Origin of the sequence: Klebsiella sp. 2680 (assembly GCF_900198535.1) — a bacterium.
In the GTDB taxonomy this organism is placed as follows: Bacteria; Pseudomonadota; Gammaproteobacteria; order Enterobacterales; family Enterobacteriaceae; genus Klebsiella; species Klebsiella indica.
The window spans coordinates 1-57256 of record NZ_FZNJ01000008.1 but is presented as its reverse complement, the minus strand read 5'-3'; the positions used below and the strand labels follow the sequence as shown (position 1 = coordinate 57256).

Below are 57256 nucleotides of genomic sequence, written 5' to 3'. Positions count from 1 at the left end.
GAGCCCGGATGGACTGGCGCAGGCCTTTATCATCGGCGAGGCGTTCCTTAACGGCGAGCCTTCGTGCCTGGTGCTGGGCGATAATATCTTTTTCGGCCAGGGCTTCAGTCCGAAACTGCGTAGCGTGGCGGCCCGGACTTCCGGGGCGACGGTATTTGGTTATCAGGTGATGGATCCTGAACGCTTTGGCGTGGTGGCGTTTGATGATGCGTTCCGTGCGATTTCGCTGGAAGAGAAGCCAAAAAAACCTGAATCCAACTGGGCGGTCACCGGCCTCTATTTTTACGACGGTAAAGTGGCGGAATACGCCAAACGGGTCAGACCCTCGGCGCGCGGCGAACTGGAGATCACCTCTATCAATCAAATGTATCTCGACGATGGCGCATTGACGGTTGAGCTGCTGGGCCGCGGTTTTGCCTGGCTGGATACCGGCACTCACGATAGCCTGATTGAGGCCAGCATGTTTGTGCAGACGGTTGAAAAGCGTCAGGGCTTCAAAATTGCCTGCCTGGAGGAGATCGCCTGGCGCAACGGCTGGCTGGATGACGACGGCGTGAAGCGCGCGGCGAAACGGCTGGAAAAAACCGGCTACGGCCAATACTTACTGGATCTTCTCCGTGCCCGTCCGCGCCAGTATTGAGCCCCTGGAGTGGGAAAACCGCTTCTTCGGCGTTAACAGCGCTATCCTGCGCTTTGCCGATGACGCGCCGCTGCTGACGACGGAAGCGCTGGCTGGCTGGTCGCGAGTGCAGGCCAAAGTCGCGGCGGATGATGTCGCACGGCTGGATGCGCTACAGGCGTCAGGCTTCCGGCTGGTAGAGGGCGAAGTCGATCTCGCGCTTACGCTTACGGCTTATGATGACGTTGGCGCTGAGAGGGCAACAGAAGCGGATATTCCCCGACTGCGCGAGCTGGCAGCTCAGGCTTTTGCTCAGAGTCGTTTTCGTGCGCCCTGGTACGCCCCTGACGCCAGCGAACGTTTCTATGCCCAGTGGATTGAAAACGCGGTACTGGGGATTTTCGATCACCAGTGCCTGATTTGTCGCGCACCTGATGGTGAGATCCGCGGGTTTGTCTCTCTGCGCCAGCTCAATGAGCAAGAGGCAAGAATAGGTCTGCTGGCCGGGCGCGGACAGGGCGCAACATTAATGCAGGCGGCGCAACGCTGGGCCGCGCTGCGCGGGCTGACGACGCTGCGGGTGGCGACCCAGATGGGCAACGTTGCCGCGCTTAAACGTTACATTCTCAGCGGTGCCAGTGTGGAAAGCACCGCGTACTGGTTATACAGGTGACATGATGATTCCATTTAACGCGCCGCCGGTGGTGGGAACCGAGCTTGATTATATGCAGTCAGCGATGGGAAGCGGCAAGCTATGCGGCGATGGCGGTTTTACCCGCCGCTGCCAGCAGTGGATGGAGCAGCGTTTTGCAACGGCAAAAGCGCTGCTGACGCCGTCCTGTACCGCGTCGCTGGAAATGGCGGCGCTGCTGCTGGATATCCAGCCGGGCGACGAAGTGATTATGCCGAGCTACACCTTTGTCTCCACCGCCAACGCCTTTGTACTGCGCGGGGCGAAGATCGTCTTTGTTGATATTCGTCGCGATACCATGAATATCGATGAAACGCTGATTGAGGCGGCAATCAGCGAAAAAACCCGCGCGATTGTGCCGGTCCACTATGCGGGCGTGGCCTGCGAGATGGACACCATCATGGCTATCGCCAGCAAACATAATCTGTTGGTGGTGGAGGATGCCGCTCAGGGGGTGATGTCCACTTATAAAGGCCGCGCGCTCGGCACCATCGGCCATATTGGCTGTTTCAGCTTCCATGAAACCAAAAACTACACCGCCGGCGGCGAGGGCGGGGCAACGCTGATTAACGATCGCAAGCTGGTGGAACGCGCGGAGATCATTCGCGAAAAAGGCACCAACCGTAGCCAGTTTTTTCGCGGTCTGGTGGATAAATACACCTGGCGCGATATTGGTTCCAGCTATCTGATGTCCGATTTACAGGCGGCCTATCTGTGGGCGCAGATGGAAGCGGCGGAGCGGATTAACCAGCAGCGCCTGGCGCTGTGGCAGAACTATTATGATGCCCTGTTGCCGCTGGCGCGCGCCGGGCGGATCGATCTGCCGGTCATTCCCGCCGATTGCGGACACAACGCGCATATGTTCTATATCAAACTGCGCGATATTGACGATCGCAGCAAGCTGATTGCCTGGCTGAAAGAGGCGGAGATTCTGGCGGTGTTCCACTATATCCCGCTGCATAGCTGCCCGGCAGGGGAGAACTTTGGCCGATTCCACGGTGAGGATCGCTACACCACCCGGGAGAGCGAACGCCTGTTGCGCCTGCCGTTATTCTATAATCTGTCGGGCGTAAACCAGCGCACGGTGATTAACTCGTTGCTGAGCTATTTCTCCTGATATGTCGCTGGCTAAAGCGTCTCTGTGGACCGCCGCGTCCACGATGGTCAAAATCGGCGCGGGTCTGCTGGTGGTTAAACTGCTGGCGGTCTCTTTCGGTCCGGCCGGAGTAGGTCAGGCGGGTAACTTCCGCCAGCTGGTGACCGTGCTTGGCGTGCTGGCGGGAGCCGGGATTTTTAACGGCGTGACTAAGCTGGTCGCCCAGCATCATGACGATCGCCAGCAGTTGAATCGCGTCGTCGGTACTTCATCAACGATGGTGCTGGGGTTCTCCACTCTGCTGGCGCTGATATTCCTGCTGGCGGCGGCGCCGATAAGTCAGGGGTTGTTCGGTCATCAGCATTATCAGAATCTGGTACGGCTGGTGGCGCTGGTGCAGATGGGCATTGCCTGGGCGAACTTCCTGCTGGCGTTGATGAAAGGGTTTCGTGATGCGGCGGCAAATGCGCTGTCGCTTATTGCCGGCAGCCTGATTGGCGTCGTGGCCTACTATATCTGCTACCGTTTCGGCGGCTATCAGGGGGCGCTGCTCGGCCTGGCGCTGGTGCCCGCGCTGGTGGTGGTTCCGGCGGCCATTGTGCTATGGCGGCGCGGCAATATTCCGCTGCGCGCGCTGCGCCCGCGTTGGGATAACGGCCTGGCGGGACAACTGTCGAAATTTACCCTGATGGCGCTGATGACTTCGGTGACGTTGCCTGTCGCCTATGTGATGATGCGTAATCTGCTGGCGGCTCATTATGGCTGGGACGCGGTGGGGATCTGGCAGGGCGTGAGCAGCATCTCCGACGCCTGGTTGCAGTTTATTACCGCTTCGTTTAGCGTGTACCTGCTGCCGACGCTCTCTCGTCTGAACGCGAAAGCGGATATCACTCGCGAGATTGGCAAATCGTTAAAATTTGTCCTTCCGGCGGTGGCGGCAGGCGGCTTAACCGTGTGGCTGCTGCGCGACTTCGCCATCTGGCTACTTTTTTCCGACCGTTTTACGGCGATGCGCGATCTGTTTGCCTGGCAACTGGTGGGCGATGTGCTGAAAGTCGGGGCCTATGTTTATGGTTATCTGGTGATCGCCAAAGCCTCGCTGCGTTTTTATATTCTGACGGAAATCAGCCAGTTCACGCTGTTGACCGCATTTTCGCACTGGCTTATCCCGGCGCACGGCGCCATCGGCGCGGCGCAGGCGTATATGGCCACTTATGTTGTTTATTTCGCCCTCTGTAGCGGCGTGTTTTTACTTTGGCGTAGACGGGCATGACTGCACTGATACATGTACTGGGATCGGATATTCCGCACCACAACCAGACCGTTCTGCGGTTTTTTAATGATGAACTGGCGGTCAACGACCAGCAGGCGCGCCTGTTTATGATCGTTGGTGATGGGAAAGCGGTTCGCGAAGCGTATCCCGCACTATCCATTACTGGTTATCCGGGGAAAAAATCGCTGGCGCAGGCGGTTATCGCTCTGGCGAAGGCGAACCGGCAGCAGCGCTTTTTCTTTCATGGCCAGTTCAATACTGGTCTGTGGCTGGCGCTGCTAAGCGGCGGGATCCGTCCGGCGCAGTTTAACTGGCATATCTGGGGCGCGGACCTGTATGAGAACGCCGCCAGCCTGAAATTCCGCCTGTTCTATCCGCTGCGGCGTATGGCGCAAAGGCGAGTCGGCCGCGTATTTGCGACTCGCGGCGATCTGAGCTGGTTCACCGCCAGACATCCGGGCGTGCCCGGCGAGTTGCTCTACTTCCCGACCCGTATGGATCCGACGCTTAATGCGTTCGCCGATAGTTCCCCGCGCGGCGATACGTTGTCTATTCTGGTGGGCAATTCCGGCGATCGCAGCAACGAGCATATCGCCGCGCTGCGCGCGATCCACCAGCAGTTTGGCGATACGGTGAACGTGGTTGTGCCAATGGGATATCCGGCCAATAATCGTGACTACATCAACGAAGTTCGCGAGGCCGGAGCGGCGCTGTTTAGCCCGCAGCATCTCCAGGTGCTGAGCGATAAGCTGGGGTTCGATGATTACCTCGCCCTGCTGCGTCGTTGCGATCTTGGCTACTTTCTGTTTGCCCGCCAGCAGGGTATCGGTACGCTGTGCCTGCTGATTCAGGCCGGGATCCCCTGCGTTCTCAACCGGGAGAATCCCTTCTGGCAGGATATGTCGGAACAGCATATTCCGGTACTCTTTACCGGCGACCCGCTGGATACGGCTGTCGTGCGCGAAGCGCAGCGCCAGTTAGCCGCTGTGGATAAAAATCAGATCGCCTTCTTCCGTCCGAATTATCTGGCGGGATGGCGACGGGCATTGCGGATTGCCGCGGGGGTGGGCGAATGACATTAATGCAATTTTGCGGGCTGTTGATCGTCTGGCTGCTCTCGACGCTGTTTATCACCACCGTCACTTACTTTGAATTCCGCCGCGTGCGCTTTAACTTTAACGTCTTTTTTTCGTTGCTGTTCCTGCTGACCTTCTTCTTCGGCTTCCCGCTGACCAGCATTCTGGTGTTCCGCTTCGGGGTGGCGGTGGCTCCGCCGGAAATTCTGCTGCAGACCCTGCTGGTCTCGGTCTGCTTTTACGCGGTGTACTACGTCACCTATAAAACGTGCCTGCGCCCGGCGGCCAGGGAACGTCAGCATCGCCCGCTGTACACCATGAACCGCGTGGAGACGCACCTGACCTGGGGCATTTTACTGGGGATTGCGTTGCTCTGCCTGGGGATTTTCTTTGCGCACAACGGTTTCCTGCTATTCAGACTCAACGCCTATAGCCAGATCTTCTCCAGCGAAGTCTCCGGGGTGGCGCTAAAGCGCTTTTTCTACTTTTTCATCCCGGCGATGCTGGTGGTTTATTTTCTGCGTCAGAGTTATAAGGCGTGGCTATTCTTTCTCATCAGCACCGTCGCGTTTGGCTTGCTGACCTACGTTATCGTCGGCGGCACCCGGGCGAACATTATCATCGCCTTCGCCATTTTTCTGTTTATCGGCATTATTCGCGGCTGGATCAGCCTGTGGATGCTGGCGGTGGCGGGCGTGCTGGGCATTGTCGGTATGTTCTGGCTGGCGCTTAAGCGTTATGGCATGAACGTCAGCGGCGATGAGGCGTTTTATACGTTCCTCTATCTGACCCGCGATACCTTCTCGCCGTGGGAAAACCTGGCTTTATTGCTGCAAAACTACGACAAGATTGCGTTCCAGGGGCTGGCGCCAATGGTGCGGGATTTTTACGTTTTTATCCCCAGCTGGCTATGGCACGGTCGTCCGGGCATGGTGCTCAATACTGCCAACTATTTCACCTGGGAAGTGCTGAATAACCATTCCGGTCTGGCGATTTCGCCGACCCTGATTGGGTCGCTGGTGGTGATGGGCGGCATCTGGTTTGTGCCGTTGGGGGCGGTGGTGGTCGGGCTGATCATTAAATGGTTTGACTGGCTGTATGAGCTTGGCAACCGGGAGAGTAACCGTTATAAAGCGGCGATACTGCACAGTTTCTGTTTTGGCGCGATCTTCAACATGATCGTGCTGGCGCGCGAAGGGCTGGATGCGTTCGGTTCCCGCGTGGTTTTTTTCCTCGTTATCTTTGGCATCTGCTTACTGGCGGCAAAACTGCTGTACTGGTTCCTGGATAGCGTAGGGCTGATTCATAAGCGGATTAAGCCGCTGACGCAACCTCAAGTCTGATAAAGGGTGTACATGACTGAGACGACATCCGCGCCGTTGTACCTGCTGAGAGGGTTGCAACTCATTGGTTGGCGCGATATTCAACACGCTCTGGATTATCTGTACGCTGACGGCGAGATCCGCAAAGGTACGCTGGTGGCGATTAATGCAGAGAAGATGCTGGCGGTAGAAGACAATCCCGACGTTCGGGCGCTCATTGCAGATGCGGAGTTTAAATACGCGGATGGCATCAGCGTGGTGCGTTCAATACGAAAAAAATATCCTCAGGCGCGGGTATCGCGCGTCGCCGGGGCCGATTTATGGGAAGCGCTGATGGCGCGCGCGGGCGCGCAGGGTACGCCAGTGTTTCTGATTGGCGGCAAGTCAGAGGTGCTGGCGCAGACTGAGCAACAGCTTCGCCAGCGCTGGAAGGTGAATATTGTCGGTAGTCAGGATGGTTATTTCCCCGCCGATCAGCGTCAGGCGCTGTTTGAGCGCATTCGCGAGAGCGGGGCAAAAATCGTCACCGTGGCGATGGGCTCGCCGCGTCAGGAGATCCTGATGCGCGATTGCCGGAACGTTTATCCGCAGGCGCTGTATATGGGGGTCGGTGGGACCTACGATGTCTTTACCGGCCATGTTCAGCGGGCGCCTAAATTCTGGCAGGACCTGGGGCTGGAGTGGTTTTACCGCCTGATTTCGCAGCCGAGCCGGATAAAAAGGCAGGCTCGCCTTCTGCGCTATTTATGCTGGTATTATACCAATAAGCTTTGATATTCCACTGCACTTTCGCGGATTTTGCTGGGTATTCTGTGTAATGTATTCACTCACCTGATACTTTATTTGCCATTTCGCTAAAATTCATTAACCATTCGCAAGCTTAATACGCGACGGGTAAGTATTACCGTCGTGTTGGCAGGGTATGACTTCATAAAAATAACCGGCATATACACACCACAGCTTGCGGTGCGCTAAAACCGGAGCAGGGCAAATACAAGAGGCTATATGACTGAGAAAAAAGCGGAACTTCAGCGAGGACTGGAGGCGCGACATATTGAGCTAATCGCACTTGGCGGCACGATTGGCGTGGGATTATTTATGGGAGCAGGAAGTACGCTGAAGTGGGCCGGGCCTTCGGTTCTGCTGGCGTATATTATCGCCGGCCTGTTTGTCTTTTTTATCATGCGTTCGATGGGCGAAATGCTGTTTCTTGAGCCGGTAACCGGTTCATTCGCCGTTTACGCTCATCGCTATATGAGCCCGTTTTTCGGCTATCTCACCGCCTGGTCCTACTGGTTTATGTGGATGGCGGTTGGGATATCAGAGATTACGGCGATCGGGGTCTATGTCCAGTTCTGGTTCCCGGAAATGGCTCAGTGGATACCGGCGCTGATTGCAGTTGGCCTGGTCGCGTTGGCGAATCTGGCGGCGGTACGACTGTATGGCGAAATTGAATTCTGGTTCGCGATGATTAAAGTCACTACTATTATCGTGATGATCGTGGTTGGGCTGGGCGTTATTTTCTTTGGCTTTGGCAACGGTGGACACTCCCTTGGCTTTGGCAATCTGACCGCGCATGGCGGTTTCTTCGCTGGCGGCTGGAAGGGCTTCCTGACGGCGCTGTGTATTGTTGTCGCGTCCTATCAGGGCGTTGAGCTTATCGGTATCACCGCCGGTGAAGCGAAGAATCCGCAGGTCACTCTGCGCAGCGCGGTAGGCAAGGTGCTGTGGCGAATCCTGATTTTCTATGTCGGCGCGATTTTTGTTATCGTCACGATTTTCCCCTGGGATCAGATTGGCTCGAACGGCAGTCCGTTTGTGCTGACTTTTGCCAAAATTGGTATCACGGCGGCGGCGGGCATTATCAATTTTGTGGTGCTGACGGCAGCGCTTTCCGGCTGTAACAGCGGAATGTATAGCTGCGGACGTATGCTTTACGCGCTGGCCAGAAACCGCCAGTTGCCTGCGGCGATCGCTAAAGTCTCGCGTAACGGTGTGCCGTCGGTGGGCGTGGCGTTGTCAATAGTGATTCTGTTGGGCGGTTCGTGCCTGAACTACATTATTCCCAACCCGCAGCGGGTTTTCGTCTACGTTTACAGCGCCAGCGTATTGCCGGGTATGGTACCGTGGTTTGTGATCCTGATTAGCCAGTTGCGTTTTCGTCTGGTGCACAAAGAAGCGATGGCCAGTCATCCGTTTCGCTCGCTGTTTTTCCCGTGGGTGAACTATTTAACCATGGCATTCCTGGTTTGCGTGCTGGCAGGTATGGGATTTAACGACGATACGCGTATGTCGCTCTTTGTCGGGATGATTTTTCTGGCTGCCGTGACGTTTATTTATAAGGCGTTTGGCCTTGGGCGGCGCGGAAATGTTGATGATGTGACGGAATAAGCGACAAAACGCACAAAGCATAACCAAACGATCATTTTCTTTTAAAAGGCACTAGACAGCGGGGGAGGAAGTCCGTATTATCCGACCCCGCAACGGCGCTAAGCGCCCGTAGCTCAGCTGGATAGAGCGCTGCCCTCCGGAGGCAGAGGTCTCAGGTTCGAATCCTGTCGGGCGCACCATTCACCCGGTGCTGGAGCTGCGGTGGTTTCAATACCGCGTAAAAGATTTACAGTGGTGGCTATAGCTCAGTTGGTAGAGCCCTGGATTGTGATTCCAGTTGTCGTGGGTTCGAATCCCATTAGCCACCCCATTATTTAGAAAGTTGTGATATTGCGAAGGTGGCGGAATTGGTAGACGCGCTAGCTTCAGGTGTTAGTGTTCTTACGGACGTGGGGGTTCAAGTCCCCCCCCTCGCACCACGACTTTATAAAGAGTTGAACTAAAAATTCAAAAAGCAGTACATCGGCGAGTAGCGCAGCTTGGTAGCGCAACTGGTTTGGGACCAGTGGGTCGGAGGTTCGAATCCTCTCTCGCCGACCAATTTTGAACCCCGCTCCGGCGGGGTTTTTTGTTTTCTGATTTTGCAGAAAATGTTTCTCTTTCTGATTCCGCTAGAAAATATCCTGCCGATCGCGATGCGACTTATTGTCCAGAATACTCCCAATTCCTTATGCGGATAGATGCATTTTCTACAGGTCTTGTGCGATAATCGCCGGGTAGATGCTCATTCCACCTCTTATGTTCGCCTCAGGGCCTCATAAACTCAGGAATGATGCAGAGCCGTTTACGGTGCTTATCGTCCACTGACAGATGTCGCGTTTTTCGCCTCATCAAACACCATGGACACGACGTTGAGTGAAGCACCCAATTGTTGTCAAATAGATCTGTTTTAACGCCTGCTCTGGTTTCAGGGCAGGCGTTTTTTTATGGGGACGCGGAAGAGAACTGCCGGATGGCGGTTTCGCCTTATCCGGCTTACGGTGACCTGGTAGGCCCGGTAAGCGTAGCGCCACCGGGCAATGGGAAATTACTGCGGAGGATTGTTTTGCAGCGTCAGCAACAGGCCATCGCGGCGCATCGACGCGGCTTCTTCTGGCTGATGCAACCGGTCGAGGGTATCGGCAAGCCATGCGTAATCAAACGCATCCGGGCGCTGCTTGAGCGCGGCGCGGAACGCTACGCTGGCTTCCTGCCACTCGCCGTGACGCATGAGCGATTGCCCCAGCGTGCTCCACAGCAGCGGACGATCGCCGACCGTTTTAAGCTGCTGACGCAGTACTTTCTCTAATTGCTCCGGGTTATTGGTTTTCAGCCGCGGAACAGGCATCACCAGACGGTCGTCATAGTGCTTTTTCAGGCCATTAATAATAATTTGCTGAGCAGTGTCATGGTCGTCGCTTTCGATAAGCCGCTCGGCCATTGCCACCTGTAGCGTCACCTGGTTGCGGGTTTTACGGCTCTGATTTTTCCACCAGTCGCGCAAGCCTTCGCTGCCGCCGTCGGCCAGGGCTTTATCCATCAAACCAATCCACGCCATCTGTTCCAGTTCAGCACGATGCTCTTCATCGCTGACGTTAGCTTTTGCCATCGACGGGATGATATCCAGCAGCGAATTCCAGGCTCCGGTGCGGATGTAGGCCTGCTCAGCCAGCCGCAGTACTTCCGGATGACGCGGCGTGATCTCCAGCAGCTTGTCGATGCCGTGACGGGCGGCGTGGTTTTCATTACGCGCCAGCTGCAGGCGGACACGGGTAATTTCGACCGGGATCAGATCGTCGCCAGTCAGTTCGGTTGCGCGATCCAGATGCTGGTTCGCGCGGGCTTCATCTCCACGCTGCTGGGCCGCTTCCGCCGCCAGCAGGTAATTCACCACAGGCTGTTCCGCGTGATCGGCATTTTTCGCCATCAGTTTTTCAACCTGTTGATAATCGCCTTCCGCCAGTTTTAGCAACGCCTGCTCGGTTTGTTTGCGCGCACGGCGGCGCTTGCGGCCCACGAACCAGCCGCGGGTATGCGCACCGGTACGGAAAATACGCCGCAGCAACCATTCAATGGCAAACAACACCACCATGGTGAGGATCATGATAATCGCTAACCCGGTAACGCTGGTTTCAATGTTGTAATTATCCGTCTGGATCAGGACGTAACCCTGATGGCCGGCGATCATCGGGCCGACAACGATCCCGGCAATCAACAGCGCGAAGAGTAAGAGGATTTTCAGCATGCGTTACTCTCCTTGTGGCGCAGGTGCTGGCGCGGGGGCTGGCGTCGGGACGCTGGTCGGTGCTTCGGCCGGTTGCGCCATCAGGTTACGTACCCGCGTTTGCATAAGTTTCTCAAGCAGCGCCTGGCTCTGCAGGCTTTCCGGTACGTTCATGGTGATGCTTTGCTGGCTGAGCTTATCGATATCCTCAAGGAAAGCTTTAGTGGTCGCGTCGTCAGTATCGTAGTAGGCACGAACCCAGGTTGAGACGTTATCCAGCGCCTGCTTGTAGGTTTCTTCCTGATGGCGCGGTACCGCCTGCGCCGCAACGAGCAGCCGGGAGCGAATATTTTCGCGCAGGTAGACGTCCTGATTAGGGGCCAGCAGCGGTACGGCGGTTTCGTCACGGCGGCGGACGGTAATAAAGCTGTCCATAAAGTTCTGCCAGCTTTTTTGCAGATTGACTCGCCACTCGCTAATGGAGCTGGATAGTTCATCACTATCGGAATCCATTGGGGAGTCATCGTCGTTATTGTCCGCCAGACGTAAATTATCGACCTGGTTAGCGAGCTGGTTTACTTTCAGGATGATGCCGTCATAGTCCACCTGGTTAACGGCGGCAAGGGAGGCGATATCGTTAGTGATGGCGCGGCGAGCGCTAATCAGGCTCGGATCGTTCATATCCGCGAGGCTGGCGTCGGCGCTCTTCAGTAGCGCGGCGGCGGTTGTCACGTCCTGATCGCTCCACAGCTTACGCCCGGCCAGTTTCACCAGGAAATCGGCCTGGGCCAGCAGCCAGGTTTTGGTATCGCTACCGGAAATCACGGCGACTTTTTGCTGCACTTCATCCAGCTTCTTTGCCAGCGAATCTTGCTGCTGCCGCGCTTCCGTCAGCTGGTCGGCCTGCTGCTTAATAATGCTTTCAAGTTCGCTTTTTTGGCTTTCCTGCGCTTTTTGCAGCGCGGCGATCTGGCTGGATAGCCCGGCGCTGGTTTCGCTCTGGCGGGTCGCCTGGGTTTTCGTCAGGCCGTAAAGGCCGACGCCAGCAGCGAGGGCGATAGCGACGGCTATCGCACTCAGGGCGAGACTGACTTTACTGCCGCCACTTTTCTTTTCTACGCTATTTTCTGGCTGTGGTCTCTTTTCCACGGCCTCCCTGGTCTCTTCAACCACGGCGGATTGATTCTGTTGTTCCGTCATTATGGCTTCCAATGTTGAGAGTTATTGTAATGCGCGTAGCAGCGCATCGTTGTCGGCGCTATCGGCAACCTGGATATCCTGCCAGCCCAGTTCCCTGGCCTGTTCGGCCAGGCGTTCACTGACAACTAAAATGCGACAGCTAAGGAGCCAATGTTCACGATACCACTGCGGTATGAGCGTCCAGAGCTGCTGCAGCATCTCGCCGCTGGTAACCACCAGCGTCGACACCCCGCGAGACTGCCAGCGCATTGCTTCTTCTGCGCCATCATAGTGCCTTGCACTACGTTGATAACATTCACAAAAAGTGACATGCGCTCCGCGTTCACGGAGAGTGTCACCGAGTAGTTCCCGTCCGCCGTTTCCACGAAGGATGACGGCTTTTTTACCCGCAATATTTTGTAATTCAGGTAATTGTAGCAAGACTTCGCTGATTTCCCGATCTAACGGATAGCGAATATCATGACTGCTGACTTTGTGCAGGGCCAGCGCGGTAGTGCGACCAATTGCAAAATAATCGGGTGCAGAGGGCCAGAGCCCCCCCTGTTGCTGGAGGTGAGAATGAGCAAACTCAACGGCGTGCTGTGAGAGCGCGAAGAGTAAGTCACCCGCCTCAAGACTTGCCAGCTTGCCGCCCAGTTCCCGGAGCTGGCGACCCGGCGTAAACTCAATGAGTGGAAAGCTCCACGCCACGCGTCCCAGCGCGCGCAGGCGGCTAACTAACTCTTCGCCTTGCGGTAGCGGACGGGTGACCAGGATACTCATTGCGGTGCTTCTCCTGCGTAAACGACGGCGAGAATGTCACGAGCGCCATTTTCCAGAAGCTCTTCGGCAAGGGAGACGCCGAGGGTTTCGGCATCTTGCGGTCGACCGCGCCGCTCGCCGCGTACTACCTGCGAGCCATCCGGCATGCCGACTAGCGCGCGTAGCCACAGCTCGCCGTCGATAAGCTCGGCGTAGCTGCCGATAGGCACCTGGCAACCACCTTCAAGACGGGTATTCATTGCTCGTTCTGCCCGCACGCGTATTGCCGTTTCCGTATGGTTGAGCGGCGCCAGCAACGCTTTTGTCCATTCGTCATCAAGGCGACATTCGATACCGACTGCGCCCTGACCGACAGCCGGTAGCGACTGTTCCGGCGTCAACGGTTGACGAATACGCTCCTCCAGCTTCAGGCGTTTAAGCCCGGCAGCAGCAAGAATAATGGCGTCATACTCACCGCTATCGAGTTTCCCCAGACGCGTGCCCACATTGCCGCGCAGGGAACGGATCGTCAGATCCGGCCGCTCCGCAGCCAACTGGCACTGACGGCGCAAACTTGAGGTGCCCACGATGCTGCCATGCGGCAGCTCATCAAGGGAAGCATAGTGATTCGAGACAAATGCATCGCGCGGATCTTCCCGTTCGCAGATAGTAACCAGCCCCAGTCCTGCGGGAAATTCTACCGGCACATCCTTCATGGAATGGACGGCAATATCGGCGCGTCCTTCCAGCATAGCCAGTTCCAGCTCTTTCACAAACAGACCCTTGCCACCTACTTTTGCAAGAGGGGTATCAAGGATCACGTCACCGCGGGTGACCATTGGCACCAGTTCAACGGAAAGCCCCGGATGGCAGGACTCCAGACGTTCTTTCACATAATGTGCTTGCCATAGCGCAAGCGGGCTTTGCCGTGTGGCAATTCTCAAAACTTTGTCTAACATGCTTGTTACCGTCATCGTCGACCACTGACCATCCTAACATTGTTGTCTTAGGGATGTTAGTTTTGTGGCGTAAGGGGCGCGGCCATCTTTTTTTAGTCTTTCATGCGTTTGCTGGTTGCCACATACGTAGCGAAGAATTTACATGTAGTAAAGGGTGCTACACTGGTATGTAGCGCATCTTTCTTTACGGTCAATCCGCAAGGTGTTAGATTGATCACGTTTTAAACCATTTGTCAGTCCGCAGTTCATCACAACCCCACCGACGACGAATGGTGACGGTTTTTGTTGAAATACTGAAACTCTCCGTACTATTGTACGTCGGGTTTTTGAACATCAGGCGATATGTCTTGTACCTCTATATTGAGACACTGAAACAGAGACTGGATGCCATCAACCAATTGCGCGTGGATCGCGCCCTTGCTGCTATGGGACCTGCTTTCCAGCAGGTTTACAGTCTACTGCCGACACTATTACATTATCATCATCCGCTGATGCCGGGTTACCTTGACGGTAACGTTCCCCGCGGCATTTGCCTCTACACGCCTGATGAAACCCAACGCCACTACCTTGACGAACTTGAACTCCATCGTGGCATGCTGGCCCAGGAACCGCCGAAAGGCGAACTGCCGATTACCGGCCTCTACTCCATGGGCAGTACTTCTTCCGTCGGTCAAAGCTGTTCTTCCGACCTTGATATCTGGGTTTGCCACCAGTCCTGGCTGGATAACGAAGAGCGCCAGTTGCTACAGCGTAAATGCAGCCTGCTGGAAAGTTGGGCGGCGTCGCTGGGGGTTGAGGTGAGTTTCTTCCTGATCGACGAAAACCGCTTCCGCCATAATGAAAGCGGTAGTCTGGGAGGGGAAGACTGCGGTTCCACCCAGCATATTCTGCTGCTGGATGAGTTTTATCGCACCGCAGTGCGCCTTGCCGGGAAGCGTATATTGTGGAATATGGTGCCATGCGAGGAAGAAGAGCATTACGACGATTACGTCATGAGCCTCTATGCGCAGGGGGTGCTGACGCCAAATGAATGGCTGGATCTCGGTGGCCTGAGTTCGCTGTCGGCGGAAGAGTACTTCGGCGCCAGCCTCTGGCAGTTGTATAAAAGCATCGACTCGCCCTATAAGGCGGTGCTGAAGACGCTGCTGCTGGAAGCGTACTCCTGGGAATATCCCAATAACCGCTTGTTGGCGAAAGATATCAAGCAACGTCTGCATGATGGTGAGATCGTGTCATTTGGCCTCGATCCTTACTGCATGATGCTGGAGCGTGTGACGCTCTATCTGCAGGCCATTGAAGACGAAACGCGCCTCGATCTGGTGCGTCGATGTTTCTACCTGAAAGTTTGCGAGAAGCTGAGCCGGGAGCGCGCCTGCGTCGGCTGGCGTCGCGAAGTGCTGAGTCAGCTGGTGAACGAATGGGGCTGGGATGACAAGCGTTTAATGATGCTCGACAATCGGGCTAACTGGAAAATTGACGAAGTACGCAAAGCGCATAACGAGTTGCTTGATGCGATGATGCAGAGCTATCGTAATCTGATTCGTTTTGCGCGGCGCAATAACCTGAGCGTTTCCGCCAGCCCGCAGGATATCGGCGTACTGACGCGCAAACTGTATGCTGCATTTGAAGCGTTGCCGGGCAAAGTAACGCTGGTGAACCCGCAAATTTCGCCGGATTTATCTGAGCCTAATCTGACCTTTATCCACGTGCCGCCGGGCCGGGCCAACCGCACCGGTTGGTATATCTATAACCGCGCGCCGGATATGGATTCAATCATCAGTCATCAGCCGCTGGAATATAACCGTTATCTTAATAAACTGGTGGCCTGGGCCTGGTTTAACGGCCTCCTGACGTCGCGAACTCGCCTGTTTATTAAGGGCAACAGTATTGTCGATCTGGCGAAATTGCAGGAGATGGTGGCCGATGTGTCGCACCATTTCCCGCTGCGCCTGCCTTCTCCGACGCCGAAAGCGTTGTACAGCCCATGCGAAATTCGTCATCTGGCGATTATCGTCAACCTGGAATATGACCCGACGGTCGCGTTTCGCAACCAGGTGGTGCATTTCGACTTCCGCAAGCTGGATGTTTTCAGCTTCGGCGAAGAGCAAAAATGCCTGATTGGCAGTGTTGATCTGCTCTATCGTAATTCGTGGAATGAAGTCCGAACCCTGCACTTCAACGGCGAGCAGGCGATGATTGAAGCGCTGAAAACCATTCTTGGTAAAATGCATCAGGACGCCGCGCCGCCGGATAGCGTCGAAGTGTTCTGCTATAGCCAACATCTGCGTGGATTAATTCGTACCCGCGTGCAGCAGATGGTTTCCGAGTGTATCGAGCTGCGTCTTTCCAGCACCCGCCAGGATACCGGTCGCTTTAAAGCGCTGCGTGTTTCCGGGCAGACCTGGGGATTGTTCTTCGAGCGTCTTAATGTCTCGGTACAGAAGCTGGAGAACGCTATTGAGTTTTATGGCGCTATTTCGCATAACAAACTGCATGGGCTGTCGGTACAGGTGGAGACCAACCACGTCAGGCTACCGCAGGTGGTGGATGGTTTTGCCAGCGAAGGGATTATTCAGTTTTTCTTTGAAGATGCGGATAACGACAGCGGGTTTAACATCTATATTCTTGATGAGAGCAACCGCGCAGAGGTCTACCACCATTGTGAAGGCAGTAAAGAAGATCTGGTGCGCGATGTTAGCCGCTTCTACTCGTCATCGCACGATCGCTTTACCTATGGTTCCAGCTTTATTAACTTTAACCTGCCGCAGTTCTACCAGATTGTCGACATCGATGGCCGGGAGCAGGTGATTCCGTTCCGCAGCCAGGTGATTGCCGCCGCGACCATTCCTGCAAGTCAGGATCCTGCAACGCCGCAGATGTTGCAGCACTACTCCTGAATCCGTCTGGTCGCACAAGCCCGGATAAGACATTAGCCGCAATCCGGGAAAATTACATCGCGCGCGCCGTTAGCGAAAATTCACCGTTTCGCCAGCCTGATTTGTCGCCGCTTGCTCCAGCAGATCCCAGAAGGTTTCGCCGCTGCGGTCGCAGATCCACTCATCATCTTTTAAGTCGAAATGGTAGCCGCCTTGTTTGGTCGCCAGCCACACCTGATGCAACGGCTCCTGACGGTTGATAATGATTTTGCTGCCGTTTTCAAAACTGATAGTCAGCACGCCGCCGTTGATTTCACAGTCGATATCGCTGTCGCCATCCCAGTCGTCCAGACGTTCTTCGATGGTCATCCACAGGGTATCGGCCAGGCGATGGAATTCACTGTCGTTCATGGTTCTGTCCCGCTTTTTTGATCGTGGCGGCAGTATACCGCGAAACAAAAGCGCGCGCAGTGGGATGCTAAACGCTTGCTTTTACGTCTTCTCCTGCGATGATAGAAAGCAGAAAGAATGAATGACGGGCAACTATCCATGAAAAACGTTTTCCCTGTGCTTGCCGTTTTAGTTGCGGCCTGCAGCCTCGCTGGCTGTGGCCTGAAAGGGCCGCTGTATTTCCCACCAGCGGAAAAAACGGCATCTCCGCCAACCAAACCGGTTGATAGCGGTATTCAGAGCTCTACGCCGGATCGAAACGATCGCGGCGATAGCGATGGCCCGACTCAAGTGAATTACTGACAGTTCCGCGTAGCTGGAGTAGATGATGCAGTTCTCTAAAATGCATGGCCTTGGCAACGACTTTATGGTTGTTGACGCGGTAACACAAAATGTTTTCTTCTCACCGGAACTGATTCGCCGCCTGGCGGATCGGCATCTTGGCGTGGGGTTTGATCAACTGCTGATTGTTGAGCCGCCTTACGATCCTGAGCTTGATTTTCATTATCGTATCTTCAACGCCGACGGTAGCGAAGTGGCCCAGTGTGGTAACGGTGCGCGCTGTTTTGCCCGTTTTGTGCGTCTGAAAGGCCTGACCAATAAACGTGACATCCGCGTCAGCACGTCGAATGGCCGTATGCTATTAAGCGTAACGGAAGATGATCTGGTGCGCGTCAATATGGGCGAACCGAACTTCGAGCCGTCGCAGGTGCCATTCCGCGCAAACAAAGCGGAAAAGACCTATATTATGCGTGCCGCGGAACAGACAGTATTGTGCGGCGTGGTGTCAATGGGTAACCCACACTGCGTTATTGAGGTCGATGATGTGGAAACCGCGATGGTGGAAACGCTTGGCCCGGTGATGGAAAACCACGAACGTTTTCCGGAACGGGCGAACATCGGCTTTATGCAGGTGGTCAGCCGTTCCCATATCCGTCTGCGCGTGTACGAGCGCGGCGCGGGTGAAACGCAGGCCTGCGGAAGCGGCGCCTGTGCGGCAGTGGCGATAGGGATCCAGCAGGGATTACTGGGCGAAGAGGTACGGGTGGAGTTACCCGGCGGGCGTCTTGATATCGCCTGGAAAGGCCCGGGTCAACCGTTATTTATGACTGGCCCGGCGGCACATGTCTATGACGGATTTATTCATTTATGAAACAAATCGGGGAAGAACAGCAGGAAATCACCAGTGAGCTCAACGATCGCGCAGTGGTGGATTATCTGTTGCAACATCCTGAATTCTTTATTCGTAATGCGGCGCTGGTGGAGCACATGTCTGTTCCACATCCGGTGCGTGGTTCGGTCTCGCTGGTGGAATGGCATATGGCGCGGGCGCGGAATCATATCAATGTGCTGGAAGAGAACATGACGCTGTTAATGGAGCAGGCAACGGCTAACGAAAGCCTGTTTCAGCGCCTGTTTCATCTGCAAACGCGTCTGGCGGCGGCTGACAGCCTTGATGAAATGCTCAACCGGTTGCATCGCTGGGCGCGCGAACTGGGGCTGGCGGGGGCGACGGTGCGCCTGTTTCCCGATAGCTGGCGCCTTGGCGCACCATCCAAATTTACCCATCTGGCGATAAACCGTCAGGCGTTTGAATCCATACGCATCCAGCGTCTTGGGCAGCAACGGCATTATCTTGGCCCTTTAAATGGTCCGGAACTGCTGGTGGTGTTGCCGGAAGCGAAAGCCGTTGGCTCGGTGGCGATGTCGCTGCTGGGTGGCGATGAAGCGCCAGGCGTGATGTTGTTCAGCAGTCGCGATCCTCAGCACTATCAGCAAGGGCAGGGTACACAGCTGCTGCAGGAAATTGCGGCCATGCTCCCGGGCTTACTGGAGCGCTGGATTGAACGCGCATGACCGACTCACCTCTGTACGAATCCGTCGCGCGTTTTTTACGCTATCTCGGCGTAGAGCGCCAGCTTAGCCCGATAACGCTGCTGAACTACCGGCGTCAACTGGATGTGCTTATCGCGCTGGCGGAAAGCGCCGGGCTTAAAAGCTGGCGGCAGTGCGATGCCGCTCAGGTTCGCAGCCTGGCGACACGTAGTCGTCGTCAGGGACTGGGGCCAGCCAGTCTGGCGTTACGTCTCTCCGCTTTACGCAGCTTCTTTGACTGGCTGGTGAGCCAGGGCGAACTGGCGGCTAACCCGGCGAAGGGCATTTCCGCGCCGAAAACGCCACGCCATTTACCGAAAAATATCGACGTAGACGATGTTAACCGGCTGCTGGATATCGATCTTAACGATCCGCTGGCGGTGCGCGACCGGGCGATGCTGGAAGTGATGTACGGCGCGGGGCTGCGTCTTTCGGAACTGATCAATCTCGATATCAGGCATCTTGACCTGGAATCTGGCGAAGTGTGGGTAACGGGGAAAGGCAGTAAAGAGCGCCGCCTGCCGATTGGCCGCAATGCGGTGCTATGGATTGAGCACTGGCTCGATCTGCGCGGCCTGTTCGGTACGGATGATGACGCCCTGTTCCTCTCTAAACTGGGCAAGCGTATTTCAGCACGTAACGTGCAGAAACGCTTTGCCGAATGGGGCATTAAACAAGGTCTGAATAGCCACGTACATCCGCATAAACTGCGCCACTCATTCGCCACCCATATGCTGGAATCGAGTGGCGATCTGCGCGGGGTGCAAGAGCTGTTGGGCCATGCCAACCTCTCCACCACCCAAATCTATACCCATCTTGATTTTCAACACCTTGCCGCAGTGTACGATGCGGCGCATCCGCGTGCCAAACGGGGGAAATAATGCGTTTTTACCGGCCTCTGGGCCAGATTTCAGCACTGACGTTTGACCTGGACGATACCCTTTATGACAACCGCCCGGTGATTGACCGGACCCTGCATGAGTCGCTGAGCTTTGTGCGCAGCTATCACCCCCTGCTGAGCAAATTTGACGCCAGCCAGTTGAACCAACTGCGCCAGACGCTGCTGGCATCAGAGCCGGATATTTACCATGATGTCACCGAGTGGCGGCGGCGCGCACTGGAGCTGGGGATGCGCAATGTTGGGCTTTCTGCGGCGCAGGCGAAAGCGGGAGCGGATCAAGCGATGGCTAACTTTGCCCACTGGCGCAGCATGATTGATGTTCCGCAAGAGACGCATGATACGCTGGCGAAGCTGGCTGAAAAGTGGCCGCTGGTGGCGATTACCAACGGTAATGCTCAGCCGGAGCTCTTTGGGCTGAGCGACTACTTCCGCTTTGTGCTGCGCGCGGGCCCGGATGGGCGTTCTAAACCGTTTGCCGATATGTATCACCTGGCGGCGCAGCGGCTGGAACTGCCGCTGGAGCAGATTTTGCACGTTGGCGATGATTTGACTACCGATGTGGCCGGGTCGGTTCGCTGCGGAATGCAGGCATGCTGGATCAGGCCGCTGGACGCAGATCTGATGCATACCCCCGACAGCCGCCTGCTGCCGCACATCGAAATTTCACGGTTGGCATCTCTGACCTCGCTGATATAATCACCAGTAACTCTGTATATATTAACAGGGGTTCGTGGAACCCCTTTATTTCCGGCGGTGCCAATGGACGTTTCTTACCTGCTCGACAGCCTCAATGACAAACAGCGTGAAGCCGTTGCGGCATCACGCACTAACATGCTGGTTCTGGCCGGGGCGGGCAGCGGTAAGACGCGGGTGCTGGTACACCGTATTGCCTGGTTGTTGAGCGTCGAGAACTGTTCCCCTTATTCCATTATGGCAGTGACTTTTACCAACAAAGCAGCGGCGGAAATGCGCCAGCGTATTGGTCAACTGATGGGGACCTCTCAGGGGGGAATGTGGGTCGGTACTTTTCACGGGCTGGCGCATCGTCTGCTACGCGCTCATCACCTCGACGCGAATCTGCCCCAGGATTTCCAGATCCTCGACAGCGAAGACCAGTTGCGCTTGCTCAAGCGCCTGATTAAGGCCATGAATCTTGATGAGAAGCAGTGGCCGCCGCGTCAGGCGATGTGGTACATCAATAGCCAGAAGGACGAAGGTCTGCGTCCGCATCATATTCAAAGCTACGGCAACCCGGTTGAGCAAACCTGGCAGAAGGTCTATCAGGCCTATCAGGAAGCCTGCGATCGCGCCGGGCTGGTGGACTTCGCCGAGTTGCTGCTGCGTGCGCACGAACTGTGGCTGAATAAGCCGCATATCCTTCAGCACTATCGTGAGCGTTTTAGCAATATCCTGGTGGACGAATTCCAGGATACCAACAATATTCAGTACGCGTGGATCCGCCTGCTGGCGGGCGACACTGGTAAAGTGATGATCGTCGGCGATGATGACCAGTCTATTTACGGCTGGCGCGGCGCGCAGGTGGAAAACATCCAGCGCTTCCTCAAAGACTTCCCCGGCGCGGAAACTATTCGTCTGGAGCAAAACTATCGTTCGACCAGTAATATCCTTAGCGCGGCGAACGCCCTGATTGAGAACAACAGCGGGCGTCTGGGCAAAAAGCTGTGGACCGACGGCGCCGACGGCGAGCCGATTTCACTTTACTGTGCGTTTAACGATCTTGATGAGGCGCGTTTTGTCGTCAACCGCATCAAAACCTGGCAGGAGAACGGCGGGGCGCTGGAGCAGTGTGCGATTCTGTATCGCAGCAACGCCCAGTCGCGCGTGCTGGAAGAAGCGCTACTGCAGGCCAGCATGCCGTACCGTATTTATGGCGGCATGCGCTTCTTTGAACGTCAGGAGATCAAAGATGCGCTCTCTTATCTTCGTCTGATCGCTAACCGCAATGACGATGCGGCGTTTGAGCGCGTGGTGAATACCCCAACGCGCGGCATCGGCGATCGTACCCTTGATGTGGTGCGCCAGACCTCGCGCGATCGTCAACTGACGCTGTGGCAGGCCTGTCGTGAGCTGTTAAAAGATAAAGTGCTCGCCGGGCGCGCCGCCAGTGCGCTGCAGCGTTTTATGGAGCTGATTGACGCGTTAGCGCAGGAAACCGCCGATATGCCGCTGCATGTACAGACTGACCGGGTGATTAAAGATTCCGGCCTGCGCATGATGTACGAGCAGGAGAAAGGCGAGAAAGGCCAGACGCGTATCGAAAACTTAGAGGAACTGGTGACGGCAACGCGTCAGTTCAGCTACAACGAAGAAGACGAAGATCTCATGCCGCTACAGGCGTTTCTTTCCCACGCCGCGCTGGAAGCGGGCGAAGGGCAGGCGGATACCTGGCAGGACGCGGTACAACTGATGACCCTGCACTCAGCGAAAGGGCTGGAGTTTCCGCAGGTGTTTATCGTCGGTGTGGAAGAAGGCATGTTCCCGAGTCAGATGGCGCTTGATGAAGGCGGGCGTCTGGAAGAGGAGCGCCGTCTGGCCTACGTTGGCGTGACCCGCGCGATGCAGAAGCTGACCCTGACCTACGCGGAAACCCGCCGCCTGTATGGCAAAGAGGTTTATCATCGCCCGTCGCGCTTTATCGGCGAACTGCCGGAATCGTGCGTGGAAGAGGTACGGCTGCGGGCGACGGTGAGCCGTCCCGTCAGCCATCAGCGTATGGGAACGCCGATGGCGGAAAACGATACCGGCTATAAACTGGGCCAGCGGGTGCGCCACGCGAAGTTTGGCGAGGGCACCATTGTCAATCTCGAAGGCAGCGGCGAACACAGTCGGCTACAGGTTGCATTTCAGGGGCAAGGGATTAAATGGCTGGTTGCCGCTTATGCCCGGCTGGAAACAGTATAACGTTAAGAAAAATATCATTATTTTGTAATATTTTTCTCTCTTTATATCTTAAGGAGACTGATTTTTTCTTAAGCGTTCCGTTGCGTGTTGACGCCGTTTTTGCGCTGGCGTAACATGCGCGCACGATTACGCTAAGAGGACATTCGCCTTGGACACACCCAGTAGATGCTGGCTCAATTTCCTGCCCATCAGGAACAACTCCTAAGGCTATCCTCTTATGCTGATAGCCTTAGCGGTTGTCGGCGACTCGTTCTATTCCCGTCGCGCTGAGTCAGGCTTAATGGTCTGAAACCTAAATTGTTTCTGTGTGCCCATACGAACTGTCCAATAATTTTTTGCATTGGGAGTCCCGGTCATGCTGAGCGCATTTCAACTGGAAAATAATCGTTTAACGCGCCTGGAAGCCGATGAGATCAAGCACCTCGCCAGTTCGGTGTGGGTCGATCTTGTCGAGCCTGATGACGATGAACGAAGCCGCGTGCAAACGGAACTGGGCCAGAACCTGGCGACTCGTCCGGAACTGGAAGATATCGAAGCGTCAGCGCGTTTCTTTGAGGACGAAGACGGCCTGCATATCCACTCGTTTTTCTTCTTCGAAGATGCAGAGGATCACGCCGGTAACTCCACCGTGGCGTTTACTATCCGCGAAGGGCGACTGTTTACGTTGCGCGAGCGAGAGTTGCCTGCTTTCCGTCTGTACCGCATGCGTGCCCGCAGCCAGGCAATGGTTGACGGTAATGCTTACGAGCTGCTGCTCGACCTGTTCGAAACCAAAATTGAACAGCTGGCAGATGAAATTGAAAACATTTACAGCGATCTGGAAAAGCTCAGCCGGGTGATTATGGAAGGCCGCCAGGGCGATGATTATGACGAAGCGCTCTCTACGCTGGCGGAGCAGGAAGATATCGGCTGGAAAGTTCGCTTGTGTCTGATGGATACCCAGCGGGCGCTGAACTTCCTCGTGCGCAAAGCGCGCTTACCCACTGGCCAACTGGAACAGGCGCGTGAAATCCTGCGCGATATCGAATCCCTGCTGCCGCATAATGAATCGTTATTTCAGAAGGTTAACTTCCTGATGCAGGCGGCGATGGGCTTTATCAATATTGAACAGAACCGCATCATCAAGATCTTCTCGGTGGTTTCCGTGGTGTTCCTGCCTCCAACGCTGGTGGCTTCCAGCTACGGGATGAACTTTGAGTTTATGCCCGAGCTGCACTGGAGTTTTGGTTATCCCGGGGCGATTGTCTTTATGATGCTCGCGGGCCTGGCGCCGTATCTGTACTTTAAGCGTAAAAACTGGCTGTAAAAAAGTCTTTTTGACGCGAGGAAAGACGGTTTAACGTCTCAGCCGGGTGGCGGCTGTCGCCTTGCCCGACCTATGTGCCCCGAGATATCACCTGGCTCGTCTGCGCAAGCGAAGCGCCGCCCGGCAATGGCGGCGGATCGCATCCTGCCTGTCACCTGAAAGGCGCTTCGGTTCCTTTTTCATTATGGCCTACGCGTTCTGCGTATTGTGTAAACCGCATCCATCACAAAGATCGCCAGCGCGACCCAGATAAAGGCGAAGGTCACCATTTTGTCCGCATCCGGCACTTCGCCATAAAACATCACCGCCAGCAGGAACATCAGCGTTGGGCCGATATACTGGAAAAATCCCAGCGTGGAGAGACGCAGACGTGTCGCCGCGCCGGTAAAGCACAGCAGTGGAACGGTCGTGACAACACCCGCCGCCATGAGCAACAGGTTCAGGGACCATGGGTTCTGCCCCATATGGCTGGTCGGGCTATCGGCGAGGCCAAATAAATAAACAGCGGCGACGGGCAGCAGCCATAGGGTTTCAAATAGCATCCCGGTTTGTGCATCAACGGCGATTTTTTTACGCAGCAGCCCATAAAAAGCGAAGCTGAACGCCAGGCCGAGCGCGATTATCGGCAGCGAACCAAAGGTCCAGAGCTGCACCAGAACGCCGCATGCGGCCAGCAGTACTGCCAGCCACTGCATCCGGCGAAAGCGCTCGCCAAGGAAGATCATTCCCAACAGAATATTCACCAGCGGATTTATAAAATAGCCAAGACTGGCTTCCAGCATATGATGATTATTCACCGCCCAGATGAATAACAGCCAGTTACCGCCTACCAGCACAGCGGACAGCGCCAGCAGAAGCACCTTTTTCGGCGTTTTAAGCAGCTTTTTAACCTGCGGCCACTGGCGGCTGATGCTGATCAGCGCCACCATGAAGAAGAAGGACCAAATCACGCGGTGAGTCAGAATTTCATCGGCGGGAACATAGTCGATAAGCTTGAAGTACGCAGGCGCGATACCCCAGATAAGATAGGCGGCGAGAGCCAACAGAACCCCCACCCGCGTTTGTTTCGCATCCATCAGTACAAATCCATTGCCAAAGAGAGTGATGTTACTCGATTTATGGCAATCAACCCACCATATACGTTGCCGTGGCGCTGGCGATATAAACCTGTTCTTCGTTATGCAGCTCTACACGGGCGACCGCCACTTTGTTACCGGCGCGCAGCAGGCTGCTGGTGGCGGTAAAGCGTTCTCCGCGTCCCGGACGCAGATAGTCGACCCGTAGATCGATGGTGCCCATCCGCGACAGGCGCTGGCGCAGCTCTTCTTCATTGATGGTGTCGTGGCGCGTCAGCGTACTGCCTACGCAGACCAGCCCTGCGGCGACATCCAGCGCTGAGGCGATCACTCCGCCATGTAAAATGCTTTGTGCCCAGTTGCCGACCATCATCGGCTGGTTGTTAAAACTAAGTTGAGCAAACTCTTTTTCATAGCGCTCCAGTTCCAGCCCTAAAGCACGATTAAAAGGCATATGATAAACGAAGATTTCTCCCACCAGCTTAAGAGCGGCATCGGCGGTAAGTTCAGACATAACAACATCCCATAAGTTAACGAGATGTTGATTTTATGCTTCTGAAATATTGATTTCTACTTTAAGAACAGATAACGGCTCAGAAAGCGCCTAATCCAGGTAGAATACAGACAGGGTTAAACAGAAATAATAATTATCCATCCAGGAGAACAGCAATGCGTATCTCTTTAGCCTGCCTGCTGGCGCTTGTTGCGCTTCCGGTCGGCGTTCTGGCGCAGGACGCGCCGGCGAATGAACAGGTTCATGACACTCCGGCCGTTCGTGGGAGTATTATCGCTAACCTGTTGCAGGACCATGATAATCCGTTTTTACTTTATCCCTATGAGAGCAACTATCTGCTCTATACGTGGACCAGCGATCTTAACAAAGAGGCGATTCGCAGCTATGACTGGGCTGAGAATGCGCGGAAAGACGAAGTGAAGTTCCAGCTCAGCCTGGCATTTCCGCTGTGGCGGGGGATCCTCGGCGATAACTCGCTGCTGGGGGCCTCTTACACGCAAAAATCCTGGTGGCAGCTCTCCAATAGCAAAGAATCCGCGCCGTTTCGTGAAACCAACTATGAGCCGCAGCTGTTTCTCGGTTTTGCGACCGACTACACGCTCGCCGGCTGGACGCTCCGTGACGTTGAGATGGGTTATAACCACGACTCTAATGGTCGTTCCGATCCCACCTCCCGCAGCTGGAACCGGCTCTATACCCGGCTGATGGCGCAAAACGGCAACTGGCTGGTGGAAGTGAAGCCCTGGTACGTTATTGGCAGCACCGACGACAATCCGGATATCACTAAATATATGGGTTATTACCGCCTGAAAGTGGGCTATCAACTGGGCGATGCGATTTTCAGCGCACAGGGGCAATATAACTGGAATACCGGCTATGGCGGCGCTGAGCTGGGGGTGAGCTATCCGATAACCAAACATGTGCGCGTCTATACGCAGGTCTATAGCGGTTATGGTGAGTCGCTCATTGATTATAACTTTAATCAGACTCGCGTCGGCGTCGGGGTGATGCTCAACGATCTGTTTTAATCATTGCACTCTGCTGCTCAGGCGCTGAAAATAGCGCCTGTTTTCTTTTCTGGGATGTGGGGTCAACGTGGCGCAGGCGGAAGTATTAAATCACGAATCGCTGGCTAAGCAGGTTTTACAGCAAACCTTTGGCTACCAGCAGTTTCGCCCCGGCCAGCAAACCATTATTGATACGGCCCTGGCCGGACGGGATTGTCTGGTTGTGATGCCGACCGGCGGCGGAAAGTCTCTGTGTTATCAGGTTCCGGCGCTGGTGCTGGGCGGCCTGACCGTTGTGGTGTCACCGTTGATCTCGCTGATGAAAGACCAGGTCGATCAACTGCTGGCCAACGGCGTGGCGGCGGCGTGCCTGAACTCAACGCAGGGCCGCGAACAGCAGCAGGAGGTGATGGCGGGCTGTCGCAGCGGGCAGATTCGCTTACTGTATATCGCCCCGGAACGTCTGATGCTGGATAACTTCCTTGAGCATCTCACGCACTGGAATCTGGCGATGGTGGCGGTGGATGAGGCACACTGTATTTCCCAGTGGGGGCACGATTTCCGCCCGGAATACGCCGCTCTGGGACAACTGCGTCAGCGGATCCCGCAGATCCCGTTTATGGCGCTGACCGCCACCGCTGATGACACCACCCGCCGCGATATTGTCCGCCTGCTGGGGCTAAGCGATCCGCTGATTCAGGTCAGTAGCTTCGACCGTCCCAATATCCGCTATATGCTGATGGAAAAGTTTAAACCGCTGGATCAACTGATGCGTTATGTGCAGGAGCAGCGCGGCAAGTCGGGCATTATCTACTGCAATAGCCGCTCGAAAGTGGAAGATACCGCCGCACGTTTGCAAAGCCGCGGGATCAGCGCAGCGGCCTATCACGCCGGTCTGGAAAACAATATTCGCGCCAATGTGCAGGAGAAGTTCCAGCGTGACGACCTGCAAATCGTAGTGGCGACGGTGGCCTTCGGGATGGGCATCAACAAACCGAACGTCCGTTTTGTGGTGCATTTCGATATTCCCCGCAATATTGAATCCTACTATCAGGAGACCGGGCGCGCCGGGCGTGATGGCCTGCCTGCCGAGGCGATGTTGTTTTACGATCCGGCGGATATGGCGTGGCTCAGGCGCTGTCTTGAAGAGAAGCCCGTCGGGCCATTGCAGGATATTGAGCGACATAAGCTCAACGCGATGGGGGCGTTTGCTGAAGCGCAAACCTGCCGTCGTCTGGTACTGCTCAACTATTTTGGTGAAGGGCGTCAGGAGCCGTGCGGCAACTGCGACATCTGCCTCGATCCGCCGAAACAGTACGACGGCTTAATGGACGCGCGTAAGGCGCTATCGACGATTTACCGCGTGAATCAGCGTTTCGGTATGGGGTACGTGGTGGACGTGCTGCGCGGCGCTAATAACCAGCGGATTCGCGAGATGGGGCACGATAAGCTGCCGGTCTATGGTATCGGGCGCGAGCAGAGCCATGAACACTGGGTCAGCGTGATCCGCCAGCTTATCCATTTGGGGCTGGTGACGCAGAATATTGCCCGCCATTCCGCACTACAGCTTACCGAAGCCGCCCGCCCGGTGCTACGCGGGGACGTTTCGTTGCAGCTTGCGGTACCGCGTATTGTGGCGCTGAAGCCGAAGGCGATGCAGAAATCCTTTGGCGGTAATTACGATCGCAAGCTGTTTGCTAAGCTGCGTAAATTGCGTAAAGCCATTGCTGATGAAGAGAATATTCCGCCCTATGTGGTGTTTAACGACACGACGCTGATTGAGATGGCTGAGCAAACGCCGCTTAGCGCCAGTGAGATGCTTAGCATCAACGGCGTCGGCATGCGGAAACTCGAGCGTTTCGGTAAAGCGTTTATGGCTTTGATTCGCAGTCACGTGGATGGTGATGATGAGTAGTCAGCCAGGCGAAAAAGTGCAAATATAGTTTCTGTTCTGACTATTTTCCTGCGAGCCGATCATGTTGACACTCTTCTTCACCGTGGCGCTGGTGCATATCATTGCGCTGATGAGTCCGGGTCCGGACTTCTTCTTTGTCTCACAAACCGCTGTCAGTCGCTCCCGCAAGGAGGCGATGATGGGCGTGCTGGGGATCACCTGCGGCGTCATGGTGTGGGCGGGCGTTGCGCTGCTCGGCCTGAATCTGATCATCGAGAAGATGGCCTGGCTGCACACCATTGTTATGGTTGGCGGCGGGTTGTATCTGTGCTGGATGGGCTTGCAGATGTTGCGTGGTGCGCTTAAGAAAAGCCAGGCGGCGGCGGAACCTCAGGTTGAGCTGGCGCGTAGCGGTCGTAGCTTCCTGAAAGGGCTACTGACCAACCTGGCTAACCCAAAAGCGATTATCTACTTTGGCTCCGTTTTCTCGCTGTTTGTGGGAGATGACGTGAGTTCAGGCGTGCGCTGGGGCATTTTCCTGCTGATCGTGCTGGAGACGCTGGCCTGGTTTACGGTGGTTGCCAGCCTGTTTGCGCTGCCGGGAATGCGTCGCGGCTATCAGCGGATGGCGAAGTGGATCGACGGTATTGCCGGTACGCTATTTGCCGGTTTTGGTATTCATCTGATTATTTCGCGTTAGGCATCCTGCGGCCCACCCATGAGGGCCGGGTGGGCCTGATTTTATTGACGGAGCTGCTGTAAATACCGCGGTATCGTCAATGTCCCGTTCGGGATTCTGTACGACTTCCTCCGGCCACTTCTCAGGCGTGACGGGCGGAGGCCAGCAGCGCACCAACCAGCATAAATAGCGAACCGAATACCTTATTCAGCGCTTTCATCTGCTTCGGCCCTTTGATCCATGCGGCGATGCGTTGCGCCAGCGTCGCGTAGCCAATCATCACGATGATATCGACCACGATGGTGGTAACGCCAAGTATCAGGTACTGCATCATCTGGGGCTGGTGTGGCACGATAAACTGTGGGAACAGCGCCGCGAGGAACACAATACTTTTTGGGTTGGTCAGGTTCACGAATATCGCCCGTTTAAACAACTTCCCGCGGGTTTGCACTTTTGCCAGGGTATTCAGGTTGATAGCGCCCGCAGCCCGCCACTGCTGAATACCGAGCCAGATAAGATAGGCGGCGCCCGCCCATTTGAGGATTTCGAAAGCCAGTACGGAACGCGAAAACAGCGTCCCCAGGCCGACGCCGACCAGTACGATATGAATGCCCAGCCCGGTCTGTAGTCCGGCGATAGATGCCGCCGTGCCGCGGTAGCCATGGTTGATTGAGGTGGTCATCGTATTTATCGCCCCGGACCCCGGCGACAGGCTGAGAATAATTGATGTCAGCAGATAGGCAAACCACCACTCGAACGTCATGAGAAACTCCCTGATTGTCTGTTTTTATGCCACAATACGCTATTGTGTGAGCATTGTGTGATACACGATAAAAAAACGATTTTCAGCGGTTATCAGGGGTGTAAACCCGATGTTTTTGCAGCAAAAGGACTGGGAAACACGAGAAAACGCGTTTGCGGCCTTTACTATGGGGCCGTTGACCGATTTCTGGCATCAGCGGGAAGAGGCGGAATTTACGGGAGTGGATAATGTCCCGGTACGCTTTGTTCGTTTCTGCGCTCAACATCATGACCGGGTTGTTGTTATCTGCCCGGGTCGCATTGAAAGTTATGTGAAGTATGCCGAACTGGCTTACGATCTCTTCCTCAGCGGCTTTGATGTGATGATTATCGATCATCGTGGTCAGGGGCGTTCCGGACGGATGCTTTCCGATACCCATCGCGGGCACGTTGTTAATTTCAGTGATTATGTTGAGGATCTTGCCGCCTTCTGGCAGCAGGAAGTGGTTCCCGGACGTTGGCGGAAACGTTTTATACTGGCCCATTCAATGGGCGGAGCTATCGCGACGTTATTTTTACAGCGTTACCGGCAGCATTGTGATGCGATGGCGCTCTGCGCGCCGATGTTCGGCATTGTCATACGTTTACCTGAATGGATGGTGCGCCATATTCTGGATTGGGCTGAGGGCCATCAGCGCATTCGTGAAGAATACGCCATCGGAACCGGTCGCTGGCGGGCGTTGCCTTTTGCGGTCAATGTATTGACGCATAGCCGTCAACGCTATCGCCGCAACCTGCGTTTTTATGCCGATGAACCACAGTTGCGGGTCGGCGGGCCGACGTTTCACTGGGTGCGTGAGGGGATTCTCGCTGGCGAAGAGGTACTGGCCGGTGCGGAAAAAGACGTCACGCCCACGCTGTTGCTCCAGGCGGAGGACGATCGGGTGGTCGATAATCGAATGCACGATCGTTACTGTGCACTCCGCACCGCTGGCGGTCACCCTTGTGAAGGAAATAAACCATTTGTCATACACGGGGCATACCATGAGATCCTTTTTGAAAAGGACGCCATGCGCTCAGTTGCGCTGAATGCTATCGTCGATTTTTTTGGTCGACATCATTAATCCGGCGAAACGCTAGTCGCCCTGCTTAGAGGTTAAAATTTTTATGTACCAGGTTGTTGCGTCTGACTTAGATGGCACGCTGCTTTCCCCCGATCACCGCTTAACGCCCTACGCCAAAGAGACGCTAAAGCTGCTTACCGCCCGCGGCATCAACTTTGTGTTTGCGACTGGCCGTCATTACATTGATGTCGGGCAAATTCGCGATAATCTCGGCATTAAATCCTACATGATCACCTCTAACGGCGCGCGTGTGCACGATAGCGAAGGGAAGCAGATATTTGCCCACAACCTTGACCGCGATATCGCCACCGATCTGTTTGAGATGATGCGTAGCGATCCGGCGATTGTGACCAACGTGTATCGTGATGATGAGTGGTATATGAACCGCCATCGTCCGGAAGAGATGCGTTTCTTCAAAGAAGCGGTGTTCAGTTATAAGCTATATGCGCCGGGCGAGCTGGACCCTGAAGGGATCAGTAAGGTCTTTTTTACCTGCGACAAGCACGAGCATTTGTTGCCGCTGGAGCAGGCGATCAACGCCCGCTGGGGCGATCGCGTCAACGTCAGTTTTTCTACCGTAACCTGCCTTGAAGTGATGGCGGGCGGGGTGTCGAAGGGGCATGCGCTGGAAGCGGTGGCGAAAATGCTCGGTTATAGCCTCAAAGAGTGCATCGCCTTCGGCGACGGCATGAACGATGCGGAAATGCTGTCGATGGCGGGTAAAGGCTGCATCATGGCTGACGCCCACCAGCGTCTGAAAGATCTGCACCCTGAACTGGAGGTGATTGGCAGTAACGCCGATGACGCCGTCCCTCACTATTTGCGTAAACTGTATCTCGACTAAAAAAGATTGACGATTGCTCGGTGAGTGAACAGTTGTCAACCGTTCACTCCGCTACAATGAATGTTCTTTACTCTACGAGACATTTATTGTGGCGCTACTGATTATCACCACTATCCTGTGGGCTTTCTCTTTTAGCCTGTATGGCGAATACCTGGCTGGCCATGTCGATAGCTATTTTGCGGTGCTGGCGCGGGTTGGCCTGGCCGCTCTGGTGTTTTTGCCTTTCCTGCGCACCCGTGGGCAGAGCCTGGCAACCATCGGCCTGTATATGCTGGTGGGCGCGATGCAGCTCGGCATCATGTATATGCTGAGTTTCCAGGCCTATCTTTACCTGACGGTTTCTGAACTTCTGCTGTTTACCGTCCTGACACCGCTCTACATCACGCTGATTTACGATCTCATGAGCCGACGTCGTTTGCGCTGGGGCTATGCCTGTAGCGCGTTACTGGCGGTTATCGGCGCCGGAATTATCCGTTATGACCAGGTGACCAACCATTTCTGGACCGGTTTGATACTGGTGCAACTCTCCAACATCAGCTTCGCTATCGGGATGGTTGGCTATAAGCGGCTGATGGAAACGCGCCCTATGCCGCAGCATAACGCTTTTGCCTGGTTCTACGTCGGGGCGTTTCTGGTGGCGGCTATTGCCTGGTCTCTGCTGGGTAATACGCAGAAAATGCCGGAAACGTCGCTTCAGTGGGGAATTCTGGTATTTCTTGGCGTGGCGGCATCGGGAATTGGCTATTTTATGTGGAACTACGGCGCCACCCAAGTGGACGCCGGTACGCTCGGCATCATGAACAATATGCATGTGCCAGCCGGACTGCTGGTGAACCTTGCCATCTGGCAAGAGCAACCCCGCTGGCCGAGCTTTATTATTGGGGCTCTGGTGATCCTTGCCTCGCTGTGGGTCCATCGCCGCTGGGTCGCTCCGCACTCCGCACAAACGGCAGGTGGTCGCAAGCGTGGTTCCGTGCTGAGCGAATAAACGCCTCAGTGACCGGCTGGCGCTGCTCGCCATCGCGAACCGCGGCGTACAGTCGACTCCACAATCCTTCGCCCAGGGTTTTGGTTACCACCAGACCCTGGCGTTCAAAACTCTCCACTACCCAGTGCGGCAGGGCGGCAATCCCCATCCGTGCGGCAACCATTTGAATTAACAGCAGCGTATTATCGACGCTCTTTAACTGCGGGCTGATCCCGGCAGGTTGCAGGAAGTGACGCCAGATATCCAGGCGCCCGCGCTGCACCGGATAAATCAGCAGTATCTCCGTTGCTAAATCTTCAGGCGCGATGCGCGTTCTGGTTGCCAGCGGGTGATCCGGCGCCATCACCAGGCGCACTTCGTAATCAAACATCGGCGAATAGTGCAGACCGCTGCGCGGCAGGATATCGGATGTCATCACCAGATCCAGCTCGCCCTGCTGCAGACCGGGCTGCGGGTCGAAGGTGACGCCGGACTGGAAATCCACTTCCACATGCGACCAGCGGGCACGGAAATTCTCCAGCGCGGGGGTGAGCCACTGAATGCAGCTATGGCATTCAATGGCGATACGCAGACGGGTTTGCTGCGGTTCATTGCAATCCTGCAGGGCGCGACTGATTTGTGGCAGCACCTGATTTGCCAGCTGCAGCAGAATCTCGCCTTGCGGCGTAAAACGCAGCGGCTGGCTTTTACGCACAAAAAGACGGAAGCCAAGGCGCTGTTCCAGATCGCTGAACTGGTGGGACAAGGCGGATTGGGTCTGATGTAGGGCCATTGCGGCACCTGCCAAAGAACCGCTGTTCCGCAACGCCTGGAGCGTTTTCAGGTGTTTAATCTCGATCATGAAAGTCCTTCACTTCGGCATGAATAATTTGCGCTTGAGGAATATACAGTAACCGCCAATTATGGATGTGTAAACATCTGGACGTCTAAAAAATCCGTCGTCTTTTAAATTAATCGTGCGTTGGCTACGTTTCCTCATCCCGGTCACTTACTTATGTAAGCTCCCGGGGATAAGCAAACTTGCCGCCTTCTCTGAATTTAAAATCCTTAGGATTTGCACATTATGAGGTTATAAAAATGACAATTATTAATCATACCCTCGGTTTCCCTCGCGTTGGTCTGCGTCGTGAGCTGAAAAAAGCGCAAGAGAGCTACTGGTCGGGGAACATCAGCCGCGAAGAGCTGCTGGCAGTTGGCCGTGAACTGCGCGCCCGCCACTGGGAACAGCAGAAGCAGGCGGGCATTGACCTGCTGCCGGTGGGCGATTTCGCCTGGTACGACCATGTTCTGACCACCAGCCTGTGGCTTGGCAATGTGCCGGCTCGTCATCAGAACAAAGACGGCTCCGTCGATATCGATACCCTGTTCCGCATTGGCCGTGGCCGCGCGCCGACCGGTGAACCGGCTGCGGCGGCGGAAATGACCAAATGGTTTAACACTAACTATCACTACATGGTTCCGGAGTTCGTCAAGGGGCAGCAATTCAAACTGGCCTGGACCCAGCTACTGGATGAAGTGGACGAGGCGCTGGCGCTCGGCCATAAGGTGAAACCGGTTCTGCTGGGTCCGGTGACGTATCTGTGGCTGGGTAAAGTCAAAGGCGAACAGTTCGATCGCCTGAGCCTGCTGAACGATATCCTTCCGGTCTACCAGCTGGTGCTGTCTGAGCTGGCGAAACGCGGCATTGAGTGGGTACAGATCGATGAACCGGCGCTGGTGCTGGAACTGCCGCAGTCGTGGCTGGATGCCTTTAAACCGGCTTACGAAGCGCTCAGCGGCCAGGTTAAACTGCTGTTGACCACCTACTTTGAAGGCATTACCGACAATCTCGACACCATCGCCGCACTGCCGGTACAGGGGCTGCACGTGGATCTGGTACACGGCAAAGATGATGTCGCAGAACTGCATAAACGTCTGCCTGCTGACTGGCTGCTCTCCGCGGGCCTGATTAACGGCCGCAACGTCTGGCGCGCCGATCTCACCGAGAAATATGCGCAAATTAAAGATATCGTCGGCAAACGTGAACTGTGGGTGGCCTCTTCCTGTTCGCTGCTGCACAGCCCGATCGACCTGAGCGTGGAAACGCGCCTTGATGCGGAAGTGAAGAGCTGGTTTGCCTTCGCCCTGCAAAAATGCGCCGAGCTGGCTCTGCTGCGGGATGCCCTGAACAGTGGCGATACGACCGCGATTGCCGAATGGAGCGCGCCGATCCAGGCTCGTCGCCATTCAACACGCGTGCATAATCCTGCGGTAGAAAAACGGCTGGCGGCGATCTCCGCTCAGGACAGCCAGCGAGCGAATGGCTATGAAGTCCGCGCTGCCGCGCAACGGGCGCGCTTTAAGCTTCCGGCCTGGCCGACCACCACCATCGGTTCTTTCCCGCAGACCACCGAGATCCGCAGCCTGCGTCTGGACTTCAAAAAGGGCAATCTTGACGCGAACCGCTACCGTACCGGCATTGCTGAGCATATCAAGCAGGCGATTATTGAGCAGGAGCGCCTGGGCCTGGATGTACTGGTGCACGGTGAAGCCGAGCGTAACGATATGGTGGAATACTTTGGTGAACACCTGGATGGTTTTATTTTCACCCAGAATGGCTGGGTGCAGAGCTACGGTTCCCGCTGCGTAAAACCTCCGGTAGTAATTGGCGACATCAGCCGTCCGGAGGCGATTACCGTTGAGTGGGCGAAATATGCCCAGTCGCTGACCGACAAGCCGGTAAAAGGCATGTTGACCGGTCCGGTAACGATTCTCTGCTGGTCTTTCCCGCGTGAAGACGTGACTCGCGAAACCATTGCTAAGCAGATCGCGCTGGCGCTGCGTGACGAAGTGGCGGACCTGGAAGCGGCCGGCATCGGTATCATCCAGATTGACGAACCGGCGCTGCGTGAAGGGCTGCCGCTGAAGCGCAGCGACTGGGATGCCTATCTGGCGTGGGGCGTGGAGGCTTTCCGTATCAATGCCGCCGTAGCGCGGGATGAGACGCAGATCCACACTCATATGTGTTATTGCGAGTTTAACGACATCATGGATTCCATCGCCGCGCTGGATGCGGATGTCATCACCATCGAAACCTCGCGTTCTGACATGGAACTGCTGGAGTCGTTTGAAGCGTTCGACTACCCGAACGAAATCGGGCCAGGGGTTTACGATATTCACTCGCCGAACGTGCCGAGCGTGGAATGGATTGAAGCGCTGCTGAAGAAAGCCGCGCAGCGAATCCCGGCAGAGCGCCTGTGGGTGAACCCGGACTGCGGCCTGAAAACCCGCGGCTGGCCGGAAACCCGCGCCGCGTTAGCGAACATGGTTAAAGCCGCGCAGAATCTGCGCCAGGCGTAACTAAGCGGCATTCGGGTACGCCCGTCCTCAAGGCGTTGACCACAGATGCTCGCTACCCCGATCTGACGCAAACGCTTCCCCGGAAGCATACAATCACTCTGTGACCGGGGTAATGGCAGGTCGTCAACGTCGTTTGCTCAGAGGTAAGCGCTTTGACTACAGTTAAGCATCTGCTGTTAACTGTCCGGAGGTGAATGATGCGTGAACTCGACGAGCAAGAAGGGGATTTGCGGTTTGCCATTAATCTGGGTAACCCGGTTCTGGCGACAGTGTTACCGGATGGTTCTCCGGGCGGGATAACCGTCGAACTGGCGAAAATGCTGGCGGCAGAGTGCCAGCGCGAAGCGCGGTTTATTACCTGGCCGACGGCCGGACAGGTGGTCGATGTGGCGTTGAAAGGGGAGTGGGATATCGCCTTTCTCGCCATCGATCCGGCCCGGGAGGACAGGCTTTGCTTTACACCTCCCTACGTCACGATTGAAAGCTCATTAATCGTTAAAAACGGCAGTACGATACAGTCGGTACAGGAGAGGGATCGCGAAGGCGTGGTGATTAACGTCGGCAAAGGCGCGGCTTATGCGCTGTATCTGAGCCGCACATTAAAACATGCGACGTTGCGCCAGTACGCCACGTCCCAGGATGCTATCCGCGCATTTATTGCTGGCGAAGGCGATATGGCGGCCGGTATTCGCCAGCCGCTGGAAAGCGCCGTGCGAGACCATCCCCAGTTTCGCATTTTGCCCGACAATTTCAGTCAGATACGTCAGGCCATTTGCGTGCCGCGCAACGCTCCGCAGCACTATGAGTGGGTGTGCCGCTGTCTTTCTTTATGGATAGCGGACGGGACTATTGCCGGAATGGTGAGCCGCCATATCGGCAATCGCTAATCGTTAACTGCGCTTCCCGCTATACTGCGCGAACCATGCCAGCATTCGCTGCCAGCCCTCTTTCGCCGACTCTTCATGGTAGCTGGCGCGATAATCGGCGTTAAAGGCATGACCTGCCTGCGGATACACGACGATTTCCGCCGTGGCATTGGCGGCCCGTAGCGCCTGACGCATGGTTTCTACCGTGTCCTGCGGGATGCTGTCATCTTTCGCGCCGTAGAGCCCTAACACCGGGGCGTTCAGATCAACGGCGATATCTACCGGATGCCTCGGCGAGTTAAGCGACTTCTCGCCAACCAGTTTACCGTACCAGGCAACGGCGGCTTTGAGCTGCGGATTATGCGCGGCGTACAGCCAGGTGATGCGTCCGCCCCAGCAGAAGCCGGTAATGAGCAGGCGATGGGCGTCGCCACCGTTGCGGGAAGCCCAACTGGCGACGTGATCGAGGTCGGCCAGCACTTGAGAGTCCGGTACCTTTTGGACGAGTCCCTGGAATAGCGAAGGGATGTCGCTAAAATCATTGGGATCGCCCTGGCGGAAGTACAGCTCTGGCGCGATAGCCAGATATCCCTCCTTCGCCAGACGGCGGCAAATATCACGAATATGTTCGTGCACGCCGAAAATTTCCTGCACAACGATAACGACGGGCAGTGGGCCTTCGACCTTGTTCGGACGGGCATGGAATGCGGGCATGTTATCCCCCTGGGAAGGGATAGATGTCTCCCCGAAGACGATGTTCTCATCTGATGTGTGCACAGCGGTAGAGGCATGCGGCGTGGCTGCAGGCGCAAAGCCGGTTTGCTTGGTTGTCGTCATGGCATTCTCCGTACCCTTAATGTATTAGCGCATCAATAACTATAGCTGCTCTGGACAGGACGTTAGCCAAACACAGAGCCCGAAACCGACTATCTTTTGTTCAGGGTTCTGTGATTCAGTTTGTTAATGTGATGTTTATCACTATTTTGTGGAAAGTTATTGCAATGAGTTTAATTCATAGTGATAGGAATCACAAAAATGAACCAGCAGCTTCTGTAAAGTACCGTTTTGCTTCTGCTGATAATTCTACCCACAGAGGAGTTTTTTATGTCCAGGTCTGATGTCTTTCATCTCGGGCTCACCAAAAATGATTTACAAGGGGCTACGCTGGCTATCGTCCCTGGCGATCCTGAGCGTGTGGAAAAGATCGCCGCGCTGATGGATAAGCCAGTTAAACTGGCATCTCATCGTGAATTCACCACCTGGCGGGCTGAGCTGGAGGGTAAAGCGGTGATTGTCTGCTCTACCGGTATCGGCGGCCCATCGACCTCTATTGCCGTGGAAGAACTGGCTCAACTGGGCATCCGTACTTTTCTGCGTATCGGTACTACCGGCGCGATTCAGCCGCACATTAATGTCGGCGATGTGCTGGTGACTACCGCTTCCGTTCGCCTGGACGGCGCCAGTCTGCACTTTGCGCCTATGGAGTTCCCGGCGGTGGCTGATTTTGAATGTACCACCGCGTTGGTTGAAGCGGCGAAATCCGTTGGTGCGACAACGCATATTGGCGTAACGGCTTCCTCTGATACCTTCTATCCGGGACAGGAACGTTACGATACCTTCTCTGGGCGCGTCGTGAGCCGTTTTAAAGGCTCAATGGAAGAGTGGCAGGCGATGGGCGTGATGAACTATGAAATGGAATCCGCCACCCTGCTGACCATGTGTGCCAGCCAGGGTCTGCGTGCCGGGATGGTTGCCGGAGTTATCGTAAACCGTACCCAGCAGGAAATTCCGAACGCAGAGACCATGCAGCAAACCGAAAGCCATGCGGTGAAAATCGTCGTGGAAGCGGCGCGCCGCCTGCTGTAATTTTCTCTTTTCTACTCAGGGCTGGATGTTCTGGCCCTGCCTTTTACATAGAACTTCTCAGGAAAACCCTTCCCAACTGGACGTTTGTACAGCACAATTCTATTTTGTGCTGTATGTGGTTGCCGCAGGGGGCGTTGTGGATATCTCGATTCTTATTAGTGCTGTTGTGGCGCTGGCCGTGGGGATTATCGTGGGCTGGCTGGCAACGAAAGCGCACGCCGATCAAATTCGTGCCGATCTGACAGAAGAGCGGCGCGAGCTGGATATTGAGCTGAGCGCGGCCCGTCAGCAACTGGCGCAAGAGTCCCATTGGCGAGAAGAGTGCGCGTTGCTGAATAATGAGCTGCGCAGCCTGCGTGATATCAACACCTCGCTGGAGGCCGATCTTCGTGAAGTGACAACCCGCCTTGAATCCACACAACTGCATGCGGAAGATAAAATCCGCCAGATGGTTAACAGCGAGCAGCGGCTTAGCGAACAGTTTGAAAATCTGGCAAACCGCATATTTGAGCACAGTAATCGACGCGTTGATGAGCAGAATCGCCAGAGCTTGCACAGCTTATTGACGCCGTTACGCGAGCAACTGGATGGCTTCCGTCGCCAGGTGCAGGATAGCTTTGGCCAGGAAGCGCGGGAGCGCCACACCCTGGCGCATGAAATCCGCAATCTTCAGCAGCTAAATGCGCAAATGGCCCAGGAAGCGCTAAACCTGACCCGCGCGCTGAAGGGCGATAACAAAACCCAGGGCAACTGGGGCGAGGTGGTGTTGACCCGCGTACTGGAAGCATCAGGGCTGCGGGAAGGACATGAATATCAAACCCAGGTGAGTATCGAAACGGACAACCGCGCACGAATGCAGCCGGATGTTATTGTCCGTCTGCCGCAGGGAAAAGATGTGGTTATTGATGCCAAGATGACGCTGGTGGCCTACGAGCGTTACTTCAATGCTGAAGATGATTACAGTCGTGAGGCGGCGCTGCAGGAGCATATTGCCTCGGTGCGTAACCATATGCGCCTGCTGGGCCGTAAAGACTATCAGCAACTGCCAGGGCTGCGCTCGCTCGACTATGTTCTGATGTTTATCCCTGTAGAGCCCGCCTTCCTGCTGGCAATCGATCGTCAACCGGAGCTGATTAGCGAAGCGCTGAAGAACAATATTATGCTAGTGAGTCCGACGACGCTGCTGGTGGCATTGCGTACCATCGCTAATCTCTGGCGCTATGAGCATCAGAGCCGTAACGCGCAGAAAATTGCTGAAAGGGCGGGGCGTCTGTATGACAAAATGCGCTTATTTATCGATGATATGTCAGCTATCGGCCAGAGCCTGGATAGAGCTCAGGAAAATTACCGCCAGGCAATGAAAAAACTCGCATCCGGACGCGGCAACTTGCTGGTTCAGGCGGAATCATTCCGTGGTCTTGGCGTGGAGATCAAGCGTGGAATTAATCCGGAGTTAGTTGAACAGGCGACAGCACAGGATGATAAATATCGCCTTACAGGCGATGCTAACTCACCGGAAGATAATGAATGTTCATCAGAATCTGCTGCTGCGGCAAGGCATGAGAAGCGCGCTCAGACACGTTGAAGCGTATGGGAAGTGCGCTAAACCTGTTACACTCAACGTACATTTTCTTAATAAGCAAGCAGGCATTGAGATGGTTGAGGATTCACAAGAAACGACCCATTTTGGCTTTCAGACAGTTGCCAAAGAACAGAAAGCTGACATGGTTGCGCATGTATTTCATTCTGTCGCCGCAAAATATGATGTGATGAACGATCTGATGTCGTTCGGTATTCATCGTTTGTGGAAGCGTTTCGCCATCGACTGCAGCGGCGTGCGTCGAGGGCAAACGGTGCTGGATCTGGCCGGTGGTACGGGCGATCTGACGGCGAAATTCTCGCGTCTGGTCGGCGAAAACGGCCGTGTAATGCTGGCGGATATCAACGACTCTATGCTGAAAATGGGCCGTGAGAAGCTGCGTAATACTGGCATCGTCGGCAATGTCGAATATGTCCAGGCTAACGCGGAAGCGCTTCCTTTTGCGGACAATACTTTTGATTGCATTACCATTTCATTTGGCCTGCGTAATGTCACCGATAAAGAAAAAGCGCTGCGATCCATGTATCGTGTGCTGAAACCGGGCGGTCGCCTGCTGGTGCTGGAATTCTCGAAACCGATTATTGAGCCGCTTAGCAAGGCCTATGACGCCTACTCTTTCCATATACTGCCGCGAGTGGGGGAATTGGTCGCTAAAGATGCTGAAAGCTATCGTTATCTTGCTGAATCTATCCGAATGCACCCCGATCAGGACACCCTGAAAGCCATGATGCAGGACGCAGGTTTTGAAAGCGTCGATTATTACAACCTGACGGCAGGTATCGTTGCGCTGCACCGCGGTTATAAGTTCTGACAGGGGGACGCTATGCCTTTCAAACCACTGGTTACCGCCGGCCTGGAGACGGTTCTCAATACCTTTCTTTGGCGCGACAGGGCGCTTAAACCCGCCCGCCAGCGCCTGTTGGGGAAAGTGTTGCGCGTTGAGCTACAAGAACTTTCCGATCCTATTGTGTTGGTTTTTAGCGAACGCCAGGTGGATGTGCTGGGGGCATGGGAAGGTGAGTCTGACTGTACCGTAATGACGCGTTTTAGCGTTCTCCCGCAACTGCGCAACCGCCAGCAGCTCACGTCATTGATTCGTAGCGGCGATCTTGAAGTGCAGGGCGACCTGCAGGTTGTACAGAATACTATCATGCTGTGCGATCTGGCAGAGTTTGACCCGGCTGAACTGCTGGCGCCGTACACGGGCGATGTTGTTGCCGAAGGCTTTAGTAAAGTCTTCCGCGGCGGCGCTCGTTTTTTTCTTCATGGCGTTCAACGCCAGCAGCACTATATTGCAGAGGCGATTACCGAAGAGTGGCGCCTGGCGCCGGGCCCGCTGGAACTGGCCTGGTTTGCTGAGGAAAGCGATGCGGTAGAACGAGAGCTGGCCGTGCTGGAAAAACGGCTGGAAACGCTGGAGGGCAAATGACGCCAGGAGAATTACGGCGACTGTATTTCATCATCCACACTTTTTTGAGCTACGGGCTTGATGAGCTCATCCCCAAAATGCGAATCACGCTGCCGTTGCGAATCTGGCGGCGGATGTTGTTCTGGATGCCAAACCGCCATAAAGATAAACCTCTTGGCGAGCGTTTACGCCTTGCGCTACAAGAACTGGGGCCGGTGTGGATTAAGTTTGGCCAGATGCTCTCGACTCGTCGCGACCTGTTCCCGCCACATATCGCCGATCAGTTGGCGATGCTGCAGGATCGCGTCGCGCCGTTTGACGGTCATCAGGCTAAAAAGCAGATTGAGCAAGCGATGGGGGGGTTACCGATTGACGCCTGGTTTGATGATTTTTCCATCGAACCGCTTGCTTCTGCCTCTATTGCCCAGGTCCATACCGCCCGTCTGAAAGAAAACGGGAAAGAGGTTGTGATTAAGGTAATCCGCCCGGATATCGTGCCGGTTATCAAGGCAGATATGAAGCTCATCTACCGCCTCGCCCGCTGGGTACCCCATCTGTTGCCCGACGGTCGCCGCCTTCGCCCGCAGGAAGTGGTTCGCGAATACGAAAAAACGCTGCTTGATGAACTCAACCTGCTTCGGGAATCGGCGAACGCTATTCAACTTCGTCGTAATTTTGAAGATAGCCCGATGCTTTATGTTCCGGAAGTCTATTCCGACTACTGTAGCGAGGGCATGATGGTCATGGAGCGGATTTACGGGATCCCGGTTTCTGATGTCGCCGCTCTGGAGGCGCAGGGTACTAACATGAAGCTGCTGGCTGAGCGCGGGGTACAGGTTTTCTTCACTCAGGTTTTCCGCGACAGCTTCTTCCATGCCGATATGCATCCGGGTAATATTTTTGTCAGTCGTAGTCATCCGGAAAACCCGCAGTACATTGGTATTGACTGTGGTATTGTTGGTTCGCTGAACAAAGAAGATAAGCGCTATCTGGCAGAAAATTTCATTGCCTTCTTCAACCGCGATTATCGTAAGGTTGCTGAACTGCACGTTGATTCCGGCTGGGTTCCTCCGGATACCAATGTTGAAGAGTTTGAGTTCGCTATCCGTACCGTCTGCGAGCCAATTTTTGAAAAACCGTTGGCGGAAATCTCGTTCGGTCATGTGTTGTTGAACCTGTTTAACACGGCCCGACGCTTCAATATGGAAGTGCAGCCGCAGCTGGTGCTGTTACAGAAGACATTACTTTACGTAGAAGGGGTAGGCCGCCAGCTCTATCCTCAGTTAGACTTGTGGAAAACGGCGAAGCCGTTCCTTGAGTCGTGGATTAAAGAGCAGGTTGGCATTCCGGCTCTGGTTCGCGCGTTTAAAGAAAAGGCGCCGTTCTGGATCGAGAGAATGCCGGAAATACCTGAGCTGGTGTACCAGAGCCTGCAGCAAAGCAAGCAGTTGCAGAATAGCGTCGATGCCATTGCGCGCGACCTCCAGGGGCGACACGTGCGCCAGGGGCAGTCCCGTTATCTGTTTGGTATAGGCGCTGTTTTATTACTCAGTGGTACGCTGTTATTCATCTACCGTCCTGAGTGGGGCATGATGCCAGCCTGGCTGATGGCCGCTGGCGTTGTCACCTGGCTTATTGGCTGGCGAAAGACGAAATGACGGCTGTCTCCTTTATCATTACGCATAACGTGTATATTGCGTCCTAATAATTCATCATTTGTCATTGAGGAATGTGTATGGGTGGGATCAGTATTTGGCAGTTACTCATCGTTGTCGTCATCGTAGTCCTGCTTTTTGGGACAAAAAAACTGAGTTCGCTCGGCTCGGATTTAGGCGCGTCGATTAAAGGCTTTAAAAAGGCCATGAGCGACGATGATAAGTCCGAAAAATCAGCGCCTGATGCAGACTTCACGGCGAAAACCCTTGCCGATAAACCGGATGATGCCAGGAAAGATGAAACTAAACGCCACGACAAAGAGCAGGTGTAATTCGTGTTCGATATCGGTTTTAGTGAATTACTGCTGGTATTCGTGATTGGCCTCATCGTTTTGGGGCCACAGCGACTTCCTGTCGCGGTAAAAACGGTCGCCAGCTGGATTCGTACACTGCGGTCTCTGGCGGCAACTGTACAGAATGAGATAACCCAGGAATTAAAACTGCAGGAGTTTCAGGAAAGCCTGAAGAAAGTGGAAAAGGCCAGCCTGGATAACCTGACGCCCGAGCTGAAAGCGTCTATGGATGAGCTGCGTGAAGCAGCGGAATCTATGAAGCGCTCCTATTCTGTCCACGATCCTGAAAAAGCCAGCGACGAAGCCAACACTATCCATAACCCGGTAGTGAAGGCGAGCGAAGCGCTGCGCAAGGAAGTGACGCCGGCTACGGCTGAACATCAGGCCAGCGCGCCGGAGCATGCCCCTGAAAACGTTGCGGCAGAGCCTCTCGTCTCTGGGACTGAATTCCCGCCGGCGAAAGAAAAAGTGACTGTGCCAGTTTCCGACACCTCCTCCCCAGCATCGAGTGATAAACAGTAAAAATGGGCGTAGACGATACTCAACCGCTAATTACGCATCTGATTGAGCTGCGCAAGCGCTTGATCAACAGCATTCTTGCCATACTGGTGATTTTTCTGGCACTGGTTTATTTTGCCAACGATATCTATCAACTGGTTTCCGCGCCGCTGATTCGGCAGATGCCGGTTGGGGCGACAATGATCGCGACTGACGTCGCCTCGCCCTTCTTCACCCCGATCAAACTGACCTTTATGGTGTCGATAATTTTGTCGGTACCGGTCATTCTGTATCAGGTCTGGGCCTTTGTTGCTCCAGCGCTGTATAAGCATGAGCGTCGGCTGGTGATGCCGCTGCTCATCTCCAGTACGCTGCTATTCTACATCGGCATGGCCTTTGCCTATTTCGTTGTTTTCCCGCTGGCATTTGGTTTTCTGACCCACGCGGCACCGCAAGGCGTACAAGTTTCTACCGATATCCGTAGCTATCTCGATTTTGTTATGGCGCTATTTATCGCCTTTGGCGTCTCGTTCGAGGTGCCTGTGGCGATTGTGCTGCTGTGCTGGATGGGGGTAACCACGCCGGAGGACTTGCGTAAAAAAAGGCCCTACGTACTGGTCGGGGCGTTCGTCATCGGAATGCTGCTGACGCCGCCGGATGTGTTCTCGCAAACCCTGCTGGCGATTCCGATGTACTGTCTGTTTGAAGTCGGGGTCTTCTGTGCGCGCTTCTATACCGGTAAACGCCTGACGCGTGATGAAGATGCCGCCGCCGAAGAGGCGCAGGGCAAAGAAGAATAAAGACCAGCCGCCCGTCAGGGCGGTTGTCATATAAGGGTAATGATGTTTGATATCGGCGTAAATTTGACCAGCCCGCAGTTTTCACGCGACCGCGATGAGGTTGTTTCTCGCGCCCGGGCGGCAGGCGTTACCGGTATGCTGCTAACGGGAACCAATCTGCATGAAAGTGAACAGGCTCAGCAGATGGCGCGCCGTTATTCCGGATGTTGGTCAACTGCCGGTGTTCATCCCCACGACAGCAGCACCTGGACGGAGTCGATTGCGGCGTCGGTTTTTGCGCTGGCTCATGAACCGGAAGTCGTTGCTGTTGGTGAGTGCGGGCTGGATTTCAACCGCAACTTTTCGACGCCCCGCGAGCAGGAAGCGGCATTTAGCGCCCAGCTGGCGCTGGCGGCTGAGTTGTCGATGCCGGTATTTTTGCACTGCCGCGATGCGCACGAGCGCTTTCTGGCGCTATTAACCCCCTGGCTTGAGAAACTTCCTGGCGCGGTACTGCACTGCTTTACCGGCAGCCGCGAAGAGATGCGTGAATGCGTGGATCGCGGTTTATTTATTGGTATTACCGGTTGGGTGTGCGACGAGCGTCGGGGGCTGGAACTGCGAGAATTACTGGCCGACATTCCGGCAGCGCGTTTGCTGATTGAGACCGATGCGCCGTATCTGTTGCCGCGGGATATGCGGCCAAAGCCCTCTTCCCGCCGCAATGAACCCGCATACCTGCCGCATATTCTGACCAGTATCGCGGGATGGCGCGGGGAGGAAGCCCCGTGGCTGGAAGAGATGACCGATGCTAACGCCAGAAGACTTTTTGGCGTGCGCTTTTAAATAAACGAAACGGTGTCAGATTTTATAAAAATCCGTATTTTTGACGCTCTGCAGTACCTGTTTGTTCAGCAGGTTCAACAGCAGCATAGAACGAGATTCACCATCCGGTTCGGTAAAGATTGCCTGTAAGCCCTCAAATGCGCCGTCAGTAATCAGCACGTTGTCGCCTTCATACGGCGTTTCCGGGTCGGTAATGCCTTCCGGTTTGTAAATGGAAAGCTGGTGAATGACAGTGGACGGCACGATGGCAGGCAATGCGCCAAAACGTACAAAGCTGTTTACACCACGAGTCGCGCTGATGGTAGTGGTATGAATCACTTCCGGATCGAACTCGATAAACAGATAGTTTGGGAACAGGGGCTCGCTGACCATCGTGCGTTTACCGCGGATGATTTTTTCCAGTTCGATCATGGGCATCAGGCAATTGACAGCCTGCCGTTCAAGATGTTCCTGGGCGCGTTCAAGCTGCCCACGTTTGCAATAAAGTAAATACCAGGCTTGCATAATGACTCTTTCCATTCCACTGGCAGCAAGCATAGCAAAAGCCCGGGCGATCGCGAAATCATTGCGGATGAAAACTAAATATCAGCGTACTTTCACGCTAATTTAACAAAAGTGCAGCATCGCTCCGGCGAACACCGTATAATCAGTCGCCTGTACAGAGGCCAATAACAACGCCATGAAATACCACGATCTACGCGAATTTCTGACATTACTGGAGCAGCAGGGGGAATTGAAACGGATTTCCCTGCCAATCGATCCCCACCTGGAGATTACCGAAATTGCCGATCGCACTTTGCGCGCGGGTGGCCCGGCTTTGCTGTTTGAAAACCCTAAGGGGTATTCGATGCCGGTGCTGTGCAACCTTTTTGGCACGCCACGGCGTGTGGCGCTGGGTATGGGGCAGGAGGATGTGAGTTCGCTGCGTGAAGTGGGTAAACTTCTGGCGTTTCTTAAAGAGCCGGAGCCGCCAAAGGGGTTCCGCGATCTGTTTGATAAAATGCCGCAATTCAGGCAAGTGCTGAATATGCCGACTAAGCGTTTGCGCGGGGCGCCATGTCAACAGAAAATCATTCAGGGCGATGCCGTAGATCTGACGCGTATCCCAATCATGACCTGCTGGCCGGAAGATGCCGCGCCGCTCATCACATGGGGACTGACGGTAACCCGTGGTCCGCATAAAGAGCGGCAAAATTTGGGGATTTATCGTCAGCAACTGATTGGCAAAAATAAACTGATTATGCGCTGGCTATCTCATCGCGGTGGCGCACTGGATTTTCAGGAATGGTGCGCGGCGCATCCTGGTGAACGTTTCCCGGTTTCTGTGGCGCTGGGTGCCGATCCGGCAACGATACTTGGCGCGGTGACGCCTGTTCCTGACACCCTTTCCGAGTATGCGTTTGCTGGCCTCCTGCGCGGAACGAAAACCGAAGTGGTGAAATGCATCTCTAACGATCTTGACGTGCCCGCCAGCGCGGAGATCGTGCTGGAAGGGTATATTGAGGCCGGGGAAATGGCGGCGGAAGGCCCGTATGGCGACCATACCGGCTATTACAATGAAGTGGATAATTTCCCGGTCTTTACCGTGACGCACATAACCCAGCGTGAAGATGCTATTTACCATTCGACCTACACCGGACGGCCGCCTGATGAACCGGCGGTACTGGGGGTGGCGCTGAATGAAGTGTTTGTGCCGATTCTGCAAAAGCAGTTCCCTGAAATTGTTGATTTTTATCTGCCGCCAGAAGGGTGTTCCTATCGCCTGGCGGTCGTCACGATGAAGAAGCAATACGCGGGTCATGCGAAACGTGTAATGATGGGCGTCTGGTCGTTCCTGCGCCAGTTTATGTACACCAAGTTCGTCATCGTCTGTGATGACGATGTGAATGCCCGTGACTGGAATGACGTGATTTGGGCAATAACTACTCGCATGGATCCGGCACGTGATACGGTTCTGGTAGAAAACACGCCAATTGATTATCTGGATTTTGCCTCACCGGTCTCCGGTTTGGGTTCAAAAATGGGGCTGGATGCCACAAATAAATGGCCTGGTGAAACCCAGCGCGAGTGGGGGCATCCCATTAAGAAAGATCCTGAAGTGACGGCGCGCGTTGACGCCATCTGGGATGAACTGGCCATCTTAAAATAACAGGAAGCGGGGCTACGCCGCTGTTTTGCACAATAGACCCGATAGAGGGAAAGCATGACAACCTTAAGCTGTAAAGTGACCTCGGTGGAGGCGATTACCGATACCGTGTATCGTGTTCGATTAGTGCCGGAAGCGGCGTTTTCCTTCCGTGCGGGCCAGTATCTGATGGTGGTGATGGATGAGCGCGATAAGCGCCCATTCTCGATGGCTTCTACGCCTGCGGAACATGAGTTTATCGAACTGCATATCGGTGCATCTGAACTTAACCTGTATGCGATGGCGGTGATGGATCGTATCCTGAAAGAGCGTGAAATCGTGGTTGATATGCCGCATGGCGAAGCCTGGCTGCGCGACGATGAGGATCGTCCATTGATTTTGATCGCTGGCGGAACGGGCTTCTCATATGTGCGTTCGATTTTGCTCACCGCGCTGGCGCGTAATCCCAACCGCGATATTGCTATTTACTGGGGGGGACGGGAAGAGAAGCATCTCTACGATCTCGTTGAGCTGGAAGCGCTTTCCGTTAAACACCCTAATTTGCGCGTTGAGCCGGTGGTTGAACAGCCGGAAGAAGGCTGGCGAGGCCGCTCTGGGACGGTATTAACCGCAGTCTTGCAGGATTACGGTACGCTGGCGGAGCATGATATCTATATTGCCGGTCGTTTTGAGATGGCGAAAATCGCGCGCGACCTGTTCTGCAATGAGCGCAACGCGCAGGAAGATCGCCTGTTTGGCGATGCGTTTGCCTTTATCTGATTGTCGATATCAGCGCATCCGGGTTTTCGCCCGGATGCTGCGGTGATCCCCTGACAGGCGGGAAGAACGGCAACTACATTGTTATATACCCGTCATACTTCAAGTTGCATGTGCGTTGGCTTTCCTCGTTCACCCCAGTCACGTACTGGAGTACGCTCCCGGGGATTCACTGCGTCGCCGCCTTCCTGCAACTCGAATAATTTAGGGTATAGAGTGGCATTTGCGTTGTAGGCCGGATAAGACGCCTGAGCGTCGTCATCCGGCATGGTCGCCGGGGGCGCTTCGCTTGCCCGGCCTGCAATAAATAACGCTCTATGATTAAACTCGCTCAAATACTGTCGCGATACCCTGACCTAATCCGATACACATCGTCGCCAGGCCAAACTGGGCGTCTTTGCGCTCCATCAGATTCAACAGCGTGGTGCTGATGCGCGCCCCGGAACAACCCAGCGGGTGGCCCAGTGCGATCGCGCCGCCGTTGAGGTTGATCTTCTCGTCAATCTGCTCCATCAGTCCCAGATCTTTTATACACGGCAGGATCTGCGCGGCAAACGCTTCGTTCATTTCAAACAAATCGATATCGCTGGCGGCAAGTCCTGCTTTTTTCAGCGCCAGTTTTGACGCCGGAACCGGGCCGTAACCCATAATTGAGGGATCGCAACCGACAACCGCCATTGAACGAATGCGGGCGCGTGGTTGCAGGCCCAGTTCACGCGCGCGGCTTTCGCTCATTACCAGCATGGCGGCTGCGCCATCGGAGAGGGCGGAAGAGGTGCCTGCGGTCACGGTGCCGCTGACCGGATCAAACGCGGGGCGCAGAGTCGACAGCGCTTCGACGGTGGTCTCCGGGCGGATGACTTCGTCGTAGCTAAACTGCTTTAGCACGCCGTCGGCGTCATGACCGCCAGTCGGGATGATCTCGTTTTTAAACGCGCCGGACTGCGTGGCGGCCCAGGCGCGGGCGTGTGAACGTGCGGCAAACGCATCCTGCATTTCACGGCTGATGCCGTGCATACGGGAAAGCATTTCTGCCGTCAGCCCCATCATCCCGGCGGCTTTGGCGACGTTGCGGCTCAGGCCGGGATGGAAATCAACGCCATGACTCATTGGCACATGACCCATATGCTCCACGCCGCCAATCAGGCACGCCTGTGCGTCGCCGGTCATGATCATCCGTGCGGCATCGTGCAGCGCCTGCATGGAGGAACCACACAGACGGTTAACGGTGACCGCCGGAACGGAGTGGGGGATTTCAGCCAGTAGCGCGGCGTTGCGGGCGATGTTAAAACCCTGCTCCAGCGTTTGTTGCACGCAGCCCCAGTAAATGTCGTCGATAGCGGTTGCTTCCAGCGCGGGATTACGCGCCAGCAGACTGCGCATTAAGTGTGCGGAGAGATCTTCTGCCCGCACGTTACGAAATGCGCCGCCCTTTGAACGGCCCATCGGGGTGCGAATTGCATCGACAATGACAACCTGTTCCATTGTGACTCCTTAAGCCGTTTTCAGGTCGCCAACCGGGCGGGCTGGCTCAACCGGGGGATAGTACGGTTCGTTATGGCGCGCTTTGTTACGCAGACCTTCCGGCACTTCATAGAGTGGGCCGAGGTGCTGATACTGCTGCGCCATATCGAGATATTTTGCGCTGCCGAGCGTATCCAGCCAGCGGAACGCGCCGCCGTGGAACGGAGGGAAGCCCAGACCGTAAACCAGCGCCATATCCGCTTCTGCCGGACTGGCGATGATGCCTTCTTCCAGACAGCGCACCACTTCGTTAACCATCGGAATCATCATGCGGGCGATAATCTCTTCGTCGCTGAAGTCGCGCTTCGGCTGGCTGACCTCTGCCAGCAGGCTGTCCACGGCCGCGTCTTCTTCTTTCTTCGGCTTGCCTTTGCTGTCTTCTTTATAGCGCCAGAAGCCGAGACCGTTTTTCTGACCATAGCGGCTGGCGTCAAACAGCGCGTCGATGGCATCACGATAATCTTTCTGCATACGCTGTGGGAAACCGGCTGCCATAACTGCCTGCGCATGATGCGCGGTATCAATCCCGACCACATCCAGCAGATAAGCCGGGCCCATCGGCCAGCCAAACTGTTTCTCCATCACTTTGTCGACTTTGCGGAAATCGGCGCCGTCGCGCAGTAGCTGGCTGAAACCGGCGAAATACGGGAACAGTACGCGGTTAACAAAGAAGCCGGGGCAGTCGTTGACCACAATCGGCGTTTTGCCCATTTTGCTGGCCCAGGCGACGACTTTAGCGATGGTTTCATCCGAGCTTTTCTCGCCGCGAATGATTTCAACCAGCGGCATCCGGTGTACCGGGTTAAAGAAGTGCATGCCGCAGAAGTTTTCCGGGCGCTTCAGCACGCTTGCCAGTTCGCTAATTGGAATGGTGGACGTATTCGACGCCAGCACGGTATCCGGGCGGACGTTGTCTTCGGTCTCCGCCAGTACCGCTTTCTTCACTTTCGGGTTTTCCACTACCGCTTCGACCACCACATCAACGCGATCAAAACCGGCGTAGTCCAGCGTTGGGTGAATCGTTGAAATCACGCCCGCCAGTTTCAGGCCGTCGATCCTGCCGCGTTCCAGTTGCTTATTCAGCAGTTTGGCCGCTTCGGTCATGCCCAGCGTCAGGGATTTGTCGTTGATATCTTTCATGATCACCGGCACGCCTTTCCAGGCTGACTGGTAAGCGATGCCGCCGCCCATGATACCTGCGCCCAGTACGGCTGCCTGCTTCGGTGTTTCAACGTCTTTGGTCAGCTTTTTCGCTTTACCTTTCACGAACTGATCGTTGAGGAAGATGCCGACCAGCGCGCGGGCTTCATTGGTATGCGCCAGCGGGACAAAGCTTTTATTTTCCAGATTCAGCGCTTCTTCACGGCCAAAGCGTGCGGCGGCTTCGATCGTTTTCACGGCGGTCATCGGGGCGGGGTAATGCTTCCCGGCCGTCTGCGCCACCATGCCTTTGGCGATGGTAAAGCTCATCGCCGCTTCAATTTTACTGAGCTTCAACGGTTCCAGCTTCGGCTGGCGTTTGGCTTTCCAGTCCAGTGAGCCGTCAATCGCCTGACGTAATACCGCTATTGCGCCATCAAGCAGTTTTTCCGGTTTCACGATACCGTCAACCAGGCCGATTTTCAGCGCCTGCTCAGCGCCGATGTCTTTCCCGGCAGCAATAATTTCCAGCGCGCTGTCAGCGCCCAGCATACGCGGCATACGGACAGAACCGCCAAAGCCCGGCATGATGCCCAGCTTCGTTTCTGGCAGGCCAATGCGCAGATCCGGCGTCACCAGACGATAATCGGTCGCCAGTACGCACTCGCAGCCGCCGCCCAGCGCATAGCCGTTGATGGCGGAAAGCGTTGGCGCCGGTAAATCTTCGAGGCGATTAAAGACGCTGTTGGCAAAGTGCAGCCACTGGCTTAACTGTTCTTCAGGAACAAGGAACAGCGAAAGGAATTCGGTGATATCGGCACCGACAATAAAGGCTGCTTTGTTAGAGCGCAGCAGCAGCCCTTTTAAATCTGTTTGCTTTTCCAGCACGTCCAGCGCCTGGCCGAGGCTGGCGACGGTCGCAGTGTCGAGTTTATTGACCGATCCTGGGGCATCGAACACCAGTTCGGCGATGCCATCTTCCCGCCAGTCGAGGTACAGGGTGTCGCCTTTGTAAAGCATGTCAGTCTCCTGAATCCGCAAGGTGATCTGGTCATACCAGATGATCCGGAGTGTGGGATTTATGTTAAGAAATTGCAAATTAGTCTTTAAATAAATGCAGATCTGATCACATCCGGCGGAAATCCCCCCGCTTCAGGTCAATGTGCTAAGATGCGAAGCATCACGATCCAATAAAATCAAAGGATAAAAAGATGGAATCACTGGCCGGTCTCTATAAAAATCATATCGTTACTTTACAAGAGCGTACTCGCGATGTTCTGGCCCGTTTCAAGCTGGATGCGTTGCTGATCCACTCCGGCGAACTGTTCAATGTTTTTCTTGACGATCATCCCTATCCGTTCAAGGTCAACCCCCAATTCAAAGCCTGGGTACCGGTTACGCAGGTCCCTAACTGCTGGCTGTTGGTGGACGGTGTTAACAAACCGAAACTGTGGTTCTATCTACCGGTTGATTACTGGCATAACGTGGAGCCGCTGCCGACTTCATTCTGGACGGAAGAAGTGGAAGTGATCGCCTTGCCGAAAGCCGACGGTATTGGTAGCCAGTTGCCTGCGGCGCGCGGCAACATCGCTTATATCGGGCCGGTAGCGGAACGTGCGCTGGGGTTAGACATTGCCGCGGATAAAATCAATCCGAAAGGGGTTATTGATTATCTGCACTACTATCGCTCTTATAAAACGGACTACGAGCTGGCTTGTATGCGTGAAGCACAAAAGTCAGCGGTTAATGGTCATCGGGCGGCCGAAGAGGCGTTTCGTTCCGGTATGAGCGAGTTTGATATCAATCAGGCCTATTTGACGGCGACAGGCCATCGCGATATTGATGTGCCTTACGCTAATATTGTGGCGCTGAACGAGCATGCCGCTGTACTGCATTACACTAAACTGGATTCCCGCGCACCTGCGGAGATACGCAGCTTCCTGCTGGACGCTGGCGCAGAATATAACGGTTACGCGGCTGATTTGACGCGCACCTGGGCGGCGCATAGCGATAATGACTATGCGCAGTTGGTTAAAGACGTCAACGATGAACAGCTGGCGTTGATTAGCACCATGAAAGCGGGCGTTAGCTATGTGGACTATCATATCCAGTTCCATCAGCGCATTGCCAAATTGTTGCGTAAGCATCAAATAGTCAAAGATATGAGCGAAGAGGCGATGGTGGAAAATGACCTGACCGGGCCATTTATGCCGCATGGTATTGGTCATCAACTGGGCCTGCAGGTCCATGATGTCGCAGGCTTTATGCAGGACGATACCGGGACGCATCTGGCCGCGCCGTCGAAATACCCATATCTGCGCTGCACCCGCGTGCTGCAACCGCGGATGGTGCTGACCATTGAGCCGGGTATTTACTTTATCGAATCGCTGCTGGCGCCGTGGCGCGAAGGGCCGTTCAGCAAACATTTTAACTGGCAGAAAATCGAAGCGCTGAAACCGTTTGGCGGCATCCGTATTGAAGATAACGTGGTGATCCACGAAAACAGCGTCGAGAATATGACACGCGATCTGAAACTGGCGTAATGGAAAGCTGGTTGATACCGGCCGCGCCGGTCACCTTTGTTGAAGAGATCAAAAAGAGCCGCTTTATTACGTTGTTAGCGCATACCAACGGCGTAGCGGCGGCAAAGGCGTTTGTGGAGTTTGTCAGAGCCGGGCATCCGGATGCCCGCCACCACTGTGTGGCGTGGGTGGCGGGGCCGCCGAATGATTCACAACAGTTGGGTTTTTCCGATGATGGCGAACCGGCGGGAACCGCGGGGAAACCGATGCTGGCTCAGCTTATGGGCAGCGGCGTCGGTGAGATAACCGCTGTCGTCGTGCGTTACTACGGTGGTATTCTGCTGGGCACCGGCGGTCTGGTGAAAGCCTACGGCGGCGGCGTTCATCAGGCGCTTGCTCAGCTAACAACCCTGCGCAAGACGCCGCTGACCGCATATACGTTGCAGTGTGAATATGGGCAGTTAGCCGGGGTTGAAACGCTGTTGGCTCAGTTCTCAGGGAAAATTGTTGAAAGCGAATACCTGGCGTCTGTTCAGTTGCGCGTGGCGCTTCCCCAGGCTGAAGTGGCGCTATTTTCAGCAAAGCTGGCTGATTTTAGTCGTGGTTCGTTGCAATTACTGAAGATTGACGAATAATCCCCACCTGATTTTTTTTGCATATCAAAGGAAGCGCCAGAGATGCATTTTCGCGCGATAACCCGAATCGTTGGATTGCTGGTTATTTTGTTTTCGGGAACGATGATCCTCCCGGGATTAGTGGCTCTGATATACCGTGATGGTGCGGGGCGGGCGTTTACCCAGACCTTTTTTGTCGCGCTGGCGATTGGCTCACTATTATGGTGGCCTAACCGTAGTGAAAAAGGCGAACTGAAATCCCGTGAGGGATTTTTGATTGTCGTCCTTTTCTGGACCGTGCTGGGGAGCGTGGGGGCGCTGCCGTTTATCTTTGCGGAACAGCCGAATCTGACGGTCACGGACGCGTTTTTTGAATCCTTCTCAGGTCTGACAACGACCGGTGCCACGACCCTGGTGGGACTCGATTCCTTACCCCATGCTATTCTTTTCTATCGTCAGATGCTGCAATGGTTTGGCGGGATGGGGATCATCGTGCTGGCGGTGGCGATACTGCCCATACTGGGCGTCGGGGGGATGCAGCTGTATCGGGCGGAGATGCCGGGGCCGCTGAAAGACCATAAGATGCGGCCGCGAATTGCTGAGACGGCCAAAACGCTATGGCTTATCTATGTGTTACTGACAATTGCTTGTGCGTTGGCGCTGTGGTTTGCCGGAATGCCGGCATTCGATGCTATTGGCCATAGCTTCTCTACTATCGCGATTGGCGGGTTTTCCACCCATGATGCCAGCGTGGGCTATTTTAATAGCCCGACAATTAACTCCATTATTGCAATTTTCTTGCTGATATCTGGCTGTAACTACGGTCTGCACTTTTCATTGCTCAGCGGACGTAGCCTGAAAGTTTACTGGCGCGATCCGGAGTTCCGTATGTTTATCGGTGTGCAGTTAACGCTGGTGGTAATTTGTACTCTGGTGTTGTGGCTGCATAACGTATACGGGTCCCCGCTAACGACCTTGAATCAGGCGTTCTTTCAGGTGGTATCAATGGCGACAACGGCTGGCTTCACTACCGACAGTATCGCGCGCTGGCCGCTGTTTCTGCCGGTGTTGTTGCTATGTTCGGCTTTTATTGGCGGTTGCGCCGGGTCGACCGGCGGTGGTTTGAAAGTCATTCGTATCCTGTTGCTCTTCAAACAGGGCAACCGTGAGCTTAAACGGCTGGTACACCCTAATGCGGTATACAGTATTAAACTCGGGAACCGTGCGCTGCCGGAGCGTATCCTGGAAGCCGTCTGGGGATTCTTCTCCGCTTATGCGCTGGTGTTTATCATCAGTATGCTCGCGATTATCGCTACCGGCGTGGATGATTTTTCTGCTTTTGCTTCAGTCGTAGCGACGTTGAATAACCTTGGACCCGGGTTGGGCGTGGTAGCGGATAACTTTGCGACAATGAATCCAGTCGCGAAATGGATCCTGATTGCTAATATGCTGTTTGGGCGTCTGGAAGTATTTACCCTACTAGTGCTATTTACTCCGACTTTCTGGCGCGAATAACAGGAGTGTCTGTGAAAACTTTGATTCTATTCTCTACCCGTGACGGACAGACGCACGAAATAGCCTCTTTTCTGGCATCCGAATTAAAAGAGCAGGGGATTGATACGGATACGGTTGACCTGAATCGTACTCATGATATCGAATGGTCGCAATACGATCGCGTCGTGATTGGCGCATCAATTCGTTATGGCCACTTTCATCCGGCGCTAGGGCGGTTTGTGAAAAAACACCTCCAGTCTCTGCAGTCTCTACCGGGGGCCTTTTTTTCGGTTAATCTTGTGGCGCGTAAACCAGAGAAACGTACTCCGCAAACTAATAGCTATACGCGCAAGTTTTTGCTCAATTCGCCGTGGAAACCGCAGCGTAGCGCGGTGTTTGCCGGCGCACTCCGCTATCCGCGTTATCGTTGGTACGATCGCTTTATGATTCGTCTTATTATGAAGATGACTGGCGGTGAAACGGATGTCCGTAAAGAGGTCGTGTATACCGACTGGCAGCAGGTTGGGCGATTTGCGCAGGAGATTGCGCAAATGACCAGAAAATAGCATGCGAAATTCCCTGAGTGATGTAAATTTGAGCGAACGAAAAGTTTTTTGCAATTACCCCCTTGTCACACCGGAATTACTCCCTATAATGCGCCTCCACTGACACGGAACAACGGCACGCAAGCCGCCGGGTCAGCGGGGTTCAGCGGTGAAAAGTCATCGTGAAAACCGACAGAGAAAAGCAAAAATTAACGCTTGACTCTGAATGAGGAAAGCGTATTATACGCCACCTCGCGACAGAGCGCTAAAGCGCGTCGCAACTGCTCTTTAACAATTTATCAGACAATCTGTGTGGGCACTCAAAGTGACATGGATTCTTAATGTCTTCGGACAGTAAATGAATACCAAGTCTCTGAGTGAACACGTAATTCATTACGAAGTTTAATTCACGAGCATCAAACTTAAATTGAAGAGTTTGATCATGGCTCAGATTGAACGCTGGCGGCAGGCCTAACACATGCAAGTCGAACGGTAACAGGAAGCAGCTTGCTGCTTTGCTGACGAGTGGCGGACGGG

Annotated in this window: 53 protein-coding genes, 4 tRNA genes and 1 rRNA gene (1 of these 58 cut by a window edge); 45 read left to right on the top strand and 13 right to left on the bottom strand. The window is 54.9% G+C overall.

From position 1 onward, the window contains the following. The 12 genes from rfbA to FN037_RS23365 form a co-directional block, all read left to right on the top strand. Nucleotides 1-640, top strand: partial view of a glucose-1-phosphate thymidylyltransferase RfbA gene (rfbA, locus tag FN037_RS23420; protein WP_138362075.1) — the 3' portion only. The gene continues 242 nt to the left of window position 1, outside the view; only the last 640 of its 882 coding nucleotides appear in the window; its start codon lies beyond the left edge, outside the window; it ends in the stop codon at nucleotides 638-640. Further along, entirely contained in the window at nucleotides 618-1292 is a 675-nt protein-coding gene (gene rffC, locus FN037_RS23415) for a dTDP-4-amino-4,6-dideoxy-D-galactose acyltransferase (RefSeq protein ID WP_142503265.1), read from the top strand. The genes rfbA and rffC overlap by 23 nt, the downstream gene beginning before the upstream one ends. 4 nt (nucleotides 1293-1296) lie before the next feature. Further along, nucleotides 1297-2427 (top strand): dTDP-4-amino-4,6-dideoxygalactose transaminase, encoded by a 1131-nt coding sequence (gene rffA / locus FN037_RS23410; RefSeq protein WP_138362129.1) that lies wholly within the window; start codon nucleotides 1297-1299, stop codon nucleotides 2425-2427. A 1-nt stretch (nucleotide 2428) separates the two neighbouring features. Then, the gene (gene wzxE, locus FN037_RS23405; RefSeq protein ID WP_142503264.1) at nucleotides 2429-3679 is read left to right on the top strand and encodes a lipid III flippase WzxE; all 1251 of its coding nucleotides are present in this window, start codon (nucleotides 2429-2431) and stop codon (nucleotides 3677-3679) included. Further along, complete coding sequence (locus FN037_RS23400; protein WP_142503263.1) at nucleotides 3676-4755, top strand: TDP-N-acetylfucosamine:lipid II N-acetylfucosaminyltransferase; 1080 nt, start codon at nucleotides 3676-3678, stop codon at nucleotides 4753-4755. Before wzxE ends, FN037_RS23400 begins: the two co-directional genes overlap by 4 nt. Further along, nucleotides 4752-6098: an ECA oligosaccharide polymerase gene (wzyE, locus tag FN037_RS23395; RefSeq protein WP_142503262.1), complete on the top strand. Its 1347-nt coding sequence runs from the start codon at nucleotides 4752-4754 to the stop codon at nucleotides 6096-6098. The genes FN037_RS23400 and wzyE overlap by 4 nt, the downstream gene beginning before the upstream one ends. Nucleotides 6099-6110: 12 nt before the next feature. Then, nucleotides 6111-6851, top strand: coding sequence for a lipopolysaccharide N-acetylmannosaminouronosyltransferase (gene wecG, locus FN037_RS23390; protein ID WP_142503261.1), 741 nt, complete (start codon nucleotides 6111-6113; stop codon nucleotides 6849-6851). 231 nt (nucleotides 6852-7082) lie between these two features. After that, a complete protein-coding gene (thrP, locus tag FN037_RS23385; protein ID WP_138362081.1) occupies nucleotides 7083-8468 on the top strand; it encodes a bifunctional threonine/serine APC transporter ThrP in 1386 nt (461 codons plus the stop codon). 102 nt (nucleotides 8469-8570) lie between these two features. After that, nucleotides 8571-8647, top strand: a tRNA-Arg gene (locus FN037_RS23380). Between the two features lie 55 nt (nucleotides 8648-8702). Continuing rightward, nucleotides 8703-8778 (top strand) — tRNA-His (locus tag FN037_RS23375). Between the two features lie 22 nt (nucleotides 8779-8800). Further along, a tRNA-Leu gene (locus FN037_RS23370) sits at nucleotides 8801-8887 on the top strand. A 44-nt stretch (nucleotides 8888-8931) separates the two neighbouring features. After that, nucleotides 8932-9008, top strand: a tRNA-Pro gene (locus tag FN037_RS23365). Between the two features lie 487 nt (nucleotides 9009-9495). Here the strand turns inward: FN037_RS23365 and hemY are convergent. Genes hemY through hemC form a run of 4 tightly spaced genes read right to left on the bottom strand, consistent with a single transcriptional unit; the run spans nucleotide 9496 to nucleotide 13571 of the window. After that, complete coding sequence (gene hemY, locus FN037_RS23360) at nucleotides 9496-10692, bottom strand: protoheme IX biogenesis protein HemY (protein WP_142503260.1); 1197 nt, start codon at nucleotides 10690-10692, stop codon at nucleotides 9496-9498. A 3-nt stretch (nucleotides 10693-10695) separates the two neighbouring features. Beyond that, nucleotides 10696-11871 (bottom strand): uroporphyrinogen-III C-methyltransferase, encoded by a 1176-nt coding sequence (gene hemX / locus FN037_RS23355; protein WP_138362083.1) that lies wholly within the window; start codon nucleotides 11869-11871, stop codon nucleotides 10696-10698. Between the two features lie 21 nt (nucleotides 11872-11892). Then, entirely contained in the window at nucleotides 11893-12633 is a 741-nt protein-coding gene (gene hemD, locus FN037_RS23350) for a uroporphyrinogen-III synthase (protein WP_138362084.1), read from the bottom strand. Further along, nucleotides 12630-13571 carry a hydroxymethylbilane synthase gene (hemC, locus tag FN037_RS23345; RefSeq protein WP_142503259.1) on the bottom strand — a complete coding sequence of 314 codons (942 nt, stop codon included), beginning with the start codon at nucleotides 13569-13571 and terminating at the stop codon, nucleotides 12630-12632. Before hemC ends, hemD begins: the two co-directional genes overlap by 4 nt. 347 nt (nucleotides 13572-13918) lie before the next feature. On the opposite strand from hemC, the gene cyaA reads away from it, so the two are divergent. After that, nucleotides 13919-16468, top strand: a complete 2550-nt coding sequence (cyaA, locus tag FN037_RS23340; protein ID WP_138362086.1) for a class I adenylate cyclase — start codon at nucleotides 13919-13921, stop codon at nucleotides 16466-16468. A 69-nt stretch (nucleotides 16469-16537) separates the two neighbouring features. On the opposite strand, the gene cyaY is transcribed toward cyaA, so the two are convergent. Continuing rightward, the gene (gene cyaY / locus FN037_RS23335) at nucleotides 16538-16858 is read right to left on the bottom strand and encodes an iron donor protein CyaY (protein ID WP_138362087.1); all 321 of its coding nucleotides are present in this window, start codon (nucleotides 16856-16858) and stop codon (nucleotides 16538-16540) included. A 138-nt stretch (nucleotides 16859-16996) separates the two neighbouring features. Here cyaY and lptM point away from each other — a divergent pair, with 138 nt between their 5' ends. From lptM to corA, 8 genes are all read left to right on the top strand, one after another. Beyond that, on the top strand, nucleotides 16997-17200 hold the full coding sequence (gene lptM / locus FN037_RS23330) for an LPS translocon maturation chaperone LptM (protein WP_138362088.1): 204 nt from the start codon (nucleotides 16997-16999) through the stop codon (nucleotides 17198-17200). 25 nt (nucleotides 17201-17225) lie between these two features. Next, nucleotides 17226-18050 carry a diaminopimelate epimerase gene (gene dapF / locus FN037_RS23325; RefSeq protein WP_138362130.1) on the top strand — a complete coding sequence of 275 codons (825 nt, stop codon included), beginning with the start codon at nucleotides 17226-17228 and terminating at the stop codon, nucleotides 18048-18050. Then, nucleotides 18047-18754 (top strand): DUF484 domain-containing protein, encoded by a 708-nt coding sequence (locus FN037_RS23320; protein WP_138362089.1) that lies wholly within the window; start codon nucleotides 18047-18049, stop codon nucleotides 18752-18754. Before dapF ends, FN037_RS23320 begins: the two co-directional genes overlap by 4 nt. Then, on the top strand, nucleotides 18751-19653 hold the full coding sequence (gene xerC, locus FN037_RS23315; RefSeq protein WP_142503258.1) for a tyrosine recombinase XerC: 903 nt from the start codon (nucleotides 18751-18753) through the stop codon (nucleotides 19651-19653). Before FN037_RS23320 ends, xerC begins: the two co-directional genes overlap by 4 nt. Then, complete coding sequence (gene yigB, locus FN037_RS23310; protein WP_138362091.1) at nucleotides 19653-20369, top strand: 5-amino-6-(5-phospho-D-ribitylamino)uracil phosphatase YigB; 717 nt, start codon at nucleotides 19653-19655, stop codon at nucleotides 20367-20369. The genes xerC and yigB overlap by 1 nt, the downstream gene beginning before the upstream one ends. Nucleotides 20370-20432: 63 nt before the next feature. Beyond that, on the top strand, nucleotides 20433-22595 hold the full coding sequence (gene uvrD, locus FN037_RS23305) for a DNA helicase II (RefSeq protein WP_138362092.1): 2163 nt from the start codon (nucleotides 20433-20435) through the stop codon (nucleotides 22593-22595). A 148-nt stretch (nucleotides 22596-22743) separates the two neighbouring features. After that, entirely contained in the window at nucleotides 22744-22800 is a 57-nt protein-coding gene (gene ysgD / locus FN037_RS24815; protein ID WP_349817343.1) for a YsgD/CorL family protein, read from the top strand. A gap of 150 nt (nucleotides 22801-22950) precedes the next feature. Continuing rightward, nucleotides 22951-23901 (top strand): magnesium/cobalt transporter CorA, encoded by a 951-nt coding sequence (gene corA, locus FN037_RS23300; RefSeq protein WP_138362093.1) that lies wholly within the window; start codon nucleotides 22951-22953, stop codon nucleotides 23899-23901. Nucleotides 23902-24083: 182 nt separating this feature from the next. Here the strand turns inward: corA and rarD are convergent, their stop codons facing one another. Further along, nucleotides 24084-24977 (bottom strand): EamA family transporter RarD, encoded by an 894-nt coding sequence (rarD, locus tag FN037_RS23295; protein ID WP_138362094.1) that lies wholly within the window; start codon nucleotides 24975-24977, stop codon nucleotides 24084-24086. Between the two features lie 49 nt (nucleotides 24978-25026). Then, the gene (yigI, locus tag FN037_RS23290; protein ID WP_138362095.1) at nucleotides 25027-25491 is read right to left on the bottom strand and encodes an acyl-CoA thioesterase YigI; all 465 of its coding nucleotides are present in this window, start codon (nucleotides 25489-25491) and stop codon (nucleotides 25027-25029) included. A 155-nt stretch (nucleotides 25492-25646) separates the two neighbouring features. Here yigI and pldA point away from each other — a divergent pair, with 155 nt between their 5' ends. From pldA to rhtC, 3 genes are all read left to right on the top strand, one after another. After that, on the top strand, nucleotides 25647-26519 hold the full coding sequence (pldA, locus tag FN037_RS23285) for a phospholipase A (RefSeq protein ID WP_138362096.1): 873 nt from the start codon (nucleotides 25647-25649) through the stop codon (nucleotides 26517-26519). Between the two features lie 67 nt (nucleotides 26520-26586). Beyond that, nucleotides 26587-28413 (top strand): ATP-dependent DNA helicase RecQ, encoded by a 1827-nt coding sequence (gene recQ, locus FN037_RS23280; RefSeq protein ID WP_138362097.1) that lies wholly within the window; start codon nucleotides 26587-26589, stop codon nucleotides 28411-28413. A 61-nt stretch (nucleotides 28414-28474) separates the two neighbouring features. Next, nucleotides 28475-29092, top strand: a complete 618-nt coding sequence (gene rhtC / locus FN037_RS23275) for a threonine export protein RhtC (RefSeq protein WP_138362098.1) — start codon at nucleotides 28475-28477, stop codon at nucleotides 29090-29092. A gap of 121 nt (nucleotides 29093-29213) precedes the next feature. Here rhtC and rhtB read toward each other — a convergent pair whose 3' ends face one another. Next, nucleotides 29214-29834, bottom strand: coding sequence for a homoserine/homoserine lactone efflux protein (rhtB, locus tag FN037_RS23270; RefSeq protein ID WP_138362099.1), 621 nt, complete (start codon nucleotides 29832-29834; stop codon nucleotides 29214-29216). Between the two features lie 109 nt (nucleotides 29835-29943). Between rhtB and pldB the strand changes: the two genes are divergently transcribed. The 3 genes from pldB (at nucleotide 29944) to FN037_RS23255 (ending at nucleotide 32768) form a co-directional block, all read left to right on the top strand. Then, a complete protein-coding gene (gene pldB, locus FN037_RS23265) occupies nucleotides 29944-30936 on the top strand; it encodes a lysophospholipase L2 (RefSeq protein ID WP_138362100.1) in 993 nt (330 codons plus the stop codon). 43 nt (nucleotides 30937-30979) lie between these two features. Next, entirely contained in the window at nucleotides 30980-31780 is an 801-nt protein-coding gene (gene yigL, locus FN037_RS23260) for a sugar/pyridoxal phosphate phosphatase YigL (RefSeq protein WP_138362101.1), read from the top strand. Between the two features lie 88 nt (nucleotides 31781-31868). Continuing rightward, complete coding sequence (locus FN037_RS23255) at nucleotides 31869-32768, top strand: carboxylate/amino acid/amine transporter (RefSeq protein WP_138362102.1); 900 nt, start codon at nucleotides 31869-31871, stop codon at nucleotides 32766-32768. Here FN037_RS23255 and metR read toward each other — a convergent pair. After that, a complete protein-coding gene (gene metR, locus FN037_RS23250; protein WP_138362103.1) occupies nucleotides 32656-33609 on the bottom strand; it encodes an HTH-type transcriptional regulator MetR in 954 nt (317 codons plus the stop codon). The two genes, FN037_RS23255 and metR, sit on opposite strands and share 113 nt — an antisense overlap. Nucleotides 33610-33845: 236 nt before the next feature. Here metR and metE point away from each other — a divergent pair, with 236 nt between their 5' ends. Both metE and FN037_RS23240 read left to right on the top strand, forming a co-directional pair. Further along, nucleotides 33846-36107, top strand: coding sequence for a 5-methyltetrahydropteroyltriglutamate--homocysteine S-methyltransferase (metE, locus tag FN037_RS23245; protein ID WP_142503257.1), 2262 nt, complete (start codon nucleotides 33846-33848; stop codon nucleotides 36105-36107). Nucleotides 36108-36301: 194 nt separating this feature from the next. Then, on the top strand, nucleotides 36302-36994 hold the full coding sequence (locus FN037_RS23240; RefSeq protein ID WP_374043527.1) for a transporter substrate-binding domain-containing protein: 693 nt from the start codon (nucleotides 36302-36304) through the stop codon (nucleotides 36992-36994). Nucleotides 36995-36997: 3 nt separating this feature from the next. Here the strand turns inward: FN037_RS23240 and FN037_RS23235 are convergent, their stop codons facing one another. Next, entirely contained in the window at nucleotides 36998-37810 is an 813-nt protein-coding gene (locus FN037_RS23235) for a dienelactone hydrolase family protein (protein ID WP_142503256.1), read from the bottom strand. A 267-nt stretch (nucleotides 37811-38077) separates the two neighbouring features. Here FN037_RS23235 and udp point away from each other — a divergent pair, with 267 nt between their 5' ends. The 9 genes from udp to tatD all read left to right on the top strand — a co-directional run bounded on the left by udp (nucleotide 38078) and on the right by tatD (nucleotide 45978). Continuing rightward, a complete protein-coding gene (udp, locus tag FN037_RS23230) occupies nucleotides 38078-38839 on the top strand; it encodes a uridine phosphorylase (RefSeq protein WP_142503255.1) in 762 nt (253 codons plus the stop codon). 136 nt (nucleotides 38840-38975) lie between these two features. Continuing rightward, a complete protein-coding gene (gene rmuC, locus FN037_RS23225) occupies nucleotides 38976-40424 on the top strand; it encodes a DNA recombination protein RmuC (RefSeq protein ID WP_138362112.1) in 1449 nt (482 codons plus the stop codon). 70 nt (nucleotides 40425-40494) lie between these two features. Then, nucleotides 40495-41250: a bifunctional demethylmenaquinone methyltransferase/2-methoxy-6-polyprenyl-1,4-benzoquinol methylase UbiE gene (gene ubiE, locus FN037_RS23220; protein ID WP_138362113.1), complete on the top strand. Its 756-nt coding sequence runs from the start codon at nucleotides 40495-40497 to the stop codon at nucleotides 41248-41250. A 12-nt stretch (nucleotides 41251-41262) separates the two neighbouring features. Continuing rightward, a complete protein-coding gene (locus tag FN037_RS23215) occupies nucleotides 41263-41868 on the top strand; it encodes an SCP2 domain-containing protein (protein ID WP_138362114.1) in 606 nt (201 codons plus the stop codon). Next, on the top strand, nucleotides 41865-43505 hold the full coding sequence (gene ubiB, locus FN037_RS23210; RefSeq protein WP_138362115.1) for a ubiquinone biosynthesis regulatory protein kinase UbiB: 1641 nt from the start codon (nucleotides 41865-41867) through the stop codon (nucleotides 43503-43505). The genes FN037_RS23215 and ubiB overlap by 4 nt, the downstream gene beginning before the upstream one ends. 77 nt (nucleotides 43506-43582) lie before the next feature. After that, nucleotides 43583-43834, top strand: a complete 252-nt coding sequence (gene tatA, locus FN037_RS23205) for a Sec-independent protein translocase subunit TatA (protein ID WP_138362116.1) — start codon at nucleotides 43583-43585, stop codon at nucleotides 43832-43834. A gap of 3 nt (nucleotides 43835-43837) precedes the next feature. Further along, nucleotides 43838-44377: a Sec-independent protein translocase protein TatB gene (tatB, locus tag FN037_RS23200; protein WP_142503254.1), complete on the top strand. Its 540-nt coding sequence runs from the start codon at nucleotides 43838-43840 to the stop codon at nucleotides 44375-44377. 2 nt (nucleotides 44378-44379) lie between these two features. Continuing rightward, nucleotides 44380-45153 (top strand): Sec-independent protein translocase subunit TatC, encoded by a 774-nt coding sequence (gene tatC, locus FN037_RS23195; RefSeq protein WP_138362118.1) that lies wholly within the window; start codon nucleotides 44380-44382, stop codon nucleotides 45151-45153. Between the two features lie 30 nt (nucleotides 45154-45183). Beyond that, nucleotides 45184-45978, top strand: a complete 795-nt coding sequence (gene tatD / locus FN037_RS23190; protein WP_185929298.1) for a 3'-5' ssDNA/RNA exonuclease TatD — start codon at nucleotides 45184-45186, stop codon at nucleotides 45976-45978. Between the two features lie 15 nt (nucleotides 45979-45993). Here tatD and rfaH read toward each other — a convergent pair whose 3' ends face one another. Next, nucleotides 45994-46482: a transcription/translation regulatory transformer protein RfaH gene (gene rfaH, locus FN037_RS23185; RefSeq protein ID WP_138362119.1), complete on the bottom strand. Its 489-nt coding sequence runs from the start codon at nucleotides 46480-46482 to the stop codon at nucleotides 45994-45996. A 175-nt stretch (nucleotides 46483-46657) separates the two neighbouring features. On the opposite strand from rfaH, the gene ubiD reads away from it, so the two are divergent. Beyond that, nucleotides 46658-48127, top strand: a complete 1470-nt coding sequence (gene ubiD, locus FN037_RS23180) for a 4-hydroxy-3-polyprenylbenzoate decarboxylase (protein WP_138362120.1) — start codon at nucleotides 46658-46660, stop codon at nucleotides 48125-48127. Nucleotides 48128-48181: 54 nt separating this feature from the next. Next, nucleotides 48182-48883, top strand: a complete 702-nt coding sequence (gene fre, locus FN037_RS23175; protein ID WP_138362121.1) for an NAD(P)H-flavin reductase — start codon at nucleotides 48182-48184, stop codon at nucleotides 48881-48883. Between the two features lie 318 nt (nucleotides 48884-49201). Here fre and fadA read toward each other — a convergent pair whose 3' ends face one another. Together fadA and fadB are read right to left on the bottom strand one after the other, a co-directional pair. Continuing rightward, the gene (gene fadA / locus FN037_RS23170) at nucleotides 49202-50365 is read right to left on the bottom strand and encodes an acetyl-CoA C-acyltransferase FadA (protein ID WP_142503253.1); all 1164 of its coding nucleotides are present in this window, start codon (nucleotides 50363-50365) and stop codon (nucleotides 49202-49204) included. A 9-nt stretch (nucleotides 50366-50374) separates the two neighbouring features. After that, entirely contained in the window at nucleotides 50375-52564 is a 2190-nt protein-coding gene (gene fadB / locus FN037_RS23165; RefSeq protein WP_142503252.1) for a fatty acid oxidation complex subunit alpha FadB, read from the bottom strand. 191 nt (nucleotides 52565-52755) lie between these two features. Here fadB and pepQ point away from each other — a divergent pair, with 191 nt between their 5' ends. The 5 genes from pepQ to FN037_RS23140 all read left to right on the top strand — a co-directional run. Further along, nucleotides 52756-54087, top strand: coding sequence for a Xaa-Pro dipeptidase (pepQ, locus tag FN037_RS23160; protein ID WP_138362124.1), 1332 nt, complete (start codon nucleotides 52756-52758; stop codon nucleotides 54085-54087). Beyond that, a complete protein-coding gene (locus FN037_RS23155; protein WP_138362125.1) occupies nucleotides 54087-54701 on the top strand; it encodes an IMPACT family protein in 615 nt (204 codons plus the stop codon). Before pepQ ends, FN037_RS23155 begins: the two co-directional genes overlap by 1 nt. Nucleotides 54702-54743: 42 nt before the next feature. Beyond that, nucleotides 54744-56195: a Trk system potassium transporter TrkH gene (trkH, locus tag FN037_RS23150; RefSeq protein ID WP_138362126.1), complete on the top strand. Its 1452-nt coding sequence runs from the start codon at nucleotides 54744-54746 to the stop codon at nucleotides 56193-56195. A gap of 11 nt (nucleotides 56196-56206) precedes the next feature. Beyond that, nucleotides 56207-56740: a menaquinone-dependent protoporphyrinogen IX dehydrogenase gene (hemG, locus tag FN037_RS23145; protein WP_138362127.1), complete on the top strand. Its 534-nt coding sequence runs from the start codon at nucleotides 56207-56209 to the stop codon at nucleotides 56738-56740. 403 nt (nucleotides 56741-57143) lie between these two features. Continuing rightward, nucleotides 57144-57256 (top strand): 16S ribosomal RNA (locus tag FN037_RS23140); the annotation flags it as partial.

Bases quoted from the DNA above. Each gene is read 5' to 3' on its own strand.
- rffA (WP_138362129.1), top strand. From the start codon at position 1,297: ATGATTCCATTTAACGCGCCGCCGGTGGTGGGAACCGAGCTTGATTAT.
- wzxE (WP_142503264.1), top strand. From the start codon at position 2,429: ATGTCGCTGGCTAAAGCGTCTCTGTGGACCGCCGCGTCCACGATGGTC.
- FN037_RS23400 (WP_142503263.1), top strand. From the start codon at position 3,676: ATGACTGCACTGATACATGTACTGGGATCGGATATTCCGCACCACAAC.
- wzyE (WP_142503262.1), top strand. From the start codon at position 4,752: ATGACATTAATGCAATTTTGCGGGCTGTTGATCGTCTGGCTGCTCTCG.
- wecG (WP_142503261.1), top strand. From the start codon at position 6,111: ATGACTGAGACGACATCCGCGCCGTTGTACCTGCTGAGAGGGTTGCAA.
- thrP (WP_138362081.1), top strand. From the start codon at position 7,083: ATGACTGAGAAAAAAGCGGAACTTCAGCGAGGACTGGAGGCGCGACAT.
- hemY (WP_142503260.1), bottom strand. From the start codon at position 10,692: ATGCTGAAAATCCTCTTACTCTTCGCGCTGTTGATTGCCGGGATCGTT.
- hemX (WP_138362083.1), bottom strand. From the start codon at position 11,871: ATGACGGAACAACAGAATCAATCCGCCGTGGTTGAAGAGACCAGGGAG.
- hemD (WP_138362084.1), bottom strand. From the start codon at position 12,633: ATGAGTATCCTGGTCACCCGTCCGCTACCGCAAGGCGAAGAGTTAGTT.
- hemC (WP_142503259.1), bottom strand. From the start codon at position 13,571: ATGTTAGACAAAGTTTTGAGAATTGCCACACGGCAAAGCCCGCTTGCG.
- cyaY (WP_138362087.1), bottom strand. From the start codon at position 16,858: ATGAACGACAGTGAATTCCATCGCCTGGCCGATACCCTGTGGATGACC.
- lptM (WP_138362088.1), top strand. From the start codon at position 16,997: ATGAAAAACGTTTTCCCTGTGCTTGCCGTTTTAGTTGCGGCCTGCAGC.
- dapF (WP_138362130.1), top strand. From the start codon at position 17,226: ATGCAGTTCTCTAAAATGCATGGCCTTGGCAACGACTTTATGGTTGTT.
- FN037_RS23320 (WP_138362089.1), top strand. From the start codon at position 18,047: ATGAAACAAATCGGGGAAGAACAGCAGGAAATCACCAGTGAGCTCAAC.
- xerC (WP_142503258.1), top strand. From the start codon at position 18,751: ATGACCGACTCACCTCTGTACGAATCCGTCGCGCGTTTTTTACGCTAT.
- yigB (WP_138362091.1), top strand. From the start codon at position 19,653: ATGCGTTTTTACCGGCCTCTGGGCCAGATTTCAGCACTGACGTTTGAC.
- uvrD (WP_138362092.1), top strand. From the start codon at position 20,433: ATGGACGTTTCTTACCTGCTCGACAGCCTCAATGACAAACAGCGTGAA.
- corA (WP_138362093.1), top strand. From the start codon at position 22,951: ATGCTGAGCGCATTTCAACTGGAAAATAATCGTTTAACGCGCCTGGAA.
- rarD (WP_138362094.1), bottom strand. From the start codon at position 24,977: ATGGATGCGAAACAAACGCGGGTGGGGGTTCTGTTGGCTCTCGCCGCC.
- yigI (WP_138362095.1), bottom strand. From the start codon at position 25,491: ATGTCTGAACTTACCGCCGATGCCGCTCTTAAGCTGGTGGGAGAAATC.
- pldA (WP_138362096.1), top strand. From the start codon at position 25,647: ATGCGTATCTCTTTAGCCTGCCTGCTGGCGCTTGTTGCGCTTCCGGTC.
- rhtC (WP_138362098.1), top strand. From the start codon at position 28,475: ATGTTGACACTCTTCTTCACCGTGGCGCTGGTGCATATCATTGCGCTG.
- rhtB (WP_138362099.1), bottom strand. From the start codon at position 29,834: ATGACGTTCGAGTGGTGGTTTGCCTATCTGCTGACATCAATTATTCTC.
- pldB (WP_138362100.1), top strand. From the start codon at position 29,944: ATGTTTTTGCAGCAAAAGGACTGGGAAACACGAGAAAACGCGTTTGCG.
- yigL (WP_138362101.1), top strand. From the start codon at position 30,980: ATGTACCAGGTTGTTGCGTCTGACTTAGATGGCACGCTGCTTTCCCCC.
- metR (WP_138362103.1), bottom strand. From the start codon at position 33,609: ATGATCGAGATTAAACACCTGAAAACGCTCCAGGCGTTGCGGAACAGC.
- metE (WP_142503257.1), top strand. From the start codon at position 33,846: ATGACAATTATTAATCATACCCTCGGTTTCCCTCGCGTTGGTCTGCGT.
- FN037_RS23240 (WP_374043527.1), top strand. From the start codon at position 36,302: ATGATGCGTGAACTCGACGAGCAAGAAGGGGATTTGCGGTTTGCCATT.
- FN037_RS23235 (WP_142503256.1), bottom strand. From the start codon at position 37,810: ATGACGACAACCAAGCAAACCGGCTTTGCGCCTGCAGCCACGCCGCAT.
- udp (WP_142503255.1), top strand. From the start codon at position 38,078: ATGTCCAGGTCTGATGTCTTTCATCTCGGGCTCACCAAAAATGATTTA.
- ubiE (WP_138362113.1), top strand. From the start codon at position 40,495: ATGGTTGAGGATTCACAAGAAACGACCCATTTTGGCTTTCAGACAGTT.
- FN037_RS23215 (WP_138362114.1), top strand. From the start codon at position 41,263: ATGCCTTTCAAACCACTGGTTACCGCCGGCCTGGAGACGGTTCTCAAT.
- ubiB (WP_138362115.1), top strand. From the start codon at position 41,865: ATGACGCCAGGAGAATTACGGCGACTGTATTTCATCATCCACACTTTT.
- tatA (WP_138362116.1), top strand. From the start codon at position 43,583: ATGGGTGGGATCAGTATTTGGCAGTTACTCATCGTTGTCGTCATCGTA.
- tatC (WP_138362118.1), top strand. From the start codon at position 44,380: ATGGGCGTAGACGATACTCAACCGCTAATTACGCATCTGATTGAGCTG.
- rfaH (WP_138362119.1), bottom strand. From the start codon at position 46,482: ATGCAAGCCTGGTATTTACTTTATTGCAAACGTGGGCAGCTTGAACGC.
- ubiD (WP_138362120.1), top strand. From the start codon at position 46,658: ATGAAATACCACGATCTACGCGAATTTCTGACATTACTGGAGCAGCAG.
- fre (WP_138362121.1), top strand. From the start codon at position 48,182: ATGACAACCTTAAGCTGTAAAGTGACCTCGGTGGAGGCGATTACCGAT.
- fadA (WP_142503253.1), bottom strand. From the start codon at position 50,365: ATGGAACAGGTTGTCATTGTCGATGCAATTCGCACCCCGATGGGCCGT.
- fadB (WP_142503252.1), bottom strand. From the start codon at position 52,564: ATGCTTTACAAAGGCGACACCCTGTACCTCGACTGGCGGGAAGATGGC.
- pepQ (WP_138362124.1), top strand. From the start codon at position 52,756: ATGGAATCACTGGCCGGTCTCTATAAAAATCATATCGTTACTTTACAA.
- FN037_RS23155 (WP_138362125.1), top strand. From the start codon at position 54,087: ATGGAAAGCTGGTTGATACCGGCCGCGCCGGTCACCTTTGTTGAAGAG.
- trkH (WP_138362126.1), top strand. From the start codon at position 54,744: ATGCATTTTCGCGCGATAACCCGAATCGTTGGATTGCTGGTTATTTTG.